General features: G+C 41.0%; 46 protein-coding genes, 3 tRNA genes and 1 pseudogene (2 of these 50 running past the window's edge). 29 read left to right on the top strand and 21 right to left on the bottom strand.

All coding sequences use genetic code 11. The features are described from left to right. Both pgaB and pgaA read right to left on the bottom strand, forming a co-directional pair. Positions 1–839: the start of a poly-beta-1,6-N-acetyl-D-glucosamine N-deacetylase PgaB gene (gene pgaB / locus Xets_RS18700; protein WP_187652298.1), read on the bottom strand. It extends 1,198 nt beyond the left edge of the window; the window shows 839 of its 2,037 coding nt (coding positions 1–839); its start codon is at positions 837–839; the stop codon falls past the left edge of the window. Between the two features lie 10 nt (positions 840–849). Continuing rightward, positions 850–3,363, bottom strand: coding sequence for a poly-beta-1,6 N-acetyl-D-glucosamine export porin PgaA (gene pgaA, locus Xets_RS18695; RefSeq protein ID WP_187652297.1), 2,514 nt, complete (start codon positions 3,361–3,363; stop codon positions 850–852). Between the two features lie 877 nt (positions 3,364–4,240). On the opposite strand from pgaA, the gene menD reads away from it, so the two are divergent. From menD to Xets_RS18665, 6 genes are all read left to right on the top strand, one after another. Next, positions 4,241–5,914 carry a 2-succinyl-5-enolpyruvyl-6-hydroxy-3-cyclohexene-1-carboxylic-acid synthase gene (menD, locus tag Xets_RS18690; RefSeq protein WP_099133630.1) on the top strand — a complete coding sequence of 558 codons (1,674 nt, stop codon included), beginning with the start codon at positions 4,241–4,243 and terminating at the stop codon, positions 5,912–5,914. Next, positions 5,875–6,681 (top strand): 2-succinyl-6-hydroxy-2,4-cyclohexadiene-1-carboxylate synthase, encoded by an 807-nt coding sequence (gene menH, locus Xets_RS18685; protein WP_099133632.1) that lies wholly within the window; start codon positions 5,875–5,877, stop codon positions 6,679–6,681. The genes menD and menH overlap by 40 nt, the downstream gene beginning before the upstream one ends. Before the next feature lie 12 nt (positions 6,682–6,693). Next, on the top strand, positions 6,694–7,551 hold the full coding sequence (gene menB, locus Xets_RS18680; RefSeq protein ID WP_099133634.1) for a 1,4-dihydroxy-2-naphthoyl-CoA synthase: 858 nt from the start codon (positions 6,694–6,696) through the stop codon (positions 7,549–7,551). Between the two features lie 13 nt (positions 7,552–7,564). Next, a complete protein-coding gene (menC, locus tag Xets_RS18675; RefSeq protein WP_187652309.1) occupies positions 7,565–8,545 on the top strand; it encodes an o-succinylbenzoate synthase in 981 nt (326 codons plus the stop codon). Next, entirely contained in the window at positions 8,536–9,957 is a 1,422-nt protein-coding gene (menE, locus tag Xets_RS18670) for an o-succinylbenzoate--CoA ligase (protein ID WP_099133636.1), read from the top strand. Before menC ends, menE begins: the two co-directional genes overlap by 10 nt. A 124-nt stretch (positions 9,958–10,081) precedes the next feature. Then, positions 10,082–10,624 carry a YfaZ family outer membrane protein gene (locus tag Xets_RS18665; RefSeq protein WP_187652296.1) on the top strand — a complete coding sequence of 181 codons (543 nt, stop codon included), beginning with the start codon at positions 10,082–10,084 and terminating at the stop codon, positions 10,622–10,624. A 66-nt stretch (positions 10,625–10,690) separates the two neighbouring features. Here the strand turns inward: Xets_RS18665 and tyrP are convergent, their stop codons facing one another. From tyrP to Xets_RS18650, 3 genes are all read right to left on the bottom strand, one after another. Continuing rightward, complete coding sequence (gene tyrP, locus Xets_RS18660; protein ID WP_187652295.1) at positions 10,691–11,896, bottom strand: tyrosine transporter TyrP; 1,206 nt, start codon at positions 11,894–11,896, stop codon at positions 10,691–10,693. 398 nt (positions 11,897–12,294) lie between these two features. Further along, positions 12,295–12,370, bottom strand: a tRNA-Thr gene (locus Xets_RS18655). 6 nt (positions 12,371–12,376) lie between these two features. Continuing rightward, positions 12,377–12,464, bottom strand: a tRNA-Ser gene (locus Xets_RS18650). Between the two features lie 211 nt (positions 12,465–12,675). Here Xets_RS18650 and rcsD point away from each other — a divergent pair. Together rcsD and rcsB are read left to right on the top strand one after the other, a co-directional pair. After that, positions 12,676–15,417, top strand: coding sequence for a phosphotransferase RcsD (gene rcsD / locus Xets_RS18645; protein WP_099133642.1), 2,742 nt, complete (start codon positions 12,676–12,678; stop codon positions 15,415–15,417). Between the two features lies 1 nt (position 15,418). Beyond that, complete coding sequence (gene rcsB / locus Xets_RS18640; protein ID WP_099133644.1) at positions 15,419–16,069, top strand: response regulator transcription factor RcsB; 651 nt, start codon at positions 15,419–15,421, stop codon at positions 16,067–16,069. An 81-nt stretch (positions 16,070–16,150) separates the two neighbouring features. On the opposite strand, the gene rcsC is transcribed toward rcsB, so the two are convergent. Both rcsC and gyrA read right to left on the bottom strand, forming a co-directional pair. Beyond that, positions 16,151–18,988 carry a two-component system sensor histidine kinase RcsC gene (gene rcsC / locus Xets_RS18635; protein WP_187652294.1) on the bottom strand — a complete coding sequence of 946 codons (2,838 nt, stop codon included), beginning with the start codon at positions 18,986–18,988 and terminating at the stop codon, positions 16,151–16,153. 179 nt (positions 18,989–19,167) lie between these two features. Next, complete coding sequence (gyrA, locus tag Xets_RS18630) at positions 19,168–21,792, bottom strand: DNA topoisomerase (ATP-hydrolyzing) subunit A (protein ID WP_187652293.1); 2,625 nt, start codon at positions 21,790–21,792, stop codon at positions 19,168–19,170. A gap of 209 nt (positions 21,793–22,001) precedes the next feature. Between gyrA and ubiG the strand changes: the two genes are divergently transcribed. The 5 genes from ubiG to Xets_RS18605 all read left to right on the top strand — a co-directional run bounded on the left by ubiG (position 22,002) and on the right by Xets_RS18605 (position 27,896). Then, positions 22,002–22,736: a bifunctional 2-polyprenyl-6-hydroxyphenol methylase/3-demethylubiquinol 3-O-methyltransferase UbiG gene (gene ubiG / locus Xets_RS18625; protein WP_187652292.1), complete on the top strand. Its 735-nt coding sequence runs from the start codon at positions 22,002–22,004 to the stop codon at positions 22,734–22,736. Between the two features lie 429 nt (positions 22,737–23,165). Further along, positions 23,166–25,457 carry a class 1a ribonucleoside-diphosphate reductase subunit alpha gene (nrdA, locus tag Xets_RS18620; protein WP_099133651.1) on the top strand — a complete coding sequence of 764 codons (2,292 nt, stop codon included), beginning with the start codon at positions 23,166–23,168 and terminating at the stop codon, positions 25,455–25,457. Positions 25,458–25,469: 12 nt separating this feature from the next. Further along, positions 25,470–26,600 (top strand): class Ia ribonucleoside-diphosphate reductase subunit beta, encoded by a 1,131-nt coding sequence (gene nrdB / locus Xets_RS18615; RefSeq protein WP_099133653.1) that lies wholly within the window; start codon positions 25,470–25,472, stop codon positions 26,598–26,600. A gap of 1 nt (position 26,601) precedes the next feature. Continuing rightward, positions 26,602–26,868, top strand: a complete 267-nt coding sequence (gene yfaE, locus Xets_RS18610) for a class I ribonucleotide reductase maintenance protein YfaE (protein ID WP_099133655.1) — start codon at positions 26,602–26,604, stop codon at positions 26,866–26,868. Between the two features lie 254 nt (positions 26,869–27,122). Further along, a complete protein-coding gene (locus tag Xets_RS18605; RefSeq protein WP_099133657.1) occupies positions 27,123–27,896 on the top strand; it encodes an N-acetylmuramoyl-L-alanine amidase in 774 nt (257 codons plus the stop codon). A 193-nt stretch (positions 27,897–28,089) separates the two neighbouring features. Here the strand turns inward: Xets_RS18605 and Xets_RS28775 are convergent, their stop codons facing one another. Further along, positions 28,090–28,431 carry a DUF6693 family protein gene (locus Xets_RS28775; protein ID WP_370588259.1) on the bottom strand — a complete coding sequence of 114 codons (342 nt, stop codon included), beginning with the start codon at positions 28,429–28,431 and terminating at the stop codon, positions 28,090–28,092. A 673-nt stretch (positions 28,432–29,104) separates the two neighbouring features. Between Xets_RS28775 and Xets_RS18600 the strand changes: the two genes are divergently transcribed. Further along, positions 29,105–29,539 carry a lysozyme gene (locus Xets_RS18600; protein ID WP_099133658.1) on the top strand — a complete coding sequence of 145 codons (435 nt, stop codon included), beginning with the start codon at positions 29,105–29,107 and terminating at the stop codon, positions 29,537–29,539. Positions 29,540–29,691: 152 nt separating this feature from the next. On the opposite strand, the gene Xets_RS18595 is transcribed toward Xets_RS18600, so the two are convergent. After that, positions 29,692–30,087, bottom strand: a complete 396-nt coding sequence (locus Xets_RS18595) for a VOC family protein (protein ID WP_099133660.1) — start codon at positions 30,085–30,087, stop codon at positions 29,692–29,694. A gap of 145 nt (positions 30,088–30,232) precedes the next feature. Further along, complete coding sequence (locus Xets_RS18590; RefSeq protein WP_187652291.1) at positions 30,233–30,826, bottom strand: lytic polysaccharide monooxygenase; 594 nt, start codon at positions 30,824–30,826, stop codon at positions 30,233–30,235. Between the two features lie 437 nt (positions 30,827–31,263). Between Xets_RS18590 and aac(3) the strand changes: the two genes are divergently transcribed. Next, positions 31,264–32,085 (top strand): aminoglycoside 3-N-acetyltransferase, encoded by an 822-nt coding sequence (aac(3), locus tag Xets_RS18585; protein WP_099133664.1) that lies wholly within the window; start codon positions 31,264–31,266, stop codon positions 32,083–32,085. Between the two features lie 573 nt (positions 32,086–32,658). Here the strand turns inward: aac(3) and Xets_RS18580 are convergent. The 3 genes from Xets_RS18580 to Xets_RS18570 all read right to left on the bottom strand — a co-directional run bounded on the left by Xets_RS18580 (position 32,659) and on the right by Xets_RS18570 (position 34,808). After that, positions 32,659–32,735 (bottom strand) — tRNA-Pro (locus Xets_RS18580). 75 nt (positions 32,736–32,810) lie between these two features. Next, a complete protein-coding gene (gene yejM, locus Xets_RS18575; protein ID WP_099131446.1) occupies positions 32,811–34,550 on the bottom strand; it encodes an LPS biosynthesis-modulating metalloenzyme YejM in 1,740 nt (579 codons plus the stop codon). 30 nt (positions 34,551–34,580) lie between these two features. Next, on the bottom strand, positions 34,581–34,808 hold the full coding sequence (locus Xets_RS18570) for a YejL family protein (protein WP_045971370.1): 228 nt from the start codon (positions 34,806–34,808) through the stop codon (positions 34,581–34,583). A 275-nt stretch (positions 34,809–35,083) separates the two neighbouring features. Between Xets_RS18570 and yejK the strand changes: the two genes are divergently transcribed. Then, the gene (yejK, locus tag Xets_RS18565; protein WP_099131445.1) at positions 35,084–36,091 is read left to right on the top strand and encodes a nucleoid-associated protein YejK; all 1,008 of its coding nucleotides are present in this window, start codon (positions 35,084–35,086) and stop codon (positions 36,089–36,091) included. A 95-nt stretch (positions 36,092–36,186) separates the two neighbouring features. On the opposite strand, the gene rplY is transcribed toward yejK, so the two are convergent. Further along, positions 36,187–36,468: a 50S ribosomal protein L25 gene (gene rplY / locus Xets_RS18560; RefSeq protein ID WP_099131444.1), complete on the bottom strand. Its 282-nt coding sequence runs from the start codon at positions 36,466–36,468 to the stop codon at positions 36,187–36,189. 178 nt (positions 36,469–36,646) lie between these two features. Further along, positions 36,647–38,404, bottom strand: a complete 1,758-nt coding sequence (locus tag Xets_RS18555) for a DEAD/DEAH box helicase (protein ID WP_187652308.1) — start codon at positions 38,402–38,404, stop codon at positions 36,647–36,649. Between the two features lie 270 nt (positions 38,405–38,674). Here Xets_RS18555 and rsuA point away from each other — a divergent pair, with 270 nt between their 5' ends. From rsuA to Xets_RS18540, 3 genes are all read left to right on the top strand, one after another. Continuing rightward, positions 38,675–39,382, top strand: a complete 708-nt coding sequence (gene rsuA / locus Xets_RS18550) for a 16S rRNA pseudouridine(516) synthase RsuA (RefSeq protein ID WP_099131443.1) — start codon at positions 38,675–38,677, stop codon at positions 39,380–39,382. A gap of 33 nt (positions 39,383–39,415) precedes the next feature. After that, positions 39,416–40,606 (top strand): Bcr/CflA family multidrug efflux MFS transporter, encoded by a 1,191-nt coding sequence (locus tag Xets_RS18545; RefSeq protein WP_099131442.1) that lies wholly within the window; start codon positions 39,416–39,418, stop codon positions 40,604–40,606. Between the two features lie 661 nt (positions 40,607–41,267). Next, a complete protein-coding gene (locus tag Xets_RS18540) occupies positions 41,268–41,612 on the top strand; it encodes a YejG family protein (RefSeq protein ID WP_099131441.1) in 345 nt (114 codons plus the stop codon). 91 nt (positions 41,613–41,703) lie between these two features. Here the strand turns inward: Xets_RS18540 and mepS are convergent, their stop codons facing one another. Both mepS and Xets_RS18530 read right to left on the bottom strand, forming a co-directional pair. After that, the gene (mepS, locus tag Xets_RS18535) at positions 41,704–42,291 is read right to left on the bottom strand and encodes a bifunctional murein DD-endopeptidase/murein LD-carboxypeptidase (RefSeq protein ID WP_099131440.1); all 588 of its coding nucleotides are present in this window, start codon (positions 42,289–42,291) and stop codon (positions 41,704–41,706) included. A 344-nt stretch (positions 42,292–42,635) separates the two neighbouring features. Then, a complete protein-coding gene (locus tag Xets_RS18530; RefSeq protein ID WP_099131439.1) occupies positions 42,636–43,340 on the bottom strand; it encodes a phosphatase PAP2 family protein in 705 nt (234 codons plus the stop codon). Between the two features lie 466 nt (positions 43,341–43,806). Here Xets_RS18530 and Xets_RS18525 point away from each other — a divergent pair, with 466 nt between their 5' ends. Both Xets_RS18525 and Xets_RS18520 read left to right on the top strand, forming a co-directional pair. Beyond that, positions 43,807–44,142 carry a type 1 fimbrial protein gene (locus Xets_RS18525; RefSeq protein WP_244208741.1) on the top strand — a complete coding sequence of 112 codons (336 nt, stop codon included), beginning with the start codon at positions 43,807–43,809 and terminating at the stop codon, positions 44,140–44,142. A gap of 282 nt (positions 44,143–44,424) precedes the next feature. After that, positions 44,425–44,736, top strand: coding sequence for a type 1 fimbrial protein (locus Xets_RS18520; protein ID WP_099131438.1), 312 nt, complete (start codon positions 44,425–44,427; stop codon positions 44,734–44,736). Positions 44,737–44,813: 77 nt separating this feature from the next. Here Xets_RS18520 and yeiP read toward each other — a convergent pair whose 3' ends face one another. Continuing rightward, positions 44,814–45,386 (bottom strand): elongation factor P-like protein YeiP, encoded by a 573-nt coding sequence (gene yeiP / locus Xets_RS18515; protein ID WP_187652290.1) that lies wholly within the window; start codon positions 45,384–45,386, stop codon positions 44,814–44,816. A 130-nt stretch (positions 45,387–45,516) separates the two neighbouring features. Next, complete coding sequence (gene mtr, locus Xets_RS18510) at positions 45,517–46,761, bottom strand: tryptophan permease (RefSeq protein WP_187652289.1); 1,245 nt, start codon at positions 46,759–46,761, stop codon at positions 45,517–45,519. A gap of 411 nt (positions 46,762–47,172) precedes the next feature. Here mtr and fruK point away from each other — a divergent pair, with 411 nt between their 5' ends. Then, on the top strand, positions 47,173–48,111 hold the full coding sequence (fruK, locus tag Xets_RS18505; RefSeq protein ID WP_099131435.1) for a 1-phosphofructokinase: 939 nt from the start codon (positions 47,173–47,175) through the stop codon (positions 48,109–48,111). Here the strand turns inward: fruK and nfo are convergent, their stop codons facing one another. After that, positions 48,112–48,954: a deoxyribonuclease IV gene (gene nfo, locus Xets_RS18500; RefSeq protein WP_187652288.1), complete on the bottom strand. Its 843-nt coding sequence runs from the start codon at positions 48,952–48,954 to the stop codon at positions 48,112–48,114. It abuts the gene before it with no gap. Between the two features lie 95 nt (positions 48,955–49,049). Next, on the bottom strand, positions 49,050–50,132 hold the full coding sequence (locus Xets_RS18495) for a YeiH family protein (RefSeq protein WP_187652287.1): 1,083 nt from the start codon (positions 50,130–50,132) through the stop codon (positions 49,050–49,052). A gap of 189 nt (positions 50,133–50,321) precedes the next feature. Here Xets_RS18495 and yieE point away from each other — a divergent pair, with 189 nt between their 5' ends. From yieE to Xets_RS18460, 7 genes and pseudogenes are all read left to right on the top strand, one after another. After that, entirely contained in the window at positions 50,322–51,185 is an 864-nt protein-coding gene (gene yieE / locus Xets_RS18490) for a DNA-binding transcriptional regulator YeiE (RefSeq protein ID WP_099131432.1), read from the top strand. Positions 51,186–51,323: 138 nt separating this feature from the next. Then, positions 51,324–52,811: an amino acid permease gene (locus tag Xets_RS18485; RefSeq protein WP_099131431.1), complete on the top strand. Its 1,488-nt coding sequence runs from the start codon at positions 51,324–51,326 to the stop codon at positions 52,809–52,811. Between the two features lie 262 nt (positions 52,812–53,073). Next, positions 53,074–54,174: an ABC transporter substrate-binding protein gene (locus Xets_RS18480; RefSeq protein ID WP_304952511.1), complete on the top strand. Its 1,101-nt coding sequence runs from the start codon at positions 53,074–53,076 to the stop codon at positions 54,172–54,174. A 19-nt stretch (positions 54,175–54,193) separates the two neighbouring features. Beyond that, positions 54,194–55,279, top strand: coding sequence for an iron ABC transporter permease (locus Xets_RS18475; RefSeq protein ID WP_099131429.1), 1,086 nt, complete (start codon positions 54,194–54,196; stop codon positions 55,277–55,279). Then, positions 55,276–56,064 (top strand): ABC transporter ATP-binding protein, encoded by a 789-nt coding sequence (locus Xets_RS18470; RefSeq protein ID WP_187652285.1) that lies wholly within the window; start codon positions 55,276–55,278, stop codon positions 56,062–56,064. The genes Xets_RS18475 and Xets_RS18470 overlap by 4 nt, the downstream gene beginning before the upstream one ends. A gap of 141 nt (positions 56,065–56,205) precedes the next feature. Then, positions 56,206–56,595: pseudogene (locus Xets_RS18465) on the top strand (TonB-dependent receptor domain-containing protein); the annotation flags it as partial. A 664-nt stretch (positions 56,596–57,259) separates the two neighbouring features. Further along, positions 57,260–57,671, top strand: the 5' portion of a protein-coding gene (locus tag Xets_RS18460; protein WP_099131426.1) for an APC family permease. 974 nt of this gene lie beyond the right edge of the window; 412 of the gene's 1,386 nt are visible here — the first part of the coding sequence; the start codon lies at positions 57,260–57,262; its stop codon lies off the right edge, out of view.

Below are 57,671 nucleotides of genomic sequence, written 5' to 3'. Positions count from 1 at the left end.
AGAGTCAATGCCATTTTGTAGCCGTAACGTTTAGCTATTTCCAGTGTAACACCGCTATCGATGCCATAAGGCCAAATCCAGACCCGTGGCTGCTTGCCTGTGGCAGCGATAATTCTTTGGGTAATAGTAGCAATATCCTTTTCCATCCGCAGGCGAAACGCTTGCTCACTTTCATAGTTACCTGTTTTCGGATCGTAAATGCGAATGGCCGCGGCCGGCTCGGTATTGCCTTGTGGGTTAGCGATGGCGCCATAATGATGCTGATAAGTATGGGAACCTATTTCCACTAAACCAGAACGAGACATTTCAGCCACCTGTTCCCAGGTAGTGAAGCGCTCCCGCGCTACCATCAATCCACCAAAATCAACGGGTTTTTTGGCTGGTGCATCAACCCAGATGCCAACGGGGGCCAGAATAGCAGGCCAGTTATAAGCTTTCAGCAGCGGAAATACGCGATGGTAGAAACTGCTATAGCCATCATCGAAAGTCAGCAATACGGCCTTGGGAGGCAGTGGCGTACCTCCCTGATTGGCGATAAGAATTTGATCGACAGTAACAGGCTGGTAGCCATTTTCCCGCAGCCAGGCAAACTGATCGTTCAATGCGCTGGTACGGACTGACATAAAACGCTGATCTGCACCATCATCTTCAACATCATGGTAAGCGAGAACCACAAAACCATTTTTAGGCCAAGGGCGTTCATTCAGGGGAAGCGGCCGTTGTGCTGGTGGAACGAAATCAGGTTTTTCTGCATATGCCAGCATGCCAAACTGGGGGACCAACAGGCTAACCAGTAGTGCCGATATCATCAACCAATGACGAAAAACATTGTGTGTCATAGAAAATCCTTTAGAACCGATAGATTAAATCAAAAGCAGCTTGCAGATTACTTTCTCGTTTACCGTCATAAGGACGTTTATCCAGCGTGAGTCTTACCCCTACGTCAATAACATCATTCCATTTAATACGTTGGCCATATCCCACCATTGTGATTAGGCCACTGCCGTACCCTTGCTGCCAATATTGCCCAATCCCAGCCACAACTTGCTGGCTCCAGACGGTTTGATAGTGCCGATACATGATGTGATCCGCTTCCAGTTCAGGCAGGAAGGTAAAGTCGCTTTTGGGATTGAAATAGGGTGTATTTTGCCGGGTATTGTGAGTTGTACTCAGTTCCAACTGCGCATCGAGCTTCAGGTAAGAGGCGGTATATAGGCGTTGAAGGCCGTCAATGCCATATTCAAAACGATGGTTGCCATCTGAAAAGAATGCCGGGGCAAAGCGAGCACTCCACTGGCTGCGTTCGCTGTATCTCCAGCGAGTGTAAATTTGCCCACCATGAGCATGGATATTATTGCTTAACGCACGCAGGGGGGTATTACGGGCGAAGCGTTCTGCGGAGCCACCCAGTCGCCATTGATCATTGAAGTCATACCAGGTTGCGATTCGCAATCCCACCTTGCTGCCATGACGATAATTACGTGCAGAAGCTTCACTTTCCAGCCAAAAATCCCGCGAACGCCACTCTACACCACCACGTAAATCACGGTTCAAGCCTCGGCCTTCTGAAAATTGGCCGCGATTGTAAGCACCACCAGCAAATAAGCGCCAGTTATCCTCAAAAGGAGGGCTATAAAGTACAGTGTCAATATCTGAACTGTGTCTGCCACTTTCTGGGTTATCTGAATTAATGCCTTGATTAACCTTAAGTTGCAGTTCTGACATATGATGCACATTGCGCAGACGGTTAAAGCGTTTAGCAAGCATATCTTCTGGTGCGCGGGTAATCACATCATCGGCCAGCAAATCCATCTGATGCCATTCTTGCAGAGTCAGGGCGGTATAACCTTGCTGGATTTCCAATGCCAGATTACGGTGATCGAGTCCTTCAATTTGCTTTAATTCACTCTCAGCACGACGTGGCCAACCACGATCCAGCCAGATAGCCGCCAGGTCAATCCGTAATTTCTGATTGCCGGGAGCGGTGCGGGCTAAATGGGTAAAGCGTTTTTCTGCTTCGGCAAGATCTTCGCGTAATTGTGCAGATTCCGCTAAAAATTGCTGCCCTTGTAGCCAGTCATCATTCGGAACACGAATGGGAGAGCCAAAGACATTAAGCATATAAGGATTGCGTTGCTTGATATCGGTGGCAAGTTGTTGAGCTGCATCCAGATACTCACTTTCCACATTCGCATAAAAAAGGACGATATCATCTTCAAGGGGAATATTGGGCGATGATATTTTCCCTGACGACGAGATATTTTCATCAGGATGATTCAAAAAAGAATAGTTCAAGGAGTGCAGAATATTTCGTGCTTTTTCTGGCTGGCGCAGATTCAGGTAGGCTGCCGCTGCCCATTTCTGCGCATATCCTGGGATATGTATGCTTTGTTTCTGCTCAGCTTGTTTTTGCAAAGCCAGATATTCATCAATAACTTCTTGCAGCCGATGGCGGGAAAGAAGGGCACCAAGCCGATCAATGCGCGCCCGTTGGTAATCTTGTTGTGCATCGGGTAGGTTGTGCCATTGGTTAAGCATATGTTCGTAGCGTGCAAGTGCCCTGTCAGCAATGTCAAAGCGCTCTTTTTCACTACGATTAGGGATCATTGACAAACGAACCAGTTCTGCTACAGCGTCAGCTTCCAGCCTGCGCAGTTGCGCCGTGGTTAATTGTGTAGCGTGCTGTTGTCCTAGGCGCCATGCCGGATCACTGACTCGATTGTTTTTTAGGCTGAACAGATAGTCTTGAGTAACGTCTTGATTGTCGGGAAACCGTTTATGCGCGATAGAAAGCACTTGCATGGCATTCCATATCCGGCCAGCTGACTGGTCAACGTAGGCCAGCAAACGGTAATTAGCAGCGTCGGGTTGATGAGCCAATAAATCTTTTGCCAAACGTCGGGCTTCTGCGTCTTGTTTGGCATCGGCGAGTGTCATGATAAGGCCAGCTTTGATGTCTCTGTTCTGCTTGTCCAGGGCCAGGGTTGTGCGCCATAGCTGTATTGCTTGTGACCATTGACGTTGGTTGCGATAGGCTCGGGCAACGGCCGCTATCCCTCTGGCGGGTATAGCCATTGAGCGATAGCGCTGCCAGAGAGAAATGACTTCATCATCATGTCCAGCCCAGCTTGCAATTTGCAACCAATCGGCAACTTGCGAGGAAGAAAGACGATGTCGTTTCTCCTCCTGACGAATATATTCGAGCATGGGATTGGTATTGCCATTTCTGGCTTGTTGAATTAACGCATCGTAATCTGCCTGAGCGGATTCCGTTGTTATTAAACAACTTAGTGATATAAATAACGATAACAGCTTATACCGATATCTATGAAAGCCCATCGGACGGAAATAAAGATATGACACGCTATCCCCTTTTTATACTGCTTGTTGGTTTTACAAATAGCAGGACCAGACGGAGTTTAATTTAATTTAGATTAAGATGAATTTTTACATTCTTCATTTTTGAAGAGGCAGAATAATACGTACTGCGTGAATTTATATCAATGGAAAAATTTTGTGAAATAATTACGATCATTTGATTTTTTATTGGTATCATATCTATATGAAATAATATATAAGAATGACACTTATGTTTTTAATTAAATTTTATTTGTTTTAAATCAATTGGTTGTGACTTTGTTTCTCTGTCGTAAAAATTTTTTGAAAAATAAGGATTAATATTGGGGTTGATTTCAATGAAAAAAACTTAGACTGAGTGTAAATATTTTTTATTACCGAAGAGTGAATATTATTGGTTGTTGAGGTTTTCATTTGAAATAACTTGGTTAAAGTGAGATTGATTTATTTTTCAGTATAAAAATGTGGTTTATTGATCGTATAATGACTATATTTCAAAATTAAATACTATTTTTAATCCACATACCGAAAATGTTAGCGAAATTGATATTCGGTTATTCTCTTTTGTGTGTGAATTCCAAACAATATTGTATTGGTGATTTACATTAGTAATTATATGGGTATTGTTATCACTTGCAGATAACGTTAGATGATCGTATTCAGATTTATCTGAGAAGGTATTAGCTCAATCACTAATTAATTTTCAGTTTTGTTATCAATGGATTTTATATTTCTCATTTATAGCTGAAATATCGCCAATTAAATGACAATTCCTTGAACTAAGATAAGGAAATCGTTTTTATCCGCATTAAGATCAAGAACGTCTTATATAATTATCTCTTATTCTTTGGCATCATTTTTGAAAGAATTTTTTGGGCATTATATGTCAAACAGCGCACTCAACCGCCGCTGGGCGGAACTTTTATTGGAAGCATTAACCCGCCACGGATTGCGTCATGTCTGCATTGCTCCCGGCTCTCGTTCAACATCATTGACATTGGCTGCCGCAGAAAACCATAAGTTGATCTGTCATACTCATTTTGATGAGCGTGGGTTGGGCTATTTGGCCTTAGGATTGGCAAAAGCGGGCAAAGAGCCGATTGCGGTTATTGTGACGTCTGGAACGGCAGTTGCCAATTTGTACCCTTCTTTAATTGAAGCGGGCTTGACGGGAGAACGATTGGTATTTCTCACCGCGGATAGGCCGTCTGAATTAATCGATTGTGGTGCCAATCAAGCTATTCGTCAGGTAGGCATTTTTGCTTCTCATCCCGCGCAAACTTTAGCACTGCCACGACCAACCACAGAGATTCCTGCCAGTTGGTTGGTTTCTTCCATCGATAATGCAATGTCAAATCTGAAACAAGGTGCTCTACATATTAATTGCCCGTTTGCGGAGCCTTTGTATGGTAATGAGATGACAGCGCATCAAGATTGGTTGCAAACATTGGGGGATTGGTGGCAAGGGAATGAACCGTGGTTGACTCAGCCAGAAATGCATACCACCATCAAGGCCGTTGATTGGGATATTTGGCAGAAAAAACAGGGGATTGTACTGGCAGGGAGAATGAGTGCAGAAGAGGGGAAATATGTTGCCCAGTGGGCAAAAGAGATGGGATGGCCGCTTATTGGTGATGTGTTGTCCCAAACGGGGCAGCCTTTGCCATATGCAGATTTATGGCTCACTCACTCCCGCACTCAGGAGATTCTGGCGCAAGGGCAATTGGTGATCCAATTTGGCGCCAGCCTGACTGGCAAGCGACTGTTGCAGTGGCGGGCTAAATGCCAACCTGAGCAGTATTGGATTGTCGATCCCATTGTCGGCAGGCTTGATCCTGCAAACCATAGAGGGCGCAAATTCACTTGCAGTGTGACTGATTGGTTACGGGAACATCCCGCATATTCACAAGCACCTTGGGCACATGAATTGCATTCATGGTCAAAAAGCGCGTTTAAATGTGTTGAAACAAAGTTGACGGGAGAATTCAGCGAGGCAGCGGTTGCGCATCAATTGCATCAATTGTTGCCAGAGCAGGGCCAATTGTTTGTCGGCAATAGCTTGATTGTGCGTTTGGTTGATGCTTTAGGGCAGCTTCCCGTGGGTTATCCGGTTTACAGTAACCGAGGTGCCAGTGGTATAGATGGCTTGATCGCGACCGCAGCAGGTGTACAACGGACAACCAATAAACCGACACTCACGATTATAGGTGATATCTCTGCCCTCTATGATCTGAATAGCCTGGCTTTATTACGCAATCTTTCTGCTCCTATGTTATTGATCATAATGAATAATAATGGCGGGCAGATTTTTTCTCTATTACCAACACCGCAGGAAGAACGCCAGCGTTTTTACTGTATGCCGCAAGATGTCAATTTTGATCATGTTGCTGCTATGTTCGGCCTGAATTATGCGGCACCACAAAATTGGTCGGAATTAAAACGGTGTGCCCAACAAGTATGGGATCGTAAAGAGACAACATTGGTTGAGTTAAAGGTTCCAGGCAATGCAGGAGCGGTATGCCTGCAAGAACTGCTAAAACAGGTGGCGGCTTTGTGAAACTAAACTGTCGGACATTTCATACACATAACCAAGGGACATGGTTAGTTTGGTTGCATGGATTATTGGGAAGCGGCGACGATTGGTCTCCTGTCGTGAGTGCTTGTGATCGATATCCTTCATTGGTTGTTGATTTACCGGGGCACGGTAATTCCGTCGATGCGAATTTGACCGGCGGTTTTGCCGAGATGAGTGAATTGCTGATAGCCACTCTGGCCGAGTATCCAATCAATGATTACTGTTTGATTGGCTATTCACTGGGAGGACGAATTGCCATGTACCATGCGCTCTATGGCAAACAAAATGGCTTGCGCGGGTTGCTGGTGGAAGGAGGAAATCCGGGGCTGTTTTCCCGGCAGGAGCGTGATATGCGGTTACGCAATGATCAGCATTGGGCACAGCGTTTTCGTCAAGAGCCAATGATGTCAGTTTTGCCTGATTGGTATCAACAACCGATATTTGCTGATTTAACGACGGCACAACGTGAGCAACTTATTCATCTGCGCAGTCAAAACAGGGGAGATCGTATCGCAGATATGCTGGAAAATACCTCTTTAGGATACCAACCTTGGCTAGTTCCTGCTTTACAACACATATCGATTCCTTTCTCTTACTCATGTGGGGAAAATGATCGTAAATTCCAGAGCATAGCGCAGCAATATACACTGCCATTAACAACGATTCCTCAAGTTGGACATAATGCTCATTATGGCAATCCTGTGGCTTTTGCCAGCGCAGTGAACTGTTTTTTATCACTTTTTGGTTAAGGAAACACAATAATGCGTTACCCAAGCGAAGAAAAATTGTATGCCCCTATTGAATGGCAAGATTGTTCCCAAGGGTTTGAAGATATTCTCTACCATAAATCCACAGACGGCATTGCCAGGATTACGATTAATCGCCCACAGGTACGTAATGCGTTCCGTCCCCTGACCGTCAAAGAGATGATTCAGGCGTTGGCAGATGCTCGTTATGACGAGGAGATTGGTGCGATTATTCTGACGGGAATGGGGGAAAAAGCGTTTTGTGCTGGAGGCGACCAAAAGATCCGTGGCGATTATGGTGGTTATCAAGATGACAACGGAGTACACCATCTGAATGTATTAGATTTTCAGCGGCAGATCCGTACTTGCCCAAAACCTGTCGTTGCTATGGTTGCGGGTTATGCCATTGGCGGTGGGCACGTGCTGCATTTGATGTGTGATTTGACTATCGCGGCGGATAACGCCATTTTCGGTCAAACAGGCCCTAAAGTCGGTTCCTTCGATGGCGGCTGGGGAGCATCGTATATGGCGCGGATCGTAGGACAGAAAAAGGCGCGCGAAATCTGGTTCCTGTGCCGCCAATACAATGCTAAGGAAGCATTGGATATGGGATTGGTAAACACTGTTGTACCTTATGCCGAATTGGAAAAAGAGACTGTGCGCTGGTGTCGTGAAATGTTGGAAAACAGCCCAATGGCGTTGCGTTGCCTGAAAGCGGCATTGAACGCAGATTGTGATGGTCAGGCTGGTTTACAGGAATTGGCGGGCAATGCCACCATGCTGTTCTACATGACCGAAGAAGGGCAGGAAGGGCGCAATGCGTTCAACGAAAAACGCCATCCTGATTTCAGTAAGTTCAAGCGTAATCCGTAAGTTGTCATCCATTATGCGTAAAGCGACTTTATACCAATTCAGCCTGCCCATGGAGGCAGGCATTATTTTGCGTTATCAGCGCCTGAAAACCCGTGACGGTTTTTTGGTGCACTTACAGGAAAATGGACGAGATGGTTGGGGAGAAATTTCCCCATTACCTGAATTTAGCCATGAAACGCTTGAACAAGCTAAAACATTGGCGGTGGAATGGCTGCAACAATGGTGTTTGGACACGCAACCGGAAGAAAGCGATCGTCCTTCCGTTGCGTTTGGCGTGAGCTGTGCACTGGCTGAATTACAGGGAGAGTTGCCTGAAACAGCCAATTATTGCAAGGCGCCTTTATGTACGGGCGATCCCGATGATGTGATCCTGCGTTTGGGAAGTATGACAGGCCATAAGATTGCTAAAGTGAAAGTTGGGCTGTATGAAGCCGTACGGGATGGCATGGTAGTGAATGTGATGCTTGAGGCAGTGCCTGATCTCCGGTTGCGATTAGATGCTAACCGCAGTTGGACACGCACAAAAGCAGAGGGCTTCGCTAAATATGTCAATCCAGATTATCGGCACCGAATTGCTTTTATTGAAGAACCCTGCAAAACCCGGGAAGAATCTCTGGCGTTTGCTCGTGAAACGGGTATCGCCATTGCATGGGATGAAAGTGTCCGTGAAGCCGGTTTTACCGTAGAAGCTCAGGAGGGCGTCTCTGCCATTATCATCAAACCAACATTGGTGGGCAGTATTGGCCGTTGCCGTCAATTAATTATCGAAGCTCATCAGTTAGGGTTAGAGGCAGTGATTAGCTCCAGCATTGAAAGTAGCTTTGGTTTGACACAATTGGCTCGTCTTACTCAATGGCTCACACCTAATTCACTTCCGGGCTTGGATACTTTGGATCTTATCCAGTCACAACTTATCCGTTGTTGGCCTGATAGTAATATTCCGTGTGTCATGCTGGATAAACTGGCTATGGTGTGGAGTAGTGAATGTCAGTAATAGAGTGGATTCAATGGCCGTGGCAGCATTGGGCTACGGCCTTGCCTGAAAAACAGGCTATTCAGTTATATGATGAGCAACTAACCTGGCATCAATTAACGCAAAGCATCAATGCTATTGCTGTCCATTTCCACCAACAGGGTGTTGTGGAAGGTAGAGGTGTGATCCTGAGAGGCAAGAACAGCGCGGAACTTCTGTTGTGTTACCTGGCTGTCCTGCGATGTGGCGCCAGAGCGTTACCTCTTAATCCTCAGTTACCTGATCGGTTGTTGGTGGAGCTATTGCCTCATCTCAATATGGATTATGGAGTGGATTTCACGGACTCACCTTCGCCTGTTATGCCAGTTAAGATACTTGACTGGCAACAAAAGTTTCCGGCGAAACATGATCGGCGGGCAAAAAACAACCTATTGGTGTTGTGGGAAAGTCAACGTCCTGCCAGCATGATCCTGACCTCCGGCTCTTCTGGATTGCCTAAAGCTGCGGTACATTCCATTGGCGCTCATCTTGCCAGCGCACAAGGCATTCTTTCCCGCATGGATTTTCAGCCAGATGATAGTTGGTTACTGTCATTGCCTCTGTTTCATGTTTCAGGCCAAGGGATCCTTTGGCGTTGGTTACAAACAGGAGCAACATTAGTGCTGCGGGATTTACATCCGTTGGATCGTGCGCTGTCAGGTTGTACCCATGCATCACTTGTACCTACCCAACTGTGGCGTTTGCTGGAACAACCCCATAACTATTCATTGACATTAAAAGAAGTGTTATTGGGAGGTGCTATGATACCGACGTCGCTGACCCAGCGGGCTGAAGAATTAGGTATTCGTTGCTGGTGTGGCTATGGGCTGACAGAAATAGCATCAACTGTTTGCGCAAAACGGGCTGATGAGCTGCCCGGGGTAGGTAATCCACTCCCTGGAAAGTCCATTCGCTTAGTCGATGAAGAAATTCAGATCCGTGCTGATAGTATTGCGAGTGGTTATTGGTTTAATGGGGAATTGCAGCCATTGGCAGATAACGAAGGATGGTTTTCGACCCGGGATCGAGGCGTATTTGAACAGGGGGAGTTACGGATTGTAGGGCGCCTCGATAACCAATTTTTCAGTGGTGGGGAGGGTATCCAGCCAGAAGATATTGAGCGGATCATTAACCAACATCCTCAAATTGAACAGAGTTTTGTTGTTCCCATTCCTGATATTGAATTCGGTCATCGGCCAGTAGCGGTAATTGAAACTCAATATCCTGCGCTAACAGAAACACTTATTGATTGGCTTACGGATAAAACCGCAGCTTTTCAGCGGCCTATTGCCTGCTATGTGTTACCTGCACAACTGAAAAATGGAGGAATAAAGGTTTCGCGCCAACAAGTTAAGCAATGGGTAACAGAGATAAATAGTAAACATAATAAATGATAACGTTAATTACATATCTTTATGAATCTAAACATTTCCTTGCTTTTTATCATCTATAACGCCACGTCGGTTTAAGTACAATATCTTAGCTCATATAGGCATTGAATAATTAAAGGACAAGATTATGAAAGGTTTTTTTGCTATTGGTGCCGCTAGTTTGTTTTTTATAGCTTGCTCAGCAAATGCTCTCTCTATAGATGCTCAGGTGGGAAAACACAGCACAAGCACCTCAGTGGGGATTGGTGATAAATATGCTGGCCTGTCTCTGACGGGTAACTGGACTCGCAGTGATCACAATGGCCAGCTTGGTAGTTTAGGTTTAGGCTTCGGTCTGCCATTTGGTCCATTAGCTGCAAACGTCGGCGCAAAAGGACTTTATTTGTCCCCCAAAGATGGGAAAGATGGCGCTGCATTGGCTGTAGGTGCTGGCCTTAGTTGGGCCGTGACTTCTTCTTTATCCCTGTATGGTGAGGCTTACGGTTCGCCATCAGGCTTAACGTCAGGAATGGATTCTTATACTGAGGCTACAGGAGGAGCACGTTATACATTTTTCAAACCCCTGAGTGTAGATGTTGGCTACCGTGTCATTGACATACGGGGTAGTCATGGTAATCGTAATAACAAGGTTTCCGATGGTTTTTATGTTGGCGTTGGTTTGAGTTTTTAATTAGACGAAAATGCTGCAAGGTTATCTGCATTAACACTTATGCGGATAACCTTAGACAAGATAAACTTACCCTATGTTTGGCAGTATACCTGTAACAATACCAATTTGAATGGTAATAACTGCAAGCCCACACAGGAACACAAAGACTAATGCTGGTTTACCTCCTTTGACACGATAACCTTCTTTGTTTTCATCACGGCTACGCCAAACCAGCAGGCAAGGTAATAACAATGCGAGAATGGAGAGGGCAACAGCCGCAAATGTCAGTGCCATAACAAAATTAGGGTAATACAATGCACAGAGCAATGGTGGAGCAAAAGTCATTAACCCTGTTTGTAAACGCCCTTTGGCGTGATTGCGGCGCTTAAAAAGGTCAGCAAGGTAATCAAATAACCCTAAGGCAACACCGAGAAATGAGGTGGCTAGCGCAAGATCGGCAAACAGATGAACGGCAAACTCCACTTTGGGTGAAGCGACAATTTCTCTCACCGCTTTCAATAACCCATTTAGGCCAGATTCTTGTGCAAGAATACCTACAAATGTATTTGAAGAAATAGCGCCGAGTGTTACCAATTGCCACAGAATATAGGCTAACAGTGGTATGGCACTACCGATGATAAAGATTTTCCGTAGCTTGTTGGTCTCTCCTCCCATATAGGCAACGATACTTGGCACACTACCGTGAAATCCGAATGAAGTAAAAATAACCGGGATGGCAGAGAGTGCTAATCCTTGCTCAATAGGCATGGAAATGAGGTTGATTTTATCAACATGAGGCATCATTACGCCGAGTACGATCACCAGAAAAACAATTTTAGCGGTAAACAACAGGCGGTTAATAAAATCGACAGATTGGGTTCCAATACAGACTATCCCACCACCAATAATGGTAAAAATGCTGATCCCGGCAGAGACAGAAATAGGTTTATCCAACCAAGAAGAGAGGGAAGTCGCCAGTAATTCACCCGCACCACTAATATAAGCCGTTGTCAGGGCATACATAAGGAAAAGCATACTGAAGCCAGTCAACACCTGCCCACCTAACCCAAGGTAGCGTTTCGCGATAGTCCCTAATCCAGTGTTAAATTTATTATGTTGATACACTTCTACGAGCAAGAGTGCTGTATAACTCATTAAAGCCCACAGAACGACTAACATAGCAAATGTAGTTCCAAACCCCACCCCCGCCGTTGCCAATGGCATTGCTAACATCCCTGCGCCAATCGTCGTTCCAGCAACGATAAAAATACTGCCAATAGTGCGATTTTTCACGCGATCCTCATTTCTGAATATGTTGAGAAATAGTTATAAGACCCGCAGGTTAAATGATTGATTTATGTCTGTCAAATATATAGTACACAAGGTGTAAACAAATAATTACACATTGGGTGGTGCTTATAATCCGTTATCGATATGTATAATTTATGTAAAAAGGAGAAAACAGAAGCATATTAAGTTAAAAAGCAATCAGAAACTTCTTTGTTGAGTAACATAATTTATTAGTATGTCAAAGGACTTTGTCGTTTGGATATGAGAGGTCAGATAACCAGGCCAATAAAGTAGTAAATTGAGAAGATAGACAGGGAATATATGCGGGAGATTTTGTTGGGTGTATAAAGTAAAAACCCGCTATTTCACCGATTGGTTACGGGAAATAACGGGTTCTTGTATGGTGCCGGCTACCGGAGTCGAACTGGTGACCTACTGATTACAAGTCAGTTGCTCTACCAACTGAGCTAAGCCGGCGAAATTTGGCGGAAGGATAGAGATTCGAACTCTAGGATGGTTTCCCATCGGCGGTTTTCAAGACCGCTGCCTTCGACCGCTCGGCCATCCTTCCATGGCGCGAGATTATGCCTATATCATTTTGATGTGTCTAGCCCCTAAAGAAAAAAAATTATGTTTTTTTACTGTTTGCTCAATCTTCGATCTGTAATGGCCTTTTTATTCGCTAACCTGCTAATATTAAGCACAGTACACCGGCTTATTTATCGACGGGTTGATATCGAATTGACCAAAATATATTCATACTAAAGGCAACTATCCAAAGAATGTATAAACAACCACCTATCAAGCCATCCGCTATTCCTCGTTTTTACGCGTTATTTGTTACTTTGCTTTTTACGTCTCTATTTTTATTCGGGTATAACTATTTTGATATTTGGTTGATGGAGAAAAAATATGCTATCAGTAGTGTAACCGCTAAGATGAGATTGCAGATTAAAGATTATCGTTACCATGCAAGTCATATTTTTGAGCAGTCAAATACTCTGCCAATCTCCTCTCAGGAGAATACGCCATTGTTTAAATTGCGTCCCGATGTCTATTGGCTAGAAAATCGTTATCAGTCTGTTGATGCCATTATTTTTGGTCAATATAACGACTCGAGTGTCCAGCTTGCTCAGTACTTATCTAGCTATTTGGATATTCTCTGGGGGCCTCATAATGAATACTTGTCTATGTACTACCTCAATGGGCAAGATAATAATTTGTTATTGATAACCACCTATCCGATTTTAAAACCAGAAATCAGATTCAAAGAGAGCTATCTGACTCTGAACCCTGAAACCAAACGCACCGAGATGTTGGATCAGTCTTCCACTTTGGAGGAAAAAGAGAGCATTTCCTCCATTAATGTATTGCGTAGTGAAAATATTTATTTCTACACCTATAAAGCTGCATTTAATGCAACAGGGCAATTAACCACTATTATTGCTTTTGATTTACCCATTAATAACCTTTTGCCGGTTGATATGTCGCCAGCAAATTTCCGTTTGAATACGCTCAACTTACATGAACCTGAGACTTCCGATAAAGTTGAGGTTTCATTGAGCGGTTTTTGGCTAGAATTTTCTCAGCCTCTTGATGTCGTGCCATATAAATTGATTTACCAAGTCCCACTGAAGGCGCTGATTGTAGATTTGTTGCTCAGGAATGTCTGGCTTTTGCTTTCTATATTGCTTTTCTTTCTGTTTTCTTTGAGTGGGTTATTTTATATCCGTAGGCGATATATTGCACCGAATGCTTCCATGGATCATGAACTGAAAATTAAAGATGCCCTAAATAGGGATATTATCTCTAATATTCCTATTGGAGTCGTTGTTTATGATTTTGAATCAAATCAGATAATGATAATTAATAAAGTTGCAGAGCAGTTGATGCCTCATCTGGATTTGAATAAAGTTATGGCAATGGCACAACAACATCATGGTGTAATTCAGGCATCCATTGATGAAGCAGTTTATGAAGTAAAAATATATAACAATGGCTTATTACCAGAAACTTACTTATTTTTACTACAAGACAAAGATCAGGAATTCATGGCAAGTAAGCGATTGCAATTTGCCCATCGGGAATATGATAAAAGTATTCAGAGCAGGCGTTCTATGCTTTCAAATATTAATAATGAAATAAAAAATCCCATTAATAATATTAATGATATTGCCAACCAATTGCAGCTATTATCACAAGATGAAAATGAGCAAAAGTTATTGGACAAGTTATTAGATAAATCAAAATATATCACTGAATGGCTTGAAAACATTTCGTTACTCAATGAATTAGAACTGGGGGATTGGCAGCCAGATAATGAAATATTTTCCCTATCTTCACGGTTGGAAGATATTTTGAAAGTCTCTTTGCCGATATTAAATGCCAAAGGTTTGAGGGTTTATTATCACTTTAATATTTCTCGTGAATCTTTATTCATAGGAGATGAGGTTGCATTAAGTAAAATTGTTACATTGTTGTTTAATTATGCAATAACGACGACCAGTTATGGTAAAATATCATTGGTTGTTAATAGCTCAGGTAAATATGACAACCATATTCAGATTGAGTTGATGGATAGTGGCACTGGTTTAAGTGAAAGAGATCTAACCAGCTTAAATTATCCTTTTCTGAACCAATCAGTGGAAGATAAGTACTCTACCCATTCTGACATGACTTTTTATTTATGTAATCAGTTGAGTAAAAGAATGGGAGGAAGCCTTGATATTAAAAGCAAGTTGGGGCTGGGAACGCATTATGTTATCAATTTGCTCTTATCGCAACATGATGAAAATAGCGAGACTCCCCAACTTTTGGAAGGGATCACGGTTTTAATTGATATCCATAACCCTGAGATCAGCAAAATCGTCCATACTTATCTCAATAATTATGGTGCAGTATATTTTGATAAAAGAAAAGAGGGCATTACGGAAGAGTACGATATTATCCTTACGGATAGGCAGTACAAAGAAGAAAAGCAGTACAAACAGGAAAAACCAACTATATTATTAGTGGGGAGCTTAGCAGGATTTAAGCAGTTGAAGCCAGGAATGGTTCAGTGCAATTACAATCTTGCTGATGATGTTATCAATGCAATATCGTTTCTGATTGAAGAAAATTTCAGTTTAGATGGATCCAGAGAAATTTATGACATCTCTAAACCAGCAGGTGATTTAATTAAATATATTGATTTAATTGATAATGTTGATAGCAGTATTGGCAATATCCTCAGAAGTTATCAAACTCAGTTGGCAAACAGCGACTACAGGAAATTGTTTATAGAGACAGTACCTATGGACATTACCAGACTGTATATTGATATAGAACGACATGATTTGATATCACTTTCGCAAACGGTACACCGCCTTAAGGGTGCGTTTGCTATGTTGGATTTGAAATTTCTTAGGTCATCATGTGAGGCGTTGGAAAAACACATAGCAGACAATAATGAAGTAGAAATCAAAAATAGCATCAGCCTCATTGATTCCTTTATCACAAAGCTGTTGCAGCAAGGTAACCAATAATATGAATAACCTTAATGTCATTATTGCCGATGACCATCCCATCGTTTTGTTTGGCATCCGCAAGTCACTTGAACAAATTGAGTGGATTAATGTAGTCGGTGAATTTGAAAATTCAACGACGCTCATTAATAGCTTGCCACATATAGAAGCAAATGTTCTCATAACAGACTTGTCAATGCCTGGGGATAAATATGGTGATGGTATCACCCTGATAAAATATATTAAACGTCATTACCCAACATTGGCAATCATTGTTCTTACAATGAACAATAATCCGGCTATTTTAAGTGCTATACTTGAGCTTGATATTGAGGGAATCGTGTTAAAGCAAGGAGCACCAACAGATTTGCCTAAAGCACTTTCTGCTTTGCAAAAGGGGAAGCAGTTTACGCCTGAAAGTGTTTCCAAGTTACTTGAAAAGGTTAATGCCAATGGATATGGAGATAAACGTTTATCTCCTAAAGAGAGCGAAGTCCTACGTTTATTTGCTGAAGGTTTTCTTGTTACTGATATTGCCAAAAAACTTAATCGTAGTATTAAGACAATTAGTAGTCAGAAGAAATCAGCCATGATAAAACTGGGGGTCGATAACGATATCGCATTGCTTAACTATTTATCTTCTGTCACTATCGATAAAGATATTGATAACTAACCAATGTATTATCTTTTCTAATGGATAATCGGTAGCAGTAGTTACCGATTATCCATCATTCATAGCTCAATATGTATGAGTTTAAATATCACTATATTTAATTAATGTTTCTTTTAATATAGCCAATGATACCGGTTTTGACAGGCAATCATTCATGCCCATATTAGCACAACGCTGTTTTTCTTCTGCCAGTGCATTGGCAGTAATACCGATAATGGGTTTGGTATAACCTTTGTCCCTTAAGTATTGGGTAAGTTCATAGCCATCCATATTTGGCATGTTAACATCTGTTAGAATAATATCGGGTGAATTGTTTTTAAGATATTCAATAGCTTCAATACCATCATTAGCCGTTGATGCACTAAACCCTATTGAGTTTAATTGGTTGACCAGTAAATTCTGATTAATAGGGTGGTCATCAACGACCAATACTTTAACTGTATTTAAACAAATATCAGTTTGGACGGTTTTATCTGTAACAGGGATTGTTGATATAGAAATATCTGGCAAGAAAGTTTGTTCTGCCAGGAGATTATCCAGCATATTATCCAGTTCATTCAGTTCATAAGTGTTATATAACCAATAATTTTCTCTAATTTGTTCTGGTGAACCGATATGTTTCTCTGAAATTTCTATAAAGTAACATACAGAAATATTCGTTTTATGAGTTCGATCACTAATGAGTATTTCTGTGCCATCTAGTTGGCTTTCGTCATAGAGGACTACTTGGAAATGATTTTGTGTAAGAAAATTTTGCAAATATTTTTCCAAAAAATCATTGTAAATATTTAACAGAATCCTCTTTTGAGTCCGCTGGTTGGATAATTGTTTGGCATGGTATTTCACACCATATAAAGGGAGACGGATAGAAAAGATACTGCCAACATATTTTTGTGAGACAAATTCAATATCACCATCCATCAAATTAATAAGTTTTTCACAAATAGCCAGCCCCAACCCTGTACCTTGTGAGGAACTTTTTTTATTAGCACTGATTTGAAAGAAGGGCTCGAATAATTGAAATTGTAATTTATCCTCGATCCCAAGCCCGGTATCTTTAATGCTGATATATAGATAGCCATGCCTTGAGCTGATTTCAATGACAACATAGCCAGATGCCGTGAATTTGATCGCATTGTTCAGTAAATTGGAGATAATTTGTTGTAACCTTACAGGATCATTGCGGATGATATCGGGGACATCTGGTTCAATATAGCAGTACAAACCTAAGCCTTTTTTGGCAATCAGGGGAAGGTAGTTTGAAATCACATGTGATAGGATCTCTTTGCAACTGAAATCTTTGGGTTCAATTTTCAATTGCTTGGATTCTATCTTTGAGAAGTCGAGAATATCACTGATAATTTTCAGCAATAGTGATGATGAATTATTCATTGTTGCCAGCAATCGGGCAGATTCTGGAGGTAATGTATGAGACTGCATCAACTCCAGATTACCAATAATGCCATAAAGTGGTGTCCTTAATTCATGGCTGACTGTGGCAAGAAACATTGATTTTGCCTGGTTAGCTTGTTCTGCTGCTGAGGCCATCTCCTGCAAAGATTTTTCCATTTTTACGCGGGTGCTGACATCTATCAGTACACAGATTGCGACCTCTTCATTACGATAACGTGAGTGTACGAAACTAATTTGCAAATGATTATTGTTGCTGGTGACGACATCAATATAGCTACTGGTTTTATCGCAAATGATATCAACAATGCGTTTTTGATCTTCATACGTCAACATCCGAGTATAATTATGTGCTAACTCATTACTCAGGATGTTAACACCATCATTGATCCTTAAAATACTTATCCCCACAGGGGCAGAGGCGACAATTTTATGGTTAAACTGCTCATGTTCTTCAAGGCGAATAGCATTCTCTTCGGCTGGAGAAAACATTTTACGCTCAAACAGCCAAACGAAAAAGATAATCGCAATCGCAGAAATAATATTCAAGATGATACTATTAATTGCACTGACTTTCAGTTCATCGTAAATATGTTTTAGCGGCAATGAATAGGTAATACGTAATGAAGAGGGGGATAAATTCCGCATTAATACCAGGCTGGTAAAATTTTCATCGTAACCAAAATACATCGGCTGTGAGTTGGGATTTACAACGAGTGGTTTATTATTAGTTTTTATCGGAAATTGCAATTCGGGCTGATTTGATTCGTTTAGCATCATGACTGTAACAGGCCGCTCCCTTTTTTGTAAAAAAGATTCTAGCCTGATAGATTTTTCGATACCTATGATCCCTGTCATATGTCCATTAATATAAATAGGCGTAAAAACATAAAGATTACCACCATCCGCTTTGGGGTTAGGTTGGATCCAAAAGAGCGCTCTTTCATTGTTTTGTTCTCTCATGTTGATCAACCTGCGGGTATTCTCGTAGATCATTTTTTTTAGTGCATCAGGTTCTGTGATATTGTTATGAGGGAAAAAGTTCACCATGCATTGGCTTTTTACTCCAATGAAAAAAGTCTGATTTATACTGCGTATAGCGGCAGCATTTTCTCTCCAAAATGCAATCAACTGGTCTAATGAATATAAACTATTATGTGAGGTTCTGCGTAATAGTTCACAATCGGAACTCTCATTCAAAGGAATGTACGAGAGAATATCGTTATTATGCGGGACGATTGTTTGATTTTTATCATTATCTTGTGATAAACGCTTTTCCGCCATAAATTGAATATCTCGCAAGATATTAGCGATATGTCGTATATGTGAAAAGGCTATATCGTAGTTGGCATTATATTCTTGACGAATATCAGATTTGAGTGCATTAAAAAGACTTGTCAAATAAAAGCTGGTTAATAAGGCTCCAAGCGCCCATAGCATAAATCCAAGCACCCGAAAAAGATAACGTGATATCTTTAATGACGTCCGAAAAGAAGATAAATATCTCAAGAGATCGCCTGATGAAATATATGATTAATAATAACTGCTTACAGCATATACTAGTGTAGCAGGGAATACAAAGTAGCATTTTGCATCTTGCTAATTCTTCGTCAAAAAATTGAACAAAAAAAGCAGGCACTTAAATGCCTGCTCTATTGTGATTTACTCTCTTTTAACGCGCTACTTTTTTATTCACTATTCCTTTCATCAGAAGGCGTTGCTACATTGTCATTTTCGTCATCATCATCTGGTTCAGCTACGCGCTGTAAGCCAACGACTTCTTCGTTTTCGGCTGTGCGGATCAGGGTGACACCTTGGGTATTGCGGCCAACAACACTGACCTCAGAAACACGGGTTCGTACTAATGTTCCTCCATTAGTAATCATCATGATCTGATCAGTGGGTTCTACTTGAATTGCGCCGATCACATTGCCGTTACGTTCGCTGACTTTGATGGAAATGACACCTTGGGTAGCCCTGGATTTCGTCGGATATTCGCTTTCGGCGGTACGCTTGCCGTAACCATTTTCAGTGACGGTCAGGATTTCTCCTTGCCCACGAGGAATGATCAGGGAAACAACTTTATCGCCTTCACTGAGTTTGATACCACGAACCCCAGTTGCAGTACGTCCCATTGCCCGTACACCTTTTATGCGAACAGTACCATCTTCTAGCGTTTCTTCCTCTTCTTCAAGGAAACGAACGACTTTACCCTGTGCAGAGAACAGCATGACCTCATTGCTGCCATCTGTCAGGTCAACGCCGATTAACTCATCCCCTTCATTCAGATTCACGGCAATGATACCAGCACTGCGTGGGCGGCTAAATTCGCTGAGCTTGGTTTTCTTAACAACACCACTAGCTGTTGCCATGAAAATATTCAGCCCATCTTCATATTCACGCACTGGTAAAATAGCTGTAATACGTTCGTTTTGATCCAATGGCAGAAGGTTGACAATTGGGCGACCACGAGCACCACGGCTCGCTTCCGGCAATTGATATACCTTCATCCAGTACATCTTGCCCTTATTTGAGAAGCAGAGGATAGTGTCGTGAGTATTGGCTACCAACAAACGCTCAATGAAATCTTCTTCTTTGGTACGTGCGGCTGATTTGCCTTTGCCGCCACGACGCTGAGCTTCATAATCGGACAGAGGCTGATATTTAACATATCCTTGATGGGACAGCGTAACAACAACATCTTCCTGATTAATCAGGTCTTCAATATTGATGTCTGCTGAATTCTCAGTCAGCTCAGTCCGGCGGGCATCGTTATATTGTCCTTTGATAACCAACAATTCTTCACGAATGACTTCCATCAAACGTTGTGGGCTTTCCAAAATGAACAGCAATTCCGCGATAGCTTTCAGCAAGTCACGATACTCATCAAGCAGTTTTTCATGCTCAAGGCCGGTCAGTTTTTGCAGACGCAGATCCAAAATAGCCTGTGCTTGTGGTTCGGTCAGGTAATATTTACCGCCACGAATACCATACTGTGGTTCCAGCCATTCAGGACGGGCAGCATCATTACCCGCTTGTGCCAGCATAGAGGCAACATTGCCCAATTCCCACGCCTGGGAAATCAAGCTGGCTTTCGCTTCAGCAGGCGTGGAAGCTCTGCGGATCAATTCGATCACAGGATCGATGTTCGCCAAGGCAATAGCCAATGCTTCAAGAATATGGGCACGTTCACGAGCTTTACGTAGTTCAAAAATAGTCCGGCGGGTGACGACTTCACGGCGGTGGCAAACAAAAGCAGAAAGAATATCTTTCAGGTTAAGTAATTTAGGCTGTCCCTGATGCAGAGCAACCATGTTGATACCAAATGAAACCTGTAGTTGGGTCAGTGAATACAGGTTATTTAAGACAACTTCACCAACGGCATCACGTTTTACTTCGATAACAATGCGCATGCCATCTTTATCGGATTCATCACGCAGTGCACTGATCCCTTCAATACGTTTCTCTTTGACCAGTTCAGCTATCTTTTCGATCAAGCGGGCTTTATTAACCTGATAAGGAATTTCATTGACAATAATGGTTTCGCGGCCATTTTTCTCATCAGTTTCAATTTCTGCGCGGGCGCGGATATAAATTTTACCGCGACCTGTACGGTAGGCTTCCTGAATGCCACGGCGCCCGTTGATAATAGCCGCTGTCGGGAAGTCAGGACCTGGGATATGTTCCATCAAGCCTTCGATGCTGATGTTTTCATCATCGATATAAGCCAGACAACCGTCGATCACCTCAGATAAATTATGAGGTGGAATGTTGGTTGCCATACCGACCGCAATCCCTGATGAACCATTCACCAGTAAATTGGGTATACGGGTTGGCATTACCTCGGGAATTTGCTCTGTGCCATCATAGTTGGGCACAAAGTTGACAGTTTCTTTTTCCAAGTCTGCCAGCAATTCATGGGCAATTTTTGCCATGCGTACTTCGGTATAACGCATCGCTGCCGCAGAATCGCCATCTACTGATCCAAAGTTCCCCTGACCGTCAACCAGCATATAGCGCATGGAGAATGGTTGTGCCAGACGAACAATCGTGTCATAAACAGCGACGTCACCATGTGGATGATATTTACCGATAACATCCCCAACAACGCGGGCAGATTTTTTATAAGGTTTATTCCAATCATTTCCCAATACATTCATCGCGAAAAGTACGCGGCGGTGTACTGGCTTCAGTCCGTCTCGAACATCTGGCAGTGCGCGTCCAACAATAACGGACATCGCGTAATCCAGATACGAGCTTTTCAGCTCTTCTTCGATATTGACCGGTGTGATTTCTCTGGCAATGTCGCTCATGGAGCCACTGTCCCTCATACTCCGAATTCAAAGGCTTAGAATTATACCACAAAATGGCAGTTTTATAAAAATCTGACACGGGTATTTCAAGATTAAGGTATGTATAATAGTTTTCTATCACACATCCCCATAATACTGTTACATTTTCTGTGAACCAGTTTGCTGTGAACCAGTTTGCTGTGAAGCAGTTCCTAGGAGCGATATTGCTGATGAACGTCAAAACTCCCGATTCACACATTCAACCCCATGCCAATGTGGATCAGCAGGAAATCGAAAAATTTGAAGCCGTTGCTTCCCGTTGGTGGGATCTTGAAGGTGAATTCAAGCCATTGCACCGTATCAATCCACTGCGCTTGAACTACATTTTGCAACGTGCTGATGGCCTTTTTGGCAAAAAAGTGCTGGATGTTGGATGTGGTGGCGGTATCTTGTCGGAAAGCATGGCGCGTGAGGGGGCGGAAGTGACAGGGTTGGATATGGGTTTTGAACCCCTGCAAATTGCCCGTTTGCATGCGTTGGAATCCGGTGTTTCCGCTTCTTATATTCAGGAAACGGTAGAAAGTCACGCAGAACAGCACCAACATGCTTATGATGTGGTGACTTGCCTGGAAATGCTTGAACATGTGCCAGATCCAGAGTCTGTAGTTCATGCCTGTGCCAAATTAGTCAAACCTGGTGGTCATGTTTTCTTTTCAACGATTAACCGCAACCGAAAAGCCTGGTTGATGGCAGTTGTCGGCGCTGAATATATATTGAACATGGTGCCAAAAGGAACACATGATGCGAAAAAATTTATTCGACCTTCTGAATTGATCAGTTGGATTGATAAGACTGCTCTGAAAGAGCAACATATTATTGGTTTACATTACAATCCGTTAACAGACAAATTTCGACTTGGATATAATGTAGACGTGAATTATATGCTGCACACACGATCTGTCTGACAAAGACAGCTAAGGGATTAATAAAACGGCAACTAGATATTATTTTTAAGATTTTATTTTCCCTGTTTCGCCGATAGCCTTATGAAAGTAACATCAAGTAACTACGCAGGTTATCGGCTTTTTGCCAGAATTAATCCTCAAGTTATCCACAAAACTTCTCGATCTTGTACACTTGATAAAACCCGAAAATAACATTATCTTGTTATTACCGTTTTAATTACCCCCTATATATTGTGTTTCTTGTCATCTTGTAGTAGCAACTTGTGATGTAGTAAGTATGTAGTAGCAAGTCGCAATAAGCAGTAGCAAAGCAATAGTGAATTGTAGTTAAGCCCCAACTGGCACTCAGCCATCTTGGGGGCATCGTGCTGTCAAGAGGTCAAGGAACAATATAGGCGGGATACGAAAAGAGAGAAGGTGTATTTCCCCATGAACCAGAGTCTGCTAGTTACCAAACGTGATGGACATAAAGAACAAATTGATCTTGATAAAATTCACCGGGTTGTTACCTGGGCTGCTGAAGGTCTGAAAAATGTCTCAGTGTCACAAGTAGAACTGCGTTCCCAGATTCAATTTTACGATGGCATCAAAACATCGGATATCCATGAAACCATGATCAAAGCTGCGGCTGACCTGATCTCCGGTGATGCTCCTGATTATCAGTATCTGGCGGCACGCCTGGCGATTTTCCACCTGCGTAAAAAAGCCTATGGTCAGTTTGAGCCACCTGCACTGTATGACCATGTCGTAAAAATGGTCAACCTGGGTAAATACGACAAACATTTGCTGGAAGACTATTCCAAAGAAGAATTCGAGCAAATGGATAGTTTTATTGATCATTTGCGTGATATGGATTTCTCTTATGCAGCGGTCAAGCAGCTGGAAGGGAAGTATTTAGTACAAAACCGTGTGACTGGCGAAATTTATGAGAGTGCTCAGTTTCTCTACATGCTGGTTGCTGCGTGCCTGTTTTCGACTTATCCAAAAGAAACGCGTTTGGACTATATCCGTCGTTTCTATGATGCAGTGTCTACCTTTAAAATTTCGCTGCCAACGCCGATCATGGCGGGGGTTCGCACACCCACTCGCCAATTTAGTTCCTGTGTCCTGATTGAGTGTGGTGACAGCCTGGATTCTATCAATGCGACATCCAGCGCGATTGTTAAATATGTTTCCCAGCGTGCCGGCATTGGCATAAATGCGGGTCGCATCCGTGCGTTGGGTAGCCCAATCCGTGGTGGTGAAGCTTTCCACACAGGTTGTATCCCATTTTACAAACATTTCCAGACTGCGGTGAAATCTTGTTCTCAAGGTGGTGTTCGTGGCGGTGCAGCAACGCTGTTCTATCCGCTGTGGCACCTGGAAGTTGAAAGCCTGCTGGTACTGAAGAACAACCGTGGTGTCGAAGGTAACCGTGTTCGTCACATGGACTACGGTGTACAAGTTAACAAACTGATGTATGAGCGTCTGATTAAAGGCGGGGACATTTCTCTGTTCAGCCCGTCTGATGTGCCGGGATTGTACGATGCATTCTTTGAAGATCAGGAAGAATTTGAGCGCCTGTACACTCAGTATGAAAATGACCACAGTATCCGTAAAGAGAGCATTAAAGCAGTTGAATTGTTCTCTTTGATGATGCAAGAGCGTGCTTCAACAGGTCGTATTTACATTCAGAACGTTGACCACTGCAATACTCACAGTCCGTTTAATCCGGCTATTGCACCTGTGCGTCAATCTAACCTGTGCTTAGAAATTGCATTACCAACTAAGCCGTTGGGCAATATTAACGATGAAAACGGCGAAATTGCGCTGTGTACGCTGTCTGCTTTCAACTTGGGCGCCATCGAAAATCTGAATGAATTGGAAGAATTATCAGAGTTGGCTGTTCGTGCGCTGGATTCCTTGCTGGATTATCAAGATTATCCAATTGTCGCCGCAAAACAAGGCTCAATGGGGCGTCGAACTCTGGGTATTGGCGTAATTAACTTCGCTTATTATTTGGCGAAACACGGTGTATGTTACTCTGATGGCAGTGCTAACAATCTGACCCACAAAACATTTGAAGCTATTCAGTATTACCTGCTAAGAGCCTCAAACGAACTGGCAAAAGAGAAAGGGGCTTGTCCGTGGTTTGGTGAAACCACTTATTCACAAGGTGTTTTGCCGATTGATACTTACAAAAAGACACTGGATACCCTGACCAGCGAGCCTTTGCACATGGATTGGGAAGCTCTGCGTCGTGACATTCAACAATACGGCTTGCGTAACTCAACATTGTCTGCATTGATGCCATCAGAGACTTCTTCGCAGATCTCTAATGCAACCAATGGCATTGAACCACCGCGTGGTTATATCAGTGTGAAAGCATCTAAAGACGGTATCTTGCGTCAGGTTGTACCAGATTACGAGCTTCTGAAAGGTGCTTACGAGCTGCTATGGCAAATGCCGAGCAACGATGGCTACCTACAGTTGGTAGGGATCATGCAGAAATTCATCGATCAGTCGATTTCTGCCAATACTAACTATGATCCGGCGCGTTTCCCTAATGGCAAGGTTCCGATGAACCAATTGCTGAAAGATTTGCTGCTCGCTTACAAATATGGCGTGAAGACATTGTATTACCACAACACCCGTGATGGGGCAGAAGACGTTCAAGGTGATCTGGAAGAAGTTGTTGAGTCAGCAGATTCCGATTGTGAAGGCGGCGCGTGTAAGATTTAATTTGAGGAAACTATGTCCTATACCACTTTTTCACAAGTAAAAAATGATCAGCTACAAGAACCGATGTTTTTCGGTCAGTCTGTTAATGTGGCGCGTTTTGATCAGCAAAAATATCCTATTTTTGAGAAGTTGATTGAAAAACAACTCTCCTTCTTCTGGCGTCCAGAAGAAGTGGATGTTGCCCGTGATCGCATTGACTATAACGCTTTGCCGGATCATGAAAAGCATATTTTCATTAGCAACCTAAAATACCAGACGTTATTGGATTCCATTCAGGGCCGTAGCCCGAATGTGGCTTTTCTGCCATTGATTTCCATTCCTGAATTGGAAACATGGGTTGAAACGTGGTCGTTTTCAGAAACGATCCACTCGCGTTCTTACACGCATATTATCCGTAATATCGTGAACGATCCTTCTATCGTATTTGATGATATTGTGGAGAACGAACAGATTTTAAAACGCGCCAAAGATATTTCCGCGTATTACGATGATCTGATCGAGATGACCAACTATTATCATTTGTTCGGTGAAGGAACGCATGATGTTGCAGGTAAAGCAATTACTGTTAATCTGCGTGAATTGAAAAAGCAACTTTACTTATGTTTGATGAGCGTTAACGCCCTGGAGGCCATCCGTTTCTATGTCAGTTTCGCTTGCTCATTTGCTTTTGCTGAACGTGAATTGATGGAAGGTAACGCCAAAATTATCAAACTGATTGCTCGTGATGAAGCACTGCATTTAACGGGAACGCAGCACATGTTGAACCTGTTGCGCTCTGGTCAGGATGATCCTGAAATGGCGGAAATTGCCAAAGAGTGTGAACAAGGGTGCTACGATCTGTTTGTACAGGCAGCAGAGCAGGAAAAAGAGTGGGCTGATTATTTGTTTAAAGATGGCTCTATGATCGGCTTGAACAAAGATATTCTGTGCCAGTATGTTGAATATATCACCAATATTCGTATGCAGGCAGTTGGCTTGAAGTTACCATTTGAAACCCGTTCTAATCCGATCCCTTGGATCAATTCATGGCTGGTTTCTGATAATGTTCAAGTGGCTCCACAGGAAGTTGAAGTCAGCTCTTACCTGGTTGGTCAGATTGATTCGGAAGTCAATACTGAGGATCTCAGCGGTTTCGAACTCTGATATGGCTGATTACAAAGTCACCCTGCCGTCACGGCAGGGGTTATATATCCATTATTCTTCAGGTTTGCACGACAATTTGTTGGAAGCACTGGAACACGGCAAAGTTCAGCTTGAATACCAATGTCGGCAAGGGTATTGCGGTTCTTGTCGTGTTCGCCTGGTGAAAGGCAAGGTTGGATATCCTTGTAAGCCACTGGCATTTGTTAATGAAGGGGAAATTTTACCCTGTAGCTGTTATCCACTGACGGATCTTGAAATTGAGCTTTAACTTCCCTTAAATTAGTCAATCTTATTACTGCTGCAACAAACCTCGTATTATTCTTGATTGTGGACATATCGATCATCACGACGGTATGTCCATGTTCCCACCATTTCTCCACTTACCTCTTCACGATGTTCTAAAAATAAATAAATAAAACCTTTATTGCTATGTTTGTTCCTTTTATGCTGTTGGCAACAGTGGAATAGAGGTGATTTGAAACTTACAGTTTTACCCAGCAAAACAAGTGAAGGAGAACAATGATGTATAAAATTGATTATAATTCATATCGTTCGACCAAAAGTTTTAACAGACGTTCCCGCTTTTTAGTTATGCACTATACTGCCTTGAACTTTGAGAAATCTATTCAGGCACTGACCGGGGAACTTGTCAGTGCTCACTACCTGGTCCCAAATCCAGATGATCCAACTTATCACGCTGCTGGATTTGATAAAATTCACATCTTCAATTTGGTCGATGAACTTGAAAGAGCCTGGCATGCAGGAATAAGTTATTGGGACGGGCGAGAAGGGTTGAATGATACATCCATAGGTATTGAGATTGTGAATGAGGCCAGTGATGATCGTGGCGTTTTCACTTTCCCTCCTTATCACCCTGATCAAATTGCTGCTCTTAAAGAGTTAGCCATCAATATATTACAACGTTACCCAGATATTAAACCGACTCATGTAGTAGGACATTCAGATATTTCATGGCAAAGAAAAACTGATCCAGGTCCATCTTTTCCGTGGAAAGAATTATATGATGCAGGAGTGGGTGCATGGTATGACGAAGAAACTAAGCAGAAATATGTTGAACAATTCGGGCATTGCCTACCTGATACCACCGAGATTTTAGAAAAGTTTAAGCGTTATGGTTATGACATCACAGGTACAGAAAAAGAAGAAAATTTTCAATCCTTAGTTAAAGTATTTCAAATGCACTTCCGTCAATCATACTATGACGGTGTACCAGATATAGAAACCATCGCCATTTTATATGCCTTGGTTGAAAAATACTTTGATAATAAATCTTAATTTCTAATGAAATATATTTTATAGATGCCAAATTGCAGCTTATTAATTTAGCTGCAATTTGAAAGATGAAGAAAATATAGTATAGAAATAGTTTTAATTTAACGGGAAGATCTGCTCTTAGAGAGTATGTCATGGTTTCTTATGATGACAGGCATAAGAGGATTATGCCTGTGATTATGTATTCTGCTAGTTTTTATGCAGAGATCACACGTGTATGATTAATGCAATGCGCTATAATTTTGTAAAGATATACAAAATATAAAAGACCAAATGTAATAAAAGAGAGGATAGCCCAAATTACAACATATCCAATTATTTGGACTAAATTGATCTCACAATTTAATTTACCGATAATTTGTCCGCCATCTCGATCGATAACATGTGTTTTACTAATGATAAATCGAGTCATATAGTAGGGAAACACGAAGGCACCTAACCCTAATGTAAATAAAATAATCAGGAACCAGGTGACGAGATGTAAAATAATCTCAAGTATCCCTAATTCTGATTTTAACTTCAGACTACGAAAGTCCATCGAATTCATCGTGTTCTCCTGATGTTTAAATAAACACTGCAAACCAATCAGCATAGAAATTCTATGAACTCTATACCTTCATTTTAGTTTTTGCAGGTTGCTGCTTTGTTGCCTTGCCGCAGTATTGCGACTTGAAATTTATTAGGTATATAAGACAAATTTTTCGGAACAGAAGTTCAATGAATAGTGTGTAAATAATGAAACAGGCAAGAAAGCATTTACCTTAGGTCTGTAGCGACGATAAAAAAGCCAGTTTTCGACTGGCTTATTTTTATATTGTAGCAGCTCTTACATAAAACGAGTTGCTGATAACCGGATAACAACGCAGTGTACATTTGAGAGGAAAGATTTTACAGATTTCATGATGATTTCCTTTGAGGGTTATAAATTGTGATTTACTTCACGAAAATCTAAATTCTGAGGAGGATTTTATGCTCAAAAGCAAAAGAGTCAAGGTATTTATTAAAATATTTTTTTAAAAATTAAAAAAAATTTGCATAAAATAATAATTTATTGATATTTAACGTATTATTTTTTATTTGGTTTTTTGTAGAGACTTTATCACCCAGTATAACTGTAGCTTTTCTGATTGTTTTTTCATCTACACTTGATCTCTGGATTGTTTTTTAGACCAAAAATAATCTTGGGCCCAATCTGGTAGCGGGGAAAATGAATGAAAATCAGTGAAAGCGGTGTTAATAAACTTAAAAGTTATGAGGGCTTGAAATTGAAAGCATATCCAGATCCTGCCACTGGAGCAGCACCGTGGACAATTGGATATGGTCATACAAAAGGAGTTGAGTCTGGACAAGTGATAACTGTGCAACAGGCTGAGGAATTTTTACATCAAGATCTTATCCCTATTTATGCAGCGATTCAGCGATTAGTTAAGGTACCTCTAACACAAGGGCAATTTGATGCCTTATGCTCGTTTATTTTCAATTTAGGGATCGGCAATTTTGCTCATTCAACATTATTGATAAAATTGAATACAGGTGATTACCAAGGTGCAGCAAAGGAGTTTGTGAAATGGGATCGTGCCGATGGGGAAAAGTTAGCGGCTCTGCGTATGCGAAGGGAATCAGAGCAGAAAACATTCTTATCATGACATGATAAAATAAATATTATGGTAGTTTTTTAGGCTATCAGAAATAAAAAGTAGAAGTCTAATCTGATTATCACTAATAGCCTAATTGAATAAACGATCAATATGATAAGGAAATAATCCTTTGAATAAGTAATTTACCGTGAAATAAATAACTAAATCTCTGATGTACTATGTTGTAATACAATACGATAACCATCGATATCTTCAAAAGTTTTTCCGTTCTTATCCCAATAAGGATTATAAGAAGGAACGAGAATAAACCCAGCATTTTGCATCGATTGTACTTGCTCTTGCCATTCAAGCTCATCTTCAATATAAAATGCTAATAAATTATCTTTAGTTGGAGCCTTACCAACATGTGTATTGTGGTGATGAGTAAATTCAAGATGCCAAGAATGGTTGGGATGCCCTAGCATGATACCATCAAAACTATCGTGATCTTTGAATTCACCTAGTATGATGAAATTTAAGCCATGACAATACATTTCTGCAATTTTAGTAAGATTATCTGTTGGTCTGGCAATTCTAAGAATAGTTGATTTTTTCATATTTTTCTATGTGTTAAGGGGTTTTGGGTGAATAGATCTTATCTGAAAAGCATTTTAATTTTTTAGAAAAAAATGCTGGTCATGTACCAGCACTTTTTGTGCTCATATAATATTCATAAATAAAATGTCAGTTTAATTAAGAATATTATTTAATATCAACATCAATAACTTGATAGAAAGCATTGGTGGTATCAGCAATTGTCCACACGCCGAGAATAACATGATAGCCTGAGCGATCGGGAATATCACAGTTCAGTGAGACAGTTTGGCCTGGCCTTTTTCCATTATCAAGGCGCTCACAGAAGGGTTTTAGATCAAATTGGGCGCGTGTTAGAGGTTTATTTGGATCCCAGCCAGGTTTGGTAATATAGAATTGCCATGAAGTGGTGCTATGCCGGGCTGTTATTGTCCAATTAAATTTGTTGATTCCTTTATTGATAGCGACATGATGCCAGCGGTCTGTACTTTGTTCATTGAGCTGTTTGAACTGACCAACACCACCACTGGCGATTTGCCCGTCTGGTGGTCCCCCTTGTGGGAAGCCTTTGGGGCCTTCAACCGATTGTGGTTCGTACGTGACAGGTCCGCAGTTTTTATTGATGCTTTTTTGGCATAAAAGTGCCCTGCTTGGTGGTGTGTCGATATATCCATGATTTGAATCTGGTTCAGCAATACTAGAGAATGGGATAGAACCAAAAGCCGTCAATCCCGCCAAAAGTAGAGACTTTTTAATATTCATGATGAATTTCCTATTTTTTTCCTTACTTGACTGTAAAATAAGTGAATTTACTTTCTTATTATTATATTAATCATTAATGAAATTTAAATTTCTTATCATGGAAGTGCATAGAAATATTTATAACAAAATTAGGTAATTATAAATACTTAATTTATGATAGAGGTATGCCAGAAAGATATTATTGAGAGATATAATTGTCATTGATTCTGAGACAATGACATATGGTAGGAAAAATCTGTTTTAGAAAATCTTTTTAACAACAAAAATCCCTCCCTGAATTCAGGGAGGGGAAGAGCGAAATAAGAAGCAAATGAGGGTGTACTAAACAAGTAGGATTTTGAGTACACCTAAATAAGGTAGCCCCAAATTGAATAATATGCAATAAACTAAACTTAAACAAAGAGTGAGGGTAATAAAATCAACATAGGGTTAGATATATGATCCAAGTGGGTGAAGATAAATATTGGACAAAATCGATGCTTGTTCAGCAGCTACAAAAGATAGGCATAAAACAAGGTGATGTTGTTATGGCTCATGTTGCTATGCGATCTGTTGGCGATTGTTTGAATGGTGCCGATGATCTTATCCAGGCTATTTTAACTGTTTTGGGAGTTGGAGGAGTATTATTGTGTTATACAAATTGGGAACAAAATTATGAAGATAGTTTGGATGTAAGAGGTCATGTTCCATCAGAATTAAAATCTGAAATCATGCCATATGATCGATCATTTTCACGAGCAAGCAGAGATCATGGTGTATTCACTGAGTGTGTCAGGACAACCAAAGGAGCTATTCGAAGTCAAAATCCTGGCGCTTCTGTAGTCGCTATTGGAAATAGTGCTGAGTATTTTGTAGAGAATCATTCATTAGATTATGGCTATGGTAATGATTCACCATTTGCAAAATTGGTAGAGCGTCAGGGAAAAGTTCTTATGATTGGCGCTCCATATGAAACCATGAGCCTTTTGCATCATGCTGAGTATTTGGCAAATATTCCCAACAAGCGTATTAGAAAAATGGAGATCCCACTATTGCAAAATAACCAAGTAGAATGGGTGATGCTAGAGGAATTTGATACTGTAGATCCTGTTTGTGAACAATTTAATCAAGGTTATTTTAAAGATATCGTTGAACATTTTTGCCATGCGCACTCAGAGGTGATTATTGAAGGCATCATTGGATCTGCTAATACACTGCTTGTGCCTGCTAAAGAGATATTGGATTATGCAGTATATTGGATGGAGAATTATCGATCGTGACATCAATTCAAAAAAATATATCAACTCCTATAAATTCACCTGACAACATGGAGAAATATCAGAATGCTAAGAACAACGATGGCTCGCAATTCATTAATGTCATATCGAAAATCTATTTTATTCATTAATATAATAATACTGAATAGTTATTAAACGACCATAATATTACAGGGTTAAATATTCCTGCCAGCGTTCCCACACATGTTCAAGAGCAATGTATGGGTAACCTCTTCCTCTCCCTGAACTTTATCTATATTCCGTAAGGAACAGTTATGCATGTGCTGTTGCCACGGATGTCTTCTACTTCTTTTCTGAGCAAAGGAGTGTCTTTTTGTTCTGAAAATGTATAGGAGTGAATAAATAAACAATTATTCTAATAAATTTTAATTTGAAATCATCGAAAAAAACAGCAAGAAAAAAGAAGTTTCACACGCCTTTAAACAGCAATAAAATTCATTCAAAAGTTAGTGGATCTTTGCCACTTTCCGACGGTCATTTTACCAGAATTTTACCAAGAGCAAATTCCAGCCATAAAAAAACCAACCTTAACAGGTTGGTTTTTCTAGGTAAATTTGGTCGGCATGATAGGATTTGAACCTACGACCCCCGACACCCCATGACGGTGCGCTACCAAGCTGCGCTACATGCCGATGACTTCTCTTATATTACCGTTTTTTATTTGCAAAGCAAGCCCCTAATTTAGTGAGTGCTTGATTTTCAAACAATTAATTTGCTAAAAATCGTTTCACTTCCGTTAATATTTGTAATAACTGGGCAAGGTTTGGTTTGGCATCCTGAATTTCATCACCATCTAAATCATACAGATGATATTCTCCATCCTTGGAAAGATAAACAGTATTTTGGGCCATCGTAACAATTAATGAACCATTATCACCCGTAATAAGCCATGGATTTTCTCTTTGGGCATTAAAGAGATCTTCACCCTGGGAATAATCTTCAGGAGAATTAGTAACATGCAATAAACGGCGCATTAAGGTTGTCATGATATCTTGATGGCTAGTCAGTTTATCGATAGTTTGTGCTGGGGTACCAGGCCACTGAATTATCAGGGGAACATGGAGCTGTTCACGATTGAATTTGTCACCCGTAAACCATTTTGCTCTGTTATCTGCTGTTTCTTTACTCTGTTTAGCTGTAATCACAATGATTGTTTTATCTAAGGCGCCTTTAGTTTTCAGGACTTCTAAAACATGGCTGATTTCAGTATCCAGCGCTTTCTTATCAAATTTACCGGATGAAGGTACAACGCCATTAATATCCAGAAATGAGAACCATGGTGTGGAACCATTGCGTAGATCTAACCATTGGCTCCATTGCGTCACTGTTAAGTTATCATTTTGCTTTTTAGCTTCTGGCAATGAATAGTCGGTCAGTATGGCCTGGCGATAAAGTGGTGTCTGGAATCCATCTGAAGAAAAGAGGCCAAATTGATACCCTTGATGTGTCAGGGCATCAATAAGTGCTGAGGATTTTCTGGCGTTAAGAATACCGTCCAGATAGCCTGATGATATGCCATAGAATAAACCAAACAATGCAGTGTCATCTTGAATGCCTGCACTGAAATGTTGAGTGAACTGGATATTGTTCTTCGCGAAATGTTCCAGAGTTGGCATATCATGGGTGATGTCTTGATGATCCAGCCCATCCACGACAAGCAGAAGTAAGTTATAACCGCGCCCAGTATCCTGATAAGATAAATTATTCAGTGGATAATTGACACTCAAGGCTGTGGGATTGCCTTGTTGGTTAATGCGGCGTTGAAATTCTTGCTGATCCAATAGACCATGTTTTTCAAGGAATTTGCGGGCGGTCATTGGATAAGAAATTGGTAAGTTTGAGCGCTGCATGGTAATCGGACGGTAGAAATTGGCATCTGCCCAGATGTACATGAGATGTGAAGCGACAAAAGCAGTAATGAATACTGCTGCCAGTGGCTTACCAAATCGTTGACGGCTCAGGCTACGTAACTTTTGCCAACTCCATGTGCCAAAAAGCATCTGTATTAGAAAAATCAAAGGAATACAGATGAACATCAGTTGCCATTCTCTGGCTAATTCACCTTGTTCTGGGTTGGTGACTAAATCCCAAACCAATGGAGTTAAATGCAGATGAAAGCGAACATAGATGGAGGAATCAAATATCAGTAGTGTTAAACCTGCTGTTGCCAACGTGGCCGAAAGAAACCTCATTAGCCGCTGAGACATAACGATAAATGTCAGCGGAAATAAAATAAGTAAATAGATGGCAAAGACAATGAAACTGAAATGGCCAAGCCAACTGACCAGCGCGTAGATGCGACCAAACAGTGAACCCGGCCAGTCAGATGCAAATAAATAGCGACTGCCCAGCACAAGACTGAACATTATGTTGAACAGCGCGAACCAGTGTCCCCAACTGATCATCTGAGAAACTTTTTCGCGGTAATGCCGACAGCTAGTCACCATATTTTCTTTACGTCAACGTTTTAATAAAGATTAATGCGCTTTATCTTCGTTGATTGAAGACTGCAACGCGTGTGCAAACGAGTCTGCGATATGTCTGCGTTGTGCAGGAGCAATACTCGTATTGATCAAATTTGTTACCATATTACCTAAAACCATCAAGGTCAGGTCAGTTGGAGTATGGTCTTTCTCGAAAACATTTACTAATTCAGTTAATAAATGTTCAACTTTTTCATCGCTATAGCGAGATGACTGTGGCATAAATCAAAAATCCTGAATGTACAAAGCCCCATATCTTACCGTATAGAGGGGGGATTTTCTGCTTTTTTTATGACAAATTAACTCTCTGCTGCCGGAGTTGTTGCCAATATTGAAGGTGCTGCATCATTTTAGTCTTTGATATGTAGGATGTTGACAATTAAATGGCGAGTATTTTTGTCAATTGGGTTTTTGGTTGCAGCAGAAAGATAACGATGTTTGAATACGTCGCTAACCGCACGGCCCATATGGCCAACGTTGCAAAAGGAGTATAAATAATGAGTCTGGAAATTACCCAGATCGCGATACATCGGTTGATTAAACGTGATGAACAGACGTTGGAAGTGATTTTGCGTGATGCTTTGCTGGATACCAACCAAGTGGTTGAAGAGTTGATGGCAGAGCTGCATCGTGTATATAGCGCGAAAAGTAAAGCTTATGGTTTGTTCAATGAAGAAAGTGAGCTGGCGGGATCACTCCGTCATCTACGTAAAGGAGATGACGATTTTCTCGGATTTAGTCGGGCTGCAACTGTTCGCTTGAAAGATGAGTTGGCAAAGTATCCGTTCGCAGAAGGGGGAACGGTGCTGTTTTGTCAATATCGTTATCTTGCTGTGGAATATTTACTGATTGCAGTTCTTAATAGCTGTAACAGCACATCCGTCAATGATGAACTCGATGTAAATACGACGCAATATCTTGATATTCCTCATGCTGATATTATTGCACGAATCGATCTAACTGAGTGGGAAACCAATCCTGAATCTAGCCGTTACCTGACGTTCTTAAAAGGGCGGGTAGGGCGCAAGGTTTCAGACTTTTTTATGGATTTCCTTGCCGCCAGTGAAGGCATGAATGCCAAAGTTCAAAATAAAGGTTTGTTGCAGGCTTTGGATGATTATTGTGAGTCGGCACAGTTGGATAAAAATGAACGCCAGGCCTATCGTCAGCAAGTTTATGGTTATTGTAATGAACAGTTACAGGCGGGTGAGGAAATTAAGTTACAAGCGCTATCCCAAGAGTTACCCGCGTTGGGTGAGCAAAACTTTCAGCAATTTTCGCAGGAAAAAGGCTATGAATTGGAAGAGAGCTTTCCTGCTGATCGCGGCACGTTGCGCCAATTAACAAAATTTGCAGGCAGTGGTGGAGGATTAACCATTAACTTTGATGCCATGTTGATGGGAGAACGAATTTTTTGGGACCCAGTAACAGATACGTTGACGATTAAGGGAACGCCACCGAATTTGCGCGATCAATTGCAACGTCATGGTGGTGGCAATCGCTAGTTGGCTACTGTGAAAAAACAAGTTGTAAAAATAAATAACGCCGCAATTGCGGCGTTATTTACTCGGCGTCCCGATAAAAGCTCGACTGTGGCTAATTAAGCACGCAGGAAATCAATGTGCGTCAGTTTAGGTTTAAACGGATGACGCTGTACTGCCTGCACTTTAACTTTAGTTTCTTTACCATCAACAACCAGGGTCAGAACTTCGTAAAATTCTGGCTTACTTTCGTGGTTGATAACTGCATCGTGATCCAGTTCGATAGAAAGTGGTTCTTGGTTACCACCATAGATGATCGCTGGAAACTTGTTAGCTCTACGCAGGCGGCGGCTCGCACCTTTGCCCTGCTCTTTACGTACTTCTGCATTAATAGTTAACATTATTTTTTCTCTGTAAAAGAAGAAAATAAATCCTGCTACAGGCGACCCAGCAGCAGGTTCGATACTTGGCTTAACATAAGTTATTATGCTAAGCGGGCGGCATTCTAGCGAAAAACCGATATGACAGCAAATATAAATATGCTTTCCGGTTGGTTAATGGATAGTCTGTTTGGCATATTTAGTACAAGTCATCAGCCCTTCTAAATCGCCCTTGATAGTCAAAAACCTTTTCTCTGATTTGCCAAAATTGCCCTTTTTTACGCGCGACAACAAAATCAGGATGACGCAATAAAGGAAATTGATTAGCAACGTCTTCTGCTGTTCTCCAGCGAAAAACGGTTCCTGGTGCACGCTGATGTTGGCGAAGAAATTGCAGTTCAAATACTTTCTTTTGGGCTGGGGTAGATAAACGGAATAATTCGGATACGTTCGCACCATCTTCGTCGTAATAGGTGATTTTGAGACATTCTCCTTTATTATCGTGACCTGGTGTTAGTTGCATGCCACCACAACGTAGCACCAGTGCATCTTTTAGTTTTAAGGCTGCTTTCAGCATATCATCGGGATCGACGAGTACTTCTTCACAACGATGGCAGCGCCGGGCCGCGATATCGTTTTCTGCACCACAATGGGGGCATGATTTAAAACGGAAACGAAAATCACATTGTTGACGTTTCCCCTTTTCGTCTTCTTCCCAACCTTGGCAGCGTCGCCCAAAATGCTCAACGATTTCTCCATCTGTCGTGCATATCCCCCAGAAAGTATTGGCAAATTGGCAGATAGGGCAAAATACCTGAACGGGCTGGCTTTGTGAGTTGGGTTTACTGTTACCGATTTCAGGAGTGTAAAGATTGTGGGGATTGCCAGCATAATCCAAAATCAGGCAATCTTTTTTGTCAGGAAATAAACGTAAGCCGCGCCCGATGATCTGCTGATAAAGGCTGACAGATTCTGTAGGACGTAATATGGCGATTAAATCAACATGGGGAGCATCGAATCCTGTTGTGAGTACAGCAACATTGACCATATAGTGGAGTTGCTGTTCCTTGAATGCCGTAATTAAGTGATCTCGTTCAGATGATGGGGTATCTGCGCTGACTAGTGCGGCTTGTCCTGTAGGCAGTAATTGGAAGATTTCTTTGGCATGTTCGACTGTCGCGGCGAAAATCATCACACCTTTTCGATTTTGTGCATATTCAACGATCTGTCTAATGATATGAGGAGTTATACGCTTTTGGCGTTTAAGCTCCCGATTTAATTCTGCTTCATTGAATATCCCTTGTTGGCTGGTTCGTACTTGACTGAAATCATGTTGCATTACAGGCATGTCCAATCTTTCTGGAGAAACCAGAAAATGATGCTTAATCATATAACGCAATGGAAGATCATAAATACAATCGCGAAAAAAACTGCGTTCGTCACCACGGATCATGCCATGATAATGATATTGATATATCCAGCCAGCACTGAGGCGATAAGGTGTTGCGGTTAAACCCAATATGCGGATTTGAGGATTTTTTTTTCGAAGTTGCTGGATGATTTGTTGGTATTGGCTGTTTTCGTCATCGCTGATGCGGTGGCATTCATCGATGATTAGCAGAGAAAAATGGTGGTCAAAGTAATCCAGGTTGCGGGCAATGGACTGAATACTGCCAAAAACCACTTTTCCTGCACTTTGTTTTTGATTTAGCCCTGCGGAAAAAATGTCTGCATCTAATCCATAAGCACAATATTTGCTGTGGTTCTGCGCAACAAGTTCTTTGACATGTGCCAGTACCAAAACACGGCCATGAGCCAGCTTTGCCAATTCAGCGATGACAAGGCTTTTACCTGCCCCTGTTGGCAAAACAATAACGGCGGGATCTCTGTGCTGACGAAAATAGCGAATGGTTGCGTCTACCGCTTCTCGTTGATAAGGACGTAAAGTAAAAGCCATTTTTATGTTACTGTCACAAATATCAGGTAAAAGATAATTACGGTAGAGAATAACATTTTTCATTGAAGCCTGCCGTCGAGAAATAATTCGTCATTATTTTTCTAGGATCAGGTGGGCTATAACGTGTAACTTATTGTTGATATAGTTACTGATGTGATGATTTTTCTATGAATTATCTGTTTATTCTTTTATCCCAATAGTGGCCTTGAAGTTGTTCATAATATCAAGGACATGTTCATATGTGTTTATTTTTGTCAGGTACATCTATTCATGCGATTGGATAAATTTTTATCACAACAATTAGGTATTAGCCGCAACGATGTAGGGCGCGAGTTGCGGGCAGGGCTAGTTACTGTCGATGATGAGATCATCAAAACAGGAGCCTATAAATTGAGGCCCGATCAACAAGTTGCCTATGATGGCACGATATTGCAACAACTCAATGGCCTTCGTTATTTCATGCTGAATAAACCCCAGGGATATGTATGTTCAACCGATGATCCGTCAAACCCAACAATTTTGTATTTTATCGATGAGCCTGTGGTTCATAAATTACATTCAGCAGGGCGTTTGGATATCGACACTACAGGGTTGGTTTTGTTGACTGATGATGGTCAATGGTCACACCGTATTACATCCCCCAAGCATCACTGCGAAAAAACTTATCTTGTGACATTGGAACACCCAGTCTCTGAAGATGCCGAGCAAAAATTTCTGGCAGGGGTGCAGTTAAATGGGGAAAAAACACTGACAAAACCCGCCCAACTGGAAATTATCGAGCCTCAACTTGTTCGTTTGACTATTAGCGAAGGACGTTATCACCAAGTAAAACGGATGTTTGCCGCAGTAGGGAATCATGTTGTTGCGCTTCATCGGGAGCGAATCGGCGAAATTTATCTCGATCCTGTATTGGAGCCAGGAGAATATCGGGCGCTGACTGATAATGAGATCAACAGCATACAAATGCCAACCCCTTAATTTTTATCCTTCAATTGATTCAGGAGTAACTGCGTGCAACAACAGCGTTCGTCTTATTTGGGATTAGTATTGATCCTTGGTTTGCTTTCTATGTTAATGCCATTGGCAATTGATATGTATTTGCCGAGTATGCCAACGATCGCTGAGAGTTTTGGTGTCAGTGATGGTCTGGTACAAATGACGCTGAGTAGCTATATTTTGGGCTTTGCTATTGGTCAAATGATTTATGGGCCAATGTCGGATAGCTTAGGACGCAAGCCAGTCATTTTGGGAGGTGTCATTGTTTTTGCTATCTCTTCTTCTGCATGTGCTTTAGCACAAGATATTGATACCTTTATTTCCATGCGTTTCTTACATGGATTTTCTGCTGCGGCTGCCGGTGTTGTTATCAACGCTCTGATGCGTGATAGGTTCACAAAAGAGGAATTTTCCCGCAGTATGTCTTTTGTGACATTGGTGATGATCATCGCACCTTTATTGGCTCCTATGTTGGGTGGGATGTTGATGGTATGGTTTAACTGGCATGCTATTTTCTGGTCGATTGCTCTGGTTGCAGTCATTACTGTTGCCCTGGTGGCTCTCTTCATAGAAGAGACATTACCTAAAGAGAAAAGGCAGAAATTTAACTTAAAAACTACTGTAAGACAGTTCGTTATGCTGTTTCGGCAACGCCAGGTACTATGCTACATCTTAGCTAGTGGTTTCTCCTTTGCTGGAATGTTCTCTTTTCTCAGTGTTGGTGCATTTGTGTACATCAAACTGAACGGTGTACCTGCGCAGCATTTTGGTTACTATTTTGGGCTGAATATTATTTTTCTGTTCATCATGGCAACTATCAATAGCCAGTGTGTACGTAAATATGGCCCATTAAAAATGTTGCATATTGGTCTGTTTGTTCAATTTGTCGTGGGCTTATGGCTACTGTTTAGTACCCTGTTTGATCTGGGATTTATTTCTCTGGTTATGGGGGTTGCCATTTATATCAGCGGAATTTCCATGATTACGTCTAACACTATGGCTGTTGTGTTGGACGATTATCCCCACATGGCCGGAACCGTTTCTTCACTAGCAGGAACTATCCGTTTTAGTATTGCTGCATCGGTGGGCGCTATTTTGTCTCTATTGCCTGAGGAGAATGCTTGGCCGATGGTAGGCTCAATGGCATTATGCGTGACATTAGCAATGATGCTTATTATCTATGCACACAGTAAGTCGTATAAATAATCAGCATCATAAATAGTCATGCTCTGAGAGTAATCAAGCTCAGGCATAAAATATTTTTAGAGGCCATCTGCCGATAGGGGGATGGCCTTTTGTTTATTATCGGATGTTCTTTTTTCTGGTAGCGAATAAAAAAATATTTATTTAAGTGTTTTTCCTAAAGTGCTCTGAGCCTTTAGAGGGTTATTGATTAACCTGATAAACAGGAAATATCGAGCAATCATCAAAAAATGTAGGAAATTTTTAATACTATCATATCCAGTTAGTGCTGGAATGTTGCTTTTTTGTTAATTTTACATAATGATTTTATGACTATGAAAGGTTATAGGGTTGTCATTATTTAACCTATTGTAAATAAAAAGATTGTGGTTTTATTGGCACGCGATGACGTTTGAAAGAAACAAATATGTAAATAAATCTTGAATTAAAGGTTGCTGTTTTGCATAAAAATAAGTTGAATTTTTTACCTAAACAGTATAAATATATATAAAATGCGAGCTGGGTCGCACTTTTTTTGAAGTAGGAAGTGAAGTAAGTGCAGTAACACGATTTTTATTTTAACCTTTTATTTACTTTTTTGTTGGGTGGTTATTCGGTTTTGACGAATCGATAATCTACAGCTGGTGGTTAGATGTATTAATGTTGTTTCTGATAGGAATGATACGTGAATAATATCCAACTTTCGGTAGTACACAGACTGCCGCAAAGTTATCGGTGGTCAACTGGCTTCGTTGGTACAAAAGTTGAGATTTTGCCAGCAGAAGATACAGATTTAGGAAATAGCCTAATGGGGCTGAAATTATTAAGCCATGAAGGCGAAGAAGCACGGGAAATTTTGCATGTTATAAATCAGTCTATTGCTGATATGCAGATACCGAGTGCTGTGATTGAATGGGAAGGAGAACCCTGTTTGTTCTTTGCTAAGGAAGATGAGAGTGCAGTGATATGTCGTTTAAAGACGTTAGGCGCTGCAATTGCAGAAAATATAACTGCGCTGTATCCACTATGATTTTACCCATTGATAAAAAACGCTTCTTAAATAGAAGCGTTTTTTAATGCCTGCAAGGGAAAATTCAGTCATAAAACACGTTAGGTGTCGGTCAAATCGAGGCTTCTATGTTATCTGATAACACCCGCCTTGCACCATAGTAGCGTTTACTCCAGTAAGTATCGGTCAATTTGGAAACGATAACCCCATTACTGGTTGAAGCATGGACAAACTGATTATTGCCGATGTAGATACCGACATGGCGCCTGCGAACCCCTGTCTTAAACAGTACCAAGTCACCCGCCCGCAATTTAGAGCGACTAATGGTTTGTCCTATATTTTGTTGTTCTAATGTGGAACGTGGTAACTCCATACCAAATTGATCATGAAAAGTACGTTGCACAAAAGCAGAACAATCGATACCGCGTTTGGTATTTCCACCAAGCCGATAGGCTACACCTTTCCAGTCAGCGTATTGATTGAGTATTTTAGACTTAATATCTAACTTGTTGACCAGAGTTTCAAATTCATCCTGAGATGCTTGCAGTAAATAATGCTTTCCCGTGTTTACTGCAGGCGTCTCAGTTTGTTTATTGCGTAGGTTAGAATCTGGCGAACTACATGCGGTCAGTGCTACTGCGGCTATAATTGCGGGGATCAGCCGCAAGATGTATCTCAGTGTTGGTTTAGATTTAACCATTTATTGATTTTTCCTTGCAGTCCTTGACGTGATTTATCACCACCATGAAAACACTAAATGTTCTAAAGCCTAGTCAGAGTAGGGTGAATTAACAAATTTTCTGTCCATAAAGTGTGCTAAGCAACACGTTTTATTATTATCTTTACAAAACATATTATTTTAATAAACAGGACGCAGGAAAGATTACTGAAATCATTAGTAAAAAGCGAGAGACAAAAAGAGTTCTTTACAAAAAATTAGATTAAGAACTAATAGGTTAGAATGATTTGTTACTATTTTATACTGTTTTGGTAAATATGAGATGGTATTGAGGAGATAACAGGCATCTCCTCAATATTATGAGCTTAATTATCGCGTTTAATATGCGGTAATTTTTTGTCTAGCCATGCTGCCATAATATCACTTAATGGGGTTAGTAATATCCAGCTCATGCCGATCAATGTTAAAGATAAAGAACCTACTGCAATATCTGTAAACCAGTGAGCACCTGCCATAATACGGGGAAGAGCAAAAGCGACCATAATCAGTAGAGCAATGCAGAATGCACTGCGGGAGATATAACGCAGAATGAAGCTGCTGAAAATTAAGAGCATTAAACCGTGATCACCAGGGAAACTGTCTTTGGAGGAATCTTTTGTATGCCAACTGGTCATTTCGTTTATGCGATTAACATTTTCAAATGTCAGCGTTGGGCTTGGTCGGCTGACGGGAATTTGATGGCCTATTTGATTAATGATAACGGCAGAGATAAGCATGACTAAACCAATCATGAAAAGTCGGCGCTTGCCGACGTGATCCTGTTTGCGAAATGCGCTGTAATAAAGTAAGCCCATGCATAAAAGTGATATGACATCGAATGCCCTAACATTCGCGATAGCGACAAATAGGGAAAATTTCGAATCTGGTAATAATTTTTCATTAAAAAAATAAAAAATAGCGGAATCAAGATGGAACCAAAAGCCGTGATTCTCAGGCAAATACCATGAGAGAAACAGAGCAATACCAAGGATATTGAGAATAAATATAGCAAACGGGTGACTGCGAGTCATGAGATACCTATTTAACACGTAAAGTGGAGTTTGGTAGACAAATTAACTTGGGAAGGGACTATAACAAAATTTATGAGAAAGCGTAATCACCATCAGATGCCGTGGTTAAGGTGTGGTTATATCAGTATATTTGTATAGTTCATCGCTAAACTTTATTGTTGTCAAATATGTAAATAGTTTTATGATATCGGAAAAATAGCTAAAACCCCACGGCAGTACCGATAATATATATTTGATGCAATGTCAGCGCCTGACTATTATTAAATAATTATCAATTGATTTTATCATATTCTAACTTATCAGAATATTATATCGAATTGTGGTTCGAGTTAACAAAAAGTATAAAGAAAAAGTTTCATTTGACGTTATATCGTTATATGGCAGAGCGTTACACCATTATCTGGTTTTCAAATTAGCGCGGGGCTAAAGTTGAAAAAAAGATAATAACACTTGTCGTGGAGGTTGAATGCTTATGTTGCGAATGTTACGAAAAATGACGACTTTTTTGTTCATGTCTTTATCTTATTATCCTGTAATGGCGAATTCTTCATCATCCTCCAGTTCTGGAACTATTTACTTCCATGGTGCTATCGTTGAGTCTCCATGCCAACTTAATTGGGATAAAGAGCATACTGAAATGGTCTGCTGGTATAATGGTAAACAGTTAATTAAAGAAAAAAACATAGAATATCAAAAGGATAGAAAGACTCCATTATCTATTGAAAAACATATTGGAACAGAAGAAATAAAATGGGTCGGAAAAAATAAGAAATTGGGTATTGTTACTATAACTTATCATTAAATGTTACATAAAAGTATAATAATTATTTATTTTAGCTAAATAATATAAAATAAAATCAATAAACTTATCTGTGATTTAGTTCTAATAATGATTATTAATAACAGTTTTGTTAATTAATCAATAAAAATAGTGTGCCTATTTTTTAATTAAAAAATTACTTTTGATATTTATCAATAAAAGTTCTCAATGTCGTATTTTTCTTACGTGAAATAGTTATTATGGAGATGAAGGAATAAAAGGTAGCTGAGTTTTAGTTAATGGAAAAACGAAAGTGAGGTAACCATGAAAAATTATCTTAAGCTGTTAATGAGTTGTTTATTGGTTTCATGGCTTTCTTATGGATATGCCGAATCTAAAGGAGGAATCATTCGGTTTTCAGGTGCGATTGTTGATCCAGGATGTCAAGTTGTTATATCGAACACTCAAGCTAACATCTCTTGCTATCGATTAGGTAAAAATCTCACTGTTAAACACATCATTTCAATTCACAAAACGAAAGGCGATGTTATGCTTCCTGGTAACATAGGTGTTTCCAGAGTGAAGTGGACTGATAATCAGAAACGTGTGGCAATTGTTAATGTGGATTACTTCTAACTTCAAAGATGATGAGTTGCTCTTTGCATCGAGTGTTATTCTCGTCAAAAGAGCAACTCATATTTAAGGATAAAGAATTAGTCACAACGTCCCATATAGCGACGCTCTGCAATATGAATGCGGATTTTTTCACCAGAACTCAAGTGTTCAGGAACTTGAATAGTCAATCCTGTACTCATTTTAGCCGGTTTAGTGCGAGCACTCGCTGATGCACCCTTAATACCTGGTGATGTTTCTTCAATGACCATATCAACAGTCTGAGGCAATTCAAGCGCTAACAATTGCCCATCCATTGTCAGGACCTGCATTCCTGGTAAACCTTTTTCGGGAATAAATAGCAGTTCTTCTTCGATTTGATCTTTTTTGAAGTGATAAGGGGTGAAATCTTCGTCATCCATAAAGATATATTCATCACCATCAATATAGGAAAAACTTACGCTACGGCGGGTCAATGTGATGGTTTCAAGAATGTCATCACCTTTGAAACGTTCTTCCACTTTCTGACCGGTACGAATGTCAGTAAAACGCATCTTATATAGCGTGCTGGCGCCGCGTGCGCTGGGTGATTGAATATCGATGTCTTTAACTAATAATAGCTTTCCATTGTAGTTGATTGCAGCGCCGCGCTTAATTTCATTGGCTTTAGCCATAGATACCTTCCGTAGAAACAAGGAAATAGTGGAATGAATATTTAAATGGCGACAAAATTACTCGCAGTTGGCCTATTAGGCAAGAGGTGAATGAATGCCCCAGTAAAAATACTGGGGTGGAAGGAAAACATTAACGATAAACTGGCAACAAATCAAACAAAGAGAGAATGTGTGCTAGCACATTTATCAAACCGAATAGGATAACAAAGACAATCAAAAAATTACCGCCTGGAGCCCGATAGCTGGATGTTGGAAAGCGTTTACGGCTTGCTCGGGCCATTAAAGCCGGAACAATAACTGCCCAAATGGTTGCTGCCAGTCCAGCAAAACCGATTGCGTATAGGAAACCGTTTGGAAAAATGAGTGACAATATAGTCGGAGGAACGAATGTAATCAGTGCTGTTTTAAAACGACCATTGCGAGTATCGTCAAATTTAAAGCAGTCTGCCAGATAATCAAACAATCCTAATGATACGCCTAAGAATGAACTCGCTAAAGCCATATATGAGAAGGCATTTAAGAATTGGGTTATTGTCGTATTATCAGAAGTATTATCCATCTGCTGCAATAGGTTACCAATATTACCCCCATCAGCAATGATTTGCTTAAAGACTTCACGTGGAATATTTCCCTGAATGACGTACTGCCATAATATGTAAATCGCTAACGTTATTAATGTCCCGTATAGCAAGCTGTGTGTGACGGCTTTACTGTCTTTATGGTAATACTTAACTAGCCCCGGAACGTTACCGTGATAGCCGAATGAGGCTAGCAAATAAGGCAAGGAGATTAAAGCATAGGGTAAATAGTCTGAATTGGTATTGGCTTGATCAAATAAGATAGCTGGCTTAACTTCGGTAAACATACCGCCGACAGACATAATAAAGGTAATCACCATGCCACCTATCAAGATAGTGCTTAAGCGATCTACTGCCTTAGTCGATACCCAAACAATAAAGGCAACAATAAAGGCAAAACATAATCCAGCTATTGATTGAGCTAGCGGAATAATGCTCTCGATATTGTGAGAAAGTATTGAACCACCTGCTGAAATATAAGCATAGGTTAATATATACAGAACGAAGGCAATGGATAAGTCATTGAGAGAACACCAGCCTTTGCCTAGTAAATCCTTGGTAACAGTATGGAAACTGGAACCAGTAGGGTAATTCATATTGGCTTCCAGAATCATCAGACCAGAGAAATACATGCATGTACAGGTATACAACAGCAAAATGATTGATCCTGTAAACCAGACACCTGATGTGACAATCGGAATGGAAAACATACCTGCGCCGACAGCAGTACCGGCAATGATCATAGCGCCACCAAATATAGAGGGGCGTTTCAAATTTTGCGTTACCTCAATGGTCATATAGACTCCCTGATGAATGGTGTTACCTTGTACTAGCGCAACGATACATAAATAAATTATATGTGTAAACAAATAATTAAGAAAAATAATTAAATTTCTTTTGTCGCATTTTGCATATAAAGGTAGAGCAGGTTATCTGAGAAAACCTGCCTGTAGGGAGTTGATGACACCCACTCCGACAACGACTGACACTGATATATTCCTCCGGCTAGTAACTACTTACTTTGGTTCAGATTGATTTTAGTCATCTAATAAGAAATTATTCCGTTGCATATTCTTACTTTTAGGTTGCGTTAACACAATGATCGATCGGGCTGTAATTTTAACTGAAACGATTCAATTTTGATGTTATAAATAACAGATAAAATTTAATGTTACTTATGACTGTTTATTCAGGAGATACCGGGCAAGATGAGCCGTCGAGTTGCCACAATTACCTTAAATCCAGCTTATGATTTAGTTGGCTTATGCCCAGATATTGTTAAGGGAAATGTTAACCGTGTACAGACGGCAGGGCTTCACGCTGCTGGCAAAGGAAACAATGTCGCGAAGGTACTGCGTGACTTAGGCATTGATGTTACTGTCAGTGGTTTTCTGGGACGAGAGAATCAGGACGGGTTTCAGCAGTTTTTTAGCGAAAACAAGATGGTAAATCGTTTTCATCTAGTCTCTGGACGAACGCGTATTAATGTCAAGCTGACTGAAAAACAAGGTGAAGTGACAGATTTCAATTTTTCTGGTTTCCATGTGACAGAAGAAGAATGGAATCGGTTTGTCAGTGATTCTCTGACATGGCTGGGGCAGTTCGATATGGTTGTTGTCAGTGGTAGTTTGCCCGAAGGGATCAAAGCAGAATCATTTGCGGATTGGATGATGCAATTACGACAGTCTTGTCCCTGCGTTATTTTCGACAGCAGCCGTGAAGCTCTTGTTGCTGGCCTAAAAGCATTACCTTGGCTGGTAAAACCTAATCGTCATGAATTGGAGATTTGGGCAGGTAAGCCATTGCCGGATTTGGATAGCGTTATTGATGCAGCTCATGAATTGCGTAATAGAGGGATCGCCCACGTTGTTATTTCACTGGGAGAGCAGGGAGCATTATGGGTCAATGCCTCTGGTTCATGGTTGGCAAAACCACCACATTGTGAAGTAGTCAGCACCGTTGGGGCAGGGGACTCTATGGTCGGAGGATTGGTCTATGGTTTGCTGATGAGAGAATCCAGCGAACACACATTGCGTCTGGCGACCGCAGTTTCTGCACTCACGGTTAGCCAGCCGAATGTCGGGATTAAAAGCCGCACTGAACTTGCATCAATGATGGCAAAGATCGAGTTAATTTCAGTCAGGTAATTAACTTTGCTGGGATTTTAGCCAGGCAATTTCTTCAGCCCAAATATCTGGATTGATCGTTTCAAGAATCAGGGGAATACCATTGAAACGGTCATCTTTCATGATATAGCTGAAAGGTGTTTTACCGATATTGCCTTCACCAAGGCTGTGATGTCGGTCAACACGGCTGGAAAATTCACTTTTAGCATCATTTAGATGCATGGCCTTAAGATATTTTAATCCAACGATTTCATCGAATGCCTTGAAAGTCGCATCGCAATCTTTTTCAGTGCGTAAATCGTAACCAGCCGCAAAAGCGTGGCAGGTGTCAATACAGACTCCAACTCGGGTTTTGTCTTCGACACCGTCAATAATTGCCGCCAGTTGTTCGAATCTAAAACCAAGATTGGTGCCTTGTCCGGCGGTATTTTCGATAACGGCAGTGACACCTTGTGTTTTATTCAACGTAATATTAATGGATTCCGTAATACGGGTGAGACATTTATCGATGTCAACTTTGTTGAGATGGCTGCCCGGATGGAAATTCAGCAGGTCAATGCCTAACTGTTCACAGCGCTGCATTTCATCAAGGAACGCTGCACGGGATTTTTCCAGACCGTCTGCTTCAGGATGGCCAAGGTTAATTAGGTAGCTGTCATGGGGAAGAATTTGTCGGTTACCATAACCGTAACGTTCACAGTTCGCTTTGAATTGATCAATGACATCTGTCGATAGCGGAGGGGCATACCATTGGCGCTGGTTTTTCGTGAACAAGGCAAATGCCGTTGCATTTAATTCATGAGCACGGATCACTGCCTGATCAACACCGCCCGAAGCGCTTACATGGGCTCCAACAAATTTCATCTTATTTTCTCCTGTGTTTTCGTCATTATGGCATTGTTCACCTGATTGATAAAATTTTGGCAGCAAAAGTCAATTTAATATTCCTTCATTCTAAATTAGCGCAATAAATGATGGATGCCCTGATTGACGATTAATCCTCCCACGACTAGCCAGATAAACAAAATAAGGGCCAACAAGATAGGCTTAACCCCAGCCTGGCGAATAGCACTGATATGGGTGGTTAACCCTAAAGCAACCATGGCCATTGCCAGCATGATGGTATCAGCAGCAACGATATGATCAACAAGGGATTCAGGTAATAGATGAAAAGAATTGAAACCCGCAGTGGCAATAAAGAATACAGCAAACCACGGAATAGTGATTGGGGATTTTTGGGGATGGGCATTACAATTTTTACTTTCCACGCGGCTGAAGTAGCCGGAAAGCAATAATAGAAAAGGTGCCAATAGCATAACGCGGATCATTTTACTGATAACCGCTGCATTTTCGGCATCGTTTCCTAACACATGCCCAATAGCAACAACCTGGGCTACTTCATGAACAGTTGAACCCGAAAAAATACCAAATGTTTCCTGAGTAAAATTAAACCACTGGTAGTGGGTATTGAGTTGATAAATCCACGGATAAATAAAGATTGCCAGTGTACCAAAAATAACGACTGTAGAGACGGCGACAGTAACTTTGCTGGCAGGGGCTTTGACAACGGGTTCTGTTGCCATAACCGCAGCGGCACCACAAATACTGCTTCCTGCACCAATTAGGACCACGGTTTGGCTATCCAGTTGCAAAAAAGTACGCCCAATCCATAATGCCATAAAAAATGTTGATGAAAGCATGATGATATCGATCAATACTCCAGTTGCGCCAACATCTGTGATTTGTTGGAAAGTCAGGCGAAATCCATAAAGAATGATACCTGCTCGCAGTAGGTAGTGTTTGGAAAAATGGATACCGCTATCACAGGTGGATTTTAAGAGAGGATACAGAGTATTGCCGATAATGATCCCCAATAAGATGGCAAGTGTCAGGACACCCAATCCCATATTTATAAGCCAAGGAATAGTCCCGATATAGATGACGATTGCCGTCAGGACTGCGGCTAATAGGATACCGGGAATTAATTTTAATGCGGTATTCTGGTGGACTTTGGTAAATTCCTCTACTTGATTTTCAGACATAGTGGCGACTCTATTAGCTTATGCGTTTTAGGAATAAGCATATGGAAGATTTATAAATTAATAAAATTGATAATATTTATACATATAAACACTAAAATAGATTAAATAAGGGTGACTTTTGTTAAGTTGCGTAATACTGTCTAAAATCAAGACTATCTTTTCCTTTTATTTCACTTCCCGTGAGGCCATATGCGTATCACTCTGAGACAACTGGAGATTTTTGCAGAAGTTCTGAAAAGTGGTTCAACGACACAGGCTTCTCAGCAATTAGCGTTATCACAATCTGCGGTGAGTGCTTCACTGACAGATCTTGAAGGACAGTTGGGAGTACAACTGTTTGATAGAGTCGGAAAACGTCTGGTCACTAATGAACATGGGCGTTTGCTCTATCCTAAGGCATTGGCATTACTTGAACAGGCTGGTGAAGTGGAACAGCTTTTCAAACTTGAATTGGGCGCATTGCGGTTAGCGGCCAGCAGCACGATTGGCAATTATATGTTGCCTGAAATGCTGGCGAGATACCGTCAGGATTACCCTGAGACACCATTGGAATTGAATATCAGTAATACTGGAGATGTAATTAAGGCAGTTGCTGAGTTTCGTGTTGATTTGGGATTGATTGAAGGATTGTGTCACAATCCTGAGTTGATCACACAACCATGGATGAAAGATGAGTTGATCGTTTTTTCCTCTCCAGAAAGCCCGCTGTTGCAAGGTGAGCTGAGCTTGGAAGATTTGATCAAAGCGCCTTGGATATTGAGAGAAAAAGGTTCAGGAACAAGAGAAATCTTGGATCATCTTTTGTTCTCACAAATGCCGAGATTCAATATTGCGATGGAGCTGGGTAATTCAGAAGCCATCAAACATGCTGTTCAATATGGAATGGGAATCAGTTGTCTTTCACGGCGAGTTGTCCAGGAACAATTGAAAAATGGCACATTATCTGAACTTGTTATTCCTGGACGTAGCCTCAATCGCACCTTGTACCTGATTTACCATCGTCAAAAACATATATCCAATGCGTTACGGAAGTTACTGAGTTATTGTAACTAATATTGAGAATATAATCGTGTAGCTAATAATTGGTTGTGGATTATGAAGGTATCTTATAACCACGAATCGTTGCTATTCTGGAGACGAGGATTTGTTACAATTCCGCATTAAATTTATTTTAAATGATATAGGAATAGAATGTCTCGCGAAGAAAGTATGCCACGGGATCAGGCTCCGACAACCCTGCGCCGTGAATTAAAAGCACGACATATGGCAATGATTGCCATAGGTGGATCAATTGGCACGGGATTATTTGTTGCTTCTGGCGCAACAATTTCTCAGGCTGGCCCTGGTGGGGCTTTACTTTCCTATGCATTAATTGGCCTAATGGTCTACTTCTTGATGACCAGCTTAGGCGAATTGGCAGCGTACATGCCAGTTTCAGGATCGTTTTCAACTTATGGTTCCAAATATGTTGATGAGGGTTTTGGCTTCGCTTTGGGATGGAACTACTGGTACAACTGGGCGGTGACGATTGCGGTTGACCTTGTCGCTGCGCAACTGGTAATGGGGTACTGGTTTAATGATGTTCCTGGTTGGGTATGGAGTGCGTTGTTTCTTGCCCTGATTTTTTTGTTGAACTTCATTTCCGTCAAAGGATTTGGTGAAGCAGAATATTGGTTCTCTTTGATCAAAGTTTCCACGGTTATTGTGTTCATTACCGTTGGCATTTTAATGATTGCCGGCATCATGAAAGGCGCTGAAGGTGCAGGTTGGCATAATTGGGGAGTTGGTGATGCTCCTTTTGCGGGTGGTTTTGCAGCCATGATCGGGGTGGCAATGATTGTCGGTTTTTCTTTTCAAGGGACAGAGCTGATAGGTATTACCGCGGGGGAGTCGAAAGATCCAGCAAAAAATATCCCTCGTGCTGTGCGCAAAGTATTTTGGCGTATCTTATTGTTCTATGTGTTTGCGATTTTAATCATCAGCCTGATCATCCCTTATACTGATCCCAATTTGTTGCACAATGGCGTGAAAGATATCAGTGTTAGTCCATTTACGCTGGTATTTGAAAATGCTGGCTTATTATCAGCGGCTGCAATAATGAATGCGGTGATATTAACTGCTGTTTTGTCAGCGGGAAATTCAGGGATGTATGCTTCTACCCGTATGCTATACACACTGGCAAAAGAAGGTAAAGCACCGAAAATTTTTAGTCATCTGTCTAAAGGTGGTGTTCCGCGTAATGCACTTTATGTTACGACCGTGGTTGCAGGATTGTGTTTTCTTAGCTCCATGTTTGGTAACCAAACAGTTTATTTGTGGTTATTGAATACCTCAGGTATGACTGGATTTATTGCATGGCTCGGAATTGCAATCAGCCATTACCGTTTTCGCAAAGGCTATGTCGCCCAAGGTTTGGATATCAATGATCTGCCATATCGCTCAGGTTTCTTCCCGATTGGGCCGATTTTTGCCTTTATCTTATGTTTAGTTATTACGTTGGGCCAAAATTATCAGGCATTTTTGCAAGATAAGATCGACTGGTACGGAGTGACCGCGACCTACATTGGCATTCCGTTATTTCTGCTGATTTGGCTTAGTTACAAGCTGAAAAAGAAAACTCGCTTTGTTAAATACAGTGAGATGGAATTTCCAGCATTCAAATATACCGATAAAGAATGATTTGTTAACTAATTATCAATAATCTGATAATTATTAATTGAAGTGTTATTGATTTTGTTTTACAAAAAACTGCCTATTCTGTGATGGAATTGGCAGTTTTTATTTTTCAGGGAATCAGGGAAAGAATATCGATGGTAAATTTCGGTTATACCATTCCAATCGCATTGATAAGTATTCTTATTTGCTTTATTGTTAGCAGCACAATTGTTGTATGAAGAGGCTAATTAAAGTGAAGTTTGTATTTCGAGCAGTCGTGAAAAGTATGAGTATCAGTCTAATGGCGGGTTCTGCCATGATGGCAAGTTTTGCATCTTGGGCTGAAACAGTCACTGATGTTGCTGGACGTACTGTTGAGGTGCCAGAGGAAGTCAATCGTATCTTGTTGGGTGAAGGTCGTCTATTCCATTCTGTTGCTATATTGGAAGGAGATAAACCTCTGGCTCGTATCGCTGGTTGGCAAGGTGATTTCCGTAAACTGGACCCGCAAACTTACGCTATTTATAAAGCTAAATTTCCTGAAATTGATAATATCCCTCTGATTGGTAACACTAGCGCTGATAGTGTCAGCTCCGAGAAAGTGCTTACACTCAATCCTGACGTTGCCATTTTTGGTCTGTCTGGACATGGTCCAGGAAAAAACAGTGAATTGGTGAAACAGTTGGAAAAAGCGGGTGTACCTGTTGTTTTTGTCGATTTCCGCAATGATCCCTTGAAAAATACATTACCTAGCATCCGTATGCTGGGCAAAATTTTGCATCGTGAAGAGCAAGCTAATGCTTACGCTAATTTTTATGAAAAAAATCTTAAATTGGTAACCGATATTACGGATCGTATACCAAACACGGAGAAGCCTTCTGTATTTATTGAGCTTCTAGCAGGTTTTAGTGAAGATTGCTGTGGTACAGCAGGTAACGGCAATATGGGGAACTTCATTGACTTGGCTGGAGGCAAAAACATCGCTAAAGAAGTACTGCCTTCTCCTTTGGGAACAATGAATCTGGAAAAAGTCATTACTGAAGACCCTTATATTTACATCGCAAGCGGTGCGCAAGATCCTGGTGACAAAGATGGAGGGATCAAAATGGGAGCCAAAACTTCTGCCGATACTGCCCGTGCTGGCTTGAAAGAAGTCACTGAACGCAAAGGCATCAATAACTTAACTGCCGTGAAAGAAGGGCGTAGCTATGCTATTTGGCATCACTACTATAACTCTCCTTATAATGTTGTTGTTACTCAAGTTTTTGCTAAATGGTTCTATCCTGAAAAATTCGCTGATTTAAATCCGCAACAAACATTGAAAGAACTTCACGATAAATTCTTGGCTATTGAACCGGTAGGTACATATTGGGTCAGCGAGAAATAAGCAGTAACAGGTAATAAAAATGAGCGTCACTACCGAGCCTATGCCAATGGTGAAAAAACAATTGAGTGAGTGCGAGATAAAAGCACATTATCGTCATATCCTACGCCGACGTATTGCATGGATATTATTCATCGTCTTGGCGATTGGCATTTCTGTTGTACTGGATTTTACAATGGGACCATCAGGGTTATCGCTGCAAACCCTCTGGCAAACACTATTTTCACCAGAAAGTGTTAATGCAGCAACACGGGTGATTGTTTGGGATATTCGATTACCCTATGCCTTGATGGCGGTAGTGATCGGCCTATCACTGGGACTGGCTGGTGCTGAAATGCAAACAATCCTGAATAACCCACTAGCCAGCCCATTTACGTTGGGGGTTTCCAATGCAGCTTCTTTTGGCGCAGCATTAGCCATTGTGCTTGGTATTGGCATTCCAGGGATACCGGATCAGTGGTTTATTTCCGTAAACGCTTTTCTCTTTGCATTTTTGGCTGCTTTAATGCTTGATGGCATTACCCGTTGGACAAGAGTTGCAACCTCAGGCGTTGTATTGTTCGGAATTGCGATGGTGTTTACTTTCGAGGCGTTAGTTTCGATGATGCAATTTATCGCTACGGAAGATACCTTACAGGGGCTGGTTTTCTGGACAATGGGTAGCCTTGCCAGGGCGACATGGGAAAAACTGGGTATTATGGTATTAGTTTTCTCTATCATTATGCCTCTCTCATTGAGCAATTCTTGGAAATTGACCGCACTGCGTCTGGGAGAAGATCGAGCTATCAGTTTTGGAATCAATATTAGCCGCCTTCGTTTGGGAACATTGTTGCGTATTAGTATTCTGACGGCATTGGCAGTTGCGTTTGTTGGTCCTATTGCTTTTATTGGATTGGTGGCTCCTCATATCGCCAGAATGATGTTTGGTGAAGATCACCGTTTCTTCTTGCCTGCGAGTGCGTTGATTGGTGCATTAGTTTTATCCATAGCTTCCATTGCTTCTAAGAATCTGATACCGGGCATTATTATCCCAGTTGGGATAGTGACATCGTTGGTTGGTGTACCTTTCTTCCTTAGCATAATCTTACGCCATAGGGGAAATGTATGAGCCAGGGATTAAAAATCAATTGCCTGACGGCGGGATATCCAAAGCATCCCGTGATCGAAAATCTGGATGTCAACACATTGCCTCGTGGTCAAATTACGGTATTGTTGGGGCCGAATGGTTGTGGTAAATCCACGCTTCTGCGTTCGCTGGCGGGATTGAATAAAGCCAGTGGCGAACTGCTGTTGGATGGGCAGGATTTGATGAAGATGAATTTTGCCCAACGTGCCAAAAACGTCGTTTATTTGCCCCAAACATTACCGGCAGGTGTACATCTTCATGTATTGGAATCGGTGATTGTTGCTCAACGAGCATCAGGTGGTGTGAGCAATAGCCAATGTGAACAAGAAGTCATGGAGCTATTACGCCAGCTTGGTATTGAACATTTAGCACTCAGCTATTTGGATCAATTATCTGGTGGTCAAAAACAGTTAGTTGGATTGGCTCAATCGTTAATCCGTCGTCCGACGTTATTATTATTAGATGAACCATTAAGTGCACTGGATTTAAATTATCAATACCATGTAATGGATTTAGTTGCACATGAAACGCGCCGTCGTAATATTATTACGATTGTTGTTGTTCACGACATTAATATAGCATTACGTCATGGTGACCATGTATTAATGCTAAAAAAAGGTAAGTTAATTTCTGAAGGTAAACCTGAGCAAGTTATTACACCAAGCAGTTTAGCGGAAGTTTATGGTATTAAAGGCCGAATTGAACGTTGTTCTCAGGGTATACCGCAAGTATTAATTGATGGTTTGGTGACAGAATTCGTAAGTTAGAATAATAAAAACCATAATTCATTTTAATACAATTAAAGTGAAATTTAATAAATATAGCACTGACAGGAATAATTTAATTATTCCTGTATTGCGGGTATGTGTCGGTTATCCATATTGTTTAAATAATTCTATTCTACCTTTTGGAATATTGTTGAAAGTTTATCATTGGCAGCAAACTATACTTATACCGATTCTGAGCAAAAAAGTGGTAATTTTAAAGGTCAGCCATTAAACAAAATGCCAACACATATGGCAAATGCAACCTTAACCTGGCAGCCGTTATCTGAATTAGATACATGGACACGTATTAATTTCCGCAGTAAAACAAAGAATTATCAATATCGCTCTAGTATGAGAGATGGAGCTCCTTCTTATACTTTTGTCGATCTAGGGGTAACTTATAATTTGAATAAAAATCTACGCTTGTCAGGTGGAGTTTACAATGTTTTTGACAAACGAGTAACTGAAGAAACTAATGATGCAGTTCTGGATGGCCGTCGCTACCACATCGGCATTAATTATGATTTTTAATTAATATTTTTCTTTCTTATAAATATTAGTCATTATACTTAACATTCGGACATCATATAGAATCATCCCGTCATCAATTTTGTCATGATGGGATGATTTTTTTGCTATCAGAAAATCGTAATAAAATGGTAAATAGTTTTCCTCTGTGCTAAAAACTTATCAAAGGCCAATCAACGGATCTGGTAGCATTTGGTTTCAGCACTAACTCAGTAAGAGCCTACTCCATAAGGCTCTGTAGTGTCGTAAAAAATAGTAAATTTTTAGTGTTATCGCACTTGCTATTTCTGGACTTGAAGTGCAAAATGCGTGCACTAAAAATAACTGGTGCGTAAATATGCATCAGTTATTTTTTTTGCTTTGAATTATTTTTTACAACACCAAGAGGCCGGATTCTGTTCCGGATCGATATTGACCACAAGCAACCATAATTGAAACGGGGTTGCTGTACTGAGGAATGCAAATATGGAGCAATTATTCTCTTTTGCACTTGTGCCAATCGGCGCTCGTTGCTGCAACGATGACTATGGGGCACTGCCCTCTGTCAATTCACCGTTCACCAATTCTTCTTTCTTTTCTGTTTATAGACAGAAGCGAAGTCTGCCCAGTAACTATCGATTAAGTAGTTGTATCAGTACCCAGATCGAAGTTATGGGAGGTTTCGCTCATGTTGCATAATACCACCACTCCTACTGCACTTGGTATTAACCAAGCTGGTTCTGACAACCGCGTTCAGCTGAGAAGAACACTGACTCTGTTTCAAGTAGTCATGATGGGGCTTGCCTATCTGCAGCCAATGACTATTTTTGATACATTTGGAATTGTTTCTGGTTTGACCGGTGGGCATGTTGCGACATCTTATGCTATTGCATTAACTGCAATTTTATTTACAGCGCTAAGTTATGGAAAATTAATAAAGCGTTTTCCATCGGCGGGTTCTGCTTATACTTACGTACAAAAATCAATGAGCCCCCATCTTGGATTTATGGTGGGTTGGTCTTCTTTACTGGATTATATGTTGATGCCGATGATTAATGTATTATTGGCAAAGATTTACTTACAGGCTTTGTTCCCTGGTA

Origin of the sequence: Xenorhabdus sp. TS4 (genome assembly GCF_014467265.1) — a bacterium.
In the GTDB taxonomy this organism is placed as follows: domain Bacteria; phylum Pseudomonadota; class Gammaproteobacteria; order Enterobacterales; family Enterobacteriaceae; genus Xenorhabdus; species Xenorhabdus ehlersii.
Note: the sequence above shows the minus strand (reverse complement) of the source record. Positions and strands in the feature narration are given on the sequence as shown.

Coding starts and splice junctions, on each gene's coding strand:
- ubiG (WP_187652292.1), top strand. CDS start 22,002: ATGAACGTCAAAACTCCCGATTCACACATTCAACCCCATGCCAATGTG.
- rsuA (WP_099131443.1), top strand. CDS start 38,675: ATGCGATTGGATAAATTTTTATCACAACAATTAGGTATTAGCCGCAAC.
- rcsB (WP_099133644.1), top strand. CDS start 15,419: ATGAATAACCTTAATGTCATTATTGCCGATGACCATCCCATCGTTTTG.
- Xets_RS18595 (WP_099133660.1), bottom strand. CDS start 30,087: ATGAAAAAATCAACTATTCTTAGAATTGCCAGACCAACAGATAATCTT.
- Xets_RS18600 (WP_099133658.1), top strand. CDS start 29,105: ATGAAAATCAGTGAAAGCGGTGTTAATAAACTTAAAAGTTATGAGGGC.
- yeiP (WP_187652290.1), bottom strand. CDS start 45,386: ATGGCTAAAGCCAATGAAATTAAGCGCGGCGCTGCAATCAACTACAAT.
- yieE (WP_099131432.1), top strand. CDS start 50,322: ATGCGTATCACTCTGAGACAACTGGAGATTTTTGCAGAAGTTCTGAAA.
- Xets_RS18570 (WP_045971370.1), bottom strand. CDS start 34,808: ATGCCACAGTCATCTCGCTATAGCGATGAAAAAGTTGAACATTTATTA.
- Xets_RS18485 (WP_099131431.1), top strand. CDS start 51,324: ATGTCTCGCGAAGAAAGTATGCCACGGGATCAGGCTCCGACAACCCTG.
- Xets_RS18475 (WP_099131429.1), top strand. CDS start 54,194: ATGAGCGTCACTACCGAGCCTATGCCAATGGTGAAAAAACAATTGAGT.
- Xets_RS18470 (WP_187652285.1), top strand. CDS start 55,276: ATGAGCCAGGGATTAAAAATCAATTGCCTGACGGCGGGATATCCAAAG.
- rplY (WP_099131444.1), bottom strand. CDS start 36,468: ATGTTAACTATTAATGCAGAAGTACGTAAAGAGCAGGGCAAAGGTGCG.
- Xets_RS18665 (WP_187652296.1), top strand. CDS start 10,082: ATGAAAGGTTTTTTTGCTATTGGTGCCGCTAGTTTGTTTTTTATAGCT.
- Xets_RS18520 (WP_099131438.1), top strand. CDS start 44,425: ATGAAAAATTATCTTAAGCTGTTAATGAGTTGTTTATTGGTTTCATGG.
- menC (WP_187652309.1), top strand. CDS start 7,565: ATGCGTAAAGCGACTTTATACCAATTCAGCCTGCCCATGGAGGCAGGC.
- rcsD (WP_099133642.1), top strand. CDS start 12,676: ATGTATAAACAACCACCTATCAAGCCATCCGCTATTCCTCGTTTTTAC.
- nrdA (WP_099133651.1), top strand. CDS start 23,166: ATGAACCAGAGTCTGCTAGTTACCAAACGTGATGGACATAAAGAACAA.
- nrdB (WP_099133653.1), top strand. CDS start 25,470: ATGTCCTATACCACTTTTTCACAAGTAAAAAATGATCAGCTACAAGAA.
- Xets_RS18555 (WP_187652308.1), bottom strand. CDS start 38,404: ATGGCTTTTACTTTACGTCCTTATCAACGAGAAGCGGTAGACGCAACC.
- fruK (WP_099131435.1), top strand. CDS start 47,173: ATGAGCCGTCGAGTTGCCACAATTACCTTAAATCCAGCTTATGATTTA.
- menH (WP_099133632.1), top strand. CDS start 5,875: ATGCCTGCAAGAACTGCTAAAACAGGTGGCGGCTTTGTGAAACTAAAC.
- menB (WP_099133634.1), top strand. CDS start 6,694: ATGCGTTACCCAAGCGAAGAAAAATTGTATGCCCCTATTGAATGGCAA.
- Xets_RS28775 (WP_370588259.1), bottom strand. CDS start 28,431: ATGGACTTTCGTAGTCTGAAGTTAAAATCAGAATTAGGGATACTTGAG.
- menE (WP_099133636.1), top strand. CDS start 8,536: ATGTCAGTAATAGAGTGGATTCAATGGCCGTGGCAGCATTGGGCTACG.
- menD (WP_099133630.1), top strand. CDS start 4,241: ATGTCAAACAGCGCACTCAACCGCCGCTGGGCGGAACTTTTATTGGAA.
- Xets_RS18605 (WP_099133657.1), top strand. CDS start 27,123: ATGTATAAAATTGATTATAATTCATATCGTTCGACCAAAAGTTTTAAC.
- Xets_RS18530 (WP_099131439.1), bottom strand. CDS start 43,340: ATGACTCGCAGTCACCCGTTTGCTATATTTATTCTCAATATCCTTGGT.
- yejM (WP_099131446.1), bottom strand. CDS start 34,550: ATGGTGACTAGCTGTCGGCATTACCGCGAAAAAGTTTCTCAGATGATC.
- mtr (WP_187652289.1), bottom strand. CDS start 46,761: ATGACCATTGAGGTAACGCAAAATTTGAAACGCCCCTCTATATTTGGT.
- nfo (WP_187652288.1), bottom strand. CDS start 48,954: ATGAAATTTGTTGGAGCCCATGTAAGCGCTTCGGGCGGTGTTGATCAG.
- Xets_RS18590 (WP_187652291.1), bottom strand. CDS start 30,826: ATGAATATTAAAAAGTCTCTACTTTTGGCGGGATTGACGGCTTTTGGT.
- Xets_RS18495 (WP_187652287.1), bottom strand. CDS start 50,132: ATGTCTGAAAATCAAGTAGAGGAATTTACCAAAGTCCACCAGAATACC.
- gyrA (WP_187652293.1), bottom strand. CDS start 21,792: ATGAGCGACATTGCCAGAGAAATCACACCGGTCAATATCGAAGAAGAG.
- yfaE (WP_099133655.1), top strand. CDS start 26,602: ATGGCTGATTACAAAGTCACCCTGCCGTCACGGCAGGGGTTATATATC.
- Xets_RS18480 (WP_304952511.1), top strand. CDS start 53,074: ATGAGTATCAGTCTAATGGCGGGTTCTGCCATGATGGCAAGTTTTGCA.
- mepS (WP_099131440.1), bottom strand. CDS start 42,291: ATGGTTAAATCTAAACCAACACTGAGATACATCTTGCGGCTGATCCCC.
- Xets_RS18525 (WP_244208741.1), top strand. CDS start 43,807: ATGCTTATGTTGCGAATGTTACGAAAAATGACGACTTTTTTGTTCATG.
- yejK (WP_099131445.1), top strand. CDS start 35,084: ATGAGTCTGGAAATTACCCAGATCGCGATACATCGGTTGATTAAACGT.